50 protein-coding genes and 2 riboswitches (2 of these 52 running past the window's edge) are annotated in these 57,671 nt (G+C 54.1%); of the genes, 36 read left to right on the forward strand and 14 right to left on the reverse strand.

What is annotated here, in order from left to right:
- On the forward strand, nucleotides 1-1,302 hold the 3' portion of the coding sequence (locus EV294_RS30695) for a phosphotransferase (protein WP_243711683.1). The gene continues 150 nt to the left of window position 1, outside the view; 1,302 of the gene's 1,452 nt are visible here — the last part of the coding sequence; its start codon lies off the left edge, out of view; its stop codon occupies nucleotides 1,300-1,302.
- Between the two features lie 36 nt (nucleotides 1,303-1,338).
- On the opposite strand, the gene EV294_RS15920 is transcribed toward EV294_RS30695, so the two are convergent.
- Nucleotides 1,339-1,962 carry a TetR/AcrR family transcriptional regulator gene (locus tag EV294_RS15920; protein WP_132308439.1) on the reverse strand — a complete coding sequence of 208 codons (624 nt, stop codon included), beginning with the start codon at nucleotides 1,960-1,962 and terminating at the stop codon, nucleotides 1,339-1,341.
- Between the two features lie 179 nt (nucleotides 1,963-2,141).
- On the opposite strand from EV294_RS15920, the gene EV294_RS15925 reads away from it, so the two are divergent.
- The 8 genes from EV294_RS15925 to EV294_RS15960 all read left to right on the forward strand — a co-directional run bounded on the left by EV294_RS15925 (nucleotide 2,142) and on the right by EV294_RS15960 (nucleotide 10,993).
- Nucleotides 2,142-3,317: a YhgE/Pip domain-containing protein gene (locus EV294_RS15925; protein WP_132308441.1), complete on the forward strand. Its 1,176-nt coding sequence runs from the start codon at nucleotides 2,142-2,144 to the stop codon at nucleotides 3,315-3,317.
- 243 nt (nucleotides 3,318-3,560) lie between these two features.
- Entirely contained in the window at nucleotides 3,561-4,271 is a 711-nt protein-coding gene (locus EV294_RS15930; RefSeq protein WP_132308949.1) for a response regulator transcription factor, read from the forward strand.
- On the forward strand, nucleotides 4,255-5,352 hold the full coding sequence (locus tag EV294_RS15935; RefSeq protein WP_132308443.1) for a sensor histidine kinase: 1,098 nt from the start codon (nucleotides 4,255-4,257) through the stop codon (nucleotides 5,350-5,352). Before EV294_RS15930 ends, EV294_RS15935 begins: the two co-directional genes overlap by 17 nt.
- 83 nt (nucleotides 5,353-5,435) lie before the next feature.
- Nucleotides 5,436-6,293, forward strand: coding sequence for a M15 family metallopeptidase (locus tag EV294_RS15940; protein WP_132308445.1), 858 nt, complete (start codon nucleotides 5,436-5,438; stop codon nucleotides 6,291-6,293).
- A gap of 189 nt (nucleotides 6,294-6,482) precedes the next feature.
- Nucleotides 6,483-8,258 (forward strand): HSP90 family protein, encoded by a 1,776-nt coding sequence (locus EV294_RS15945; RefSeq protein WP_132308447.1) that lies wholly within the window; start codon nucleotides 6,483-6,485, stop codon nucleotides 8,256-8,258.
- Nucleotides 8,255-9,304, forward strand: coding sequence for a hypothetical protein (locus EV294_RS15950; protein ID WP_132308449.1), 1,050 nt, complete (start codon nucleotides 8,255-8,257; stop codon nucleotides 9,302-9,304). Before EV294_RS15945 ends, EV294_RS15950 begins: the two co-directional genes overlap by 4 nt.
- 178 nt (nucleotides 9,305-9,482) lie before the next feature.
- Nucleotides 9,483-10,064, forward strand: coding sequence for a TetR/AcrR family transcriptional regulator (locus tag EV294_RS15955; protein ID WP_132308451.1), 582 nt, complete (start codon nucleotides 9,483-9,485; stop codon nucleotides 10,062-10,064).
- A 110-nt stretch (nucleotides 10,065-10,174) separates the two neighbouring features.
- Nucleotides 10,175-10,993 carry an SDR family oxidoreductase gene (locus EV294_RS15960; RefSeq protein ID WP_132308453.1) on the forward strand — a complete coding sequence of 273 codons (819 nt, stop codon included), beginning with the start codon at nucleotides 10,175-10,177 and terminating at the stop codon, nucleotides 10,991-10,993.
- Nucleotides 10,994-11,023: 30 nt separating this feature from the next.
- Here the strand turns inward: EV294_RS15960 and EV294_RS15965 are convergent, their stop codons facing one another.
- The gene (locus tag EV294_RS15965; protein ID WP_132308455.1) at nucleotides 11,024-11,875 is read right to left on the reverse strand and encodes a pentapeptide repeat-containing protein; all 852 of its coding nucleotides are present in this window, start codon (nucleotides 11,873-11,875) and stop codon (nucleotides 11,024-11,026) included.
- 146 nt (nucleotides 11,876-12,021) lie between these two features.
- Between EV294_RS15965 and EV294_RS15970 the strand changes: the two genes are divergently transcribed.
- The 12 genes from EV294_RS15970 (at nucleotide 12,022) to EV294_RS16025 (ending at nucleotide 23,987) form a co-directional block, all read left to right on the forward strand.
- Nucleotides 12,022-13,023, forward strand: a complete 1,002-nt coding sequence (locus tag EV294_RS15970; protein ID WP_132308457.1) for a phosphotransferase — start codon at nucleotides 12,022-12,024, stop codon at nucleotides 13,021-13,023.
- 15 nt (nucleotides 13,024-13,038) lie between these two features.
- Nucleotides 13,039-13,743: a hypothetical protein gene (locus EV294_RS15975; RefSeq protein WP_132308459.1), complete on the forward strand. Its 705-nt coding sequence runs from the start codon at nucleotides 13,039-13,041 to the stop codon at nucleotides 13,741-13,743.
- 286 nt (nucleotides 13,744-14,029) lie between these two features.
- Nucleotides 14,030-14,998: a quinone oxidoreductase family protein gene (locus tag EV294_RS15980; RefSeq protein ID WP_132308951.1), complete on the forward strand. Its 969-nt coding sequence runs from the start codon at nucleotides 14,030-14,032 to the stop codon at nucleotides 14,996-14,998.
- A 235-nt stretch (nucleotides 14,999-15,233) separates the two neighbouring features.
- On the forward strand, nucleotides 15,234-15,665 hold the full coding sequence (locus tag EV294_RS15985) for a MerR family transcriptional regulator (protein ID WP_132308461.1): 432 nt from the start codon (nucleotides 15,234-15,236) through the stop codon (nucleotides 15,663-15,665).
- Nucleotides 15,666-15,667: 2 nt separating this feature from the next.
- Nucleotides 15,668-16,921 carry an MFS transporter gene (locus EV294_RS15990; protein WP_132308463.1) on the forward strand — a complete coding sequence of 418 codons (1,254 nt, stop codon included), beginning with the start codon at nucleotides 15,668-15,670 and terminating at the stop codon, nucleotides 16,919-16,921.
- Nucleotides 16,922-17,083: 162 nt separating this feature from the next.
- Nucleotides 17,084-18,244, forward strand: coding sequence for a glucuronyl esterase domain-containing protein (locus EV294_RS15995; RefSeq protein WP_132308465.1), 1,161 nt, complete (start codon nucleotides 17,084-17,086; stop codon nucleotides 18,242-18,244).
- 100 nt (nucleotides 18,245-18,344) lie between these two features.
- Nucleotides 18,345-18,974 carry a YhbD family protein gene (locus EV294_RS16000; protein ID WP_132308467.1) on the forward strand — a complete coding sequence of 210 codons (630 nt, stop codon included), beginning with the start codon at nucleotides 18,345-18,347 and terminating at the stop codon, nucleotides 18,972-18,974.
- A gap of 19 nt (nucleotides 18,975-18,993) precedes the next feature.
- Nucleotides 18,994-19,668, forward strand: a complete 675-nt coding sequence (locus EV294_RS16005) for a polymer-forming cytoskeletal protein (protein ID WP_132308469.1) — start codon at nucleotides 18,994-18,996, stop codon at nucleotides 19,666-19,668.
- Between the two features lie 20 nt (nucleotides 19,669-19,688).
- Nucleotides 19,689-20,426 (forward strand): hypothetical protein, encoded by a 738-nt coding sequence (locus EV294_RS16010; RefSeq protein WP_132308471.1) that lies wholly within the window; start codon nucleotides 19,689-19,691, stop codon nucleotides 20,424-20,426.
- Between the two features lie 113 nt (nucleotides 20,427-20,539).
- Complete coding sequence (locus EV294_RS16015) at nucleotides 20,540-21,202, forward strand: TetR/AcrR family transcriptional regulator (RefSeq protein ID WP_132308473.1); 663 nt, start codon at nucleotides 20,540-20,542, stop codon at nucleotides 21,200-21,202.
- A gap of 16 nt (nucleotides 21,203-21,218) precedes the next feature.
- The gene (locus EV294_RS16020; RefSeq protein WP_208403504.1) at nucleotides 21,219-23,084 is read left to right on the forward strand and encodes an LTA synthase family protein; all 1,866 of its coding nucleotides are present in this window, start codon (nucleotides 21,219-21,221) and stop codon (nucleotides 23,082-23,084) included.
- Nucleotides 23,085-23,402: 318 nt separating this feature from the next.
- Complete coding sequence (locus EV294_RS16025) at nucleotides 23,403-23,987, forward strand: helix-turn-helix transcriptional regulator (protein WP_165930696.1); 585 nt, start codon at nucleotides 23,403-23,405, stop codon at nucleotides 23,985-23,987.
- 134 nt (nucleotides 23,988-24,121) lie between these two features.
- Here EV294_RS16025 and EV294_RS16035 read toward each other — a convergent pair whose 3' ends face one another.
- Genes EV294_RS16035 through EV294_RS16045 form a run of 3 tightly spaced genes read right to left on the reverse strand, consistent with a single transcriptional unit; the run spans nucleotide 24,122 to nucleotide 27,121 of the window.
- Entirely contained in the window at nucleotides 24,122-25,129 is a 1,008-nt protein-coding gene (locus tag EV294_RS16035; protein WP_132308481.1) for a FecCD family ABC transporter permease, read from the reverse strand.
- Nucleotides 25,126-26,139: a FecCD family ABC transporter permease gene (locus EV294_RS16040; protein ID WP_132308483.1), complete on the reverse strand. Its 1,014-nt coding sequence runs from the start codon at nucleotides 26,137-26,139 to the stop codon at nucleotides 25,126-25,128. The genes EV294_RS16035 and EV294_RS16040 overlap by 4 nt, the downstream gene beginning before the upstream one ends.
- 4 nt (nucleotides 26,140-26,143) lie before the next feature.
- A complete protein-coding gene (locus EV294_RS16045) occupies nucleotides 26,144-27,121 on the reverse strand; it encodes an iron-hydroxamate ABC transporter substrate-binding protein (protein WP_132308485.1) in 978 nt (325 codons plus the stop codon).
- Between the two features lie 225 nt (nucleotides 27,122-27,346).
- Between EV294_RS16045 and EV294_RS16050 the strand changes: the two genes are divergently transcribed.
- Both EV294_RS16050 and EV294_RS16055 read left to right on the forward strand, forming a co-directional pair.
- Nucleotides 27,347-28,399, forward strand: a complete 1,053-nt coding sequence (locus EV294_RS16050; RefSeq protein WP_132308487.1) for an NAD(P)/FAD-dependent oxidoreductase — start codon at nucleotides 27,347-27,349, stop codon at nucleotides 28,397-28,399.
- Nucleotides 28,400-28,510: 111 nt separating this feature from the next.
- Nucleotides 28,511-29,200 carry an NAD-dependent epimerase/dehydratase family protein gene (locus EV294_RS16055; protein ID WP_132308489.1) on the forward strand — a complete coding sequence of 230 codons (690 nt, stop codon included), beginning with the start codon at nucleotides 28,511-28,513 and terminating at the stop codon, nucleotides 29,198-29,200.
- On the opposite strand, the gene EV294_RS16060 is transcribed toward EV294_RS16055, so the two are convergent.
- The 6 genes from EV294_RS16060 to EV294_RS16085 all read right to left on the reverse strand — a co-directional run bounded on the left by EV294_RS16060 (nucleotide 29,172) and on the right by EV294_RS16085 (nucleotide 36,762).
- On the reverse strand, nucleotides 29,172-31,499 hold the full coding sequence (locus EV294_RS16060) for a histidine kinase (protein ID WP_132308491.1): 2,328 nt from the start codon (nucleotides 31,497-31,499) through the stop codon (nucleotides 29,172-29,174). The two genes, EV294_RS16055 and EV294_RS16060, sit on opposite strands and share 29 nt — an antisense overlap.
- A 189-nt stretch (nucleotides 31,500-31,688) precedes the next feature.
- Nucleotides 31,689-32,291, reverse strand: coding sequence for a potassium-transporting ATPase subunit KdpC (gene kdpC, locus EV294_RS16065; protein WP_132308493.1), 603 nt, complete (start codon nucleotides 32,289-32,291; stop codon nucleotides 31,689-31,691).
- 25 nt (nucleotides 32,292-32,316) lie between these two features.
- Nucleotides 32,317-34,326: a potassium-transporting ATPase subunit KdpB gene (gene kdpB, locus EV294_RS16070; RefSeq protein ID WP_243711690.1), complete on the reverse strand. Its 2,010-nt coding sequence runs from the start codon at nucleotides 34,324-34,326 to the stop codon at nucleotides 32,317-32,319.
- 45 nt (nucleotides 34,327-34,371) lie between these two features.
- Nucleotides 34,372-36,051: a potassium-transporting ATPase subunit KdpA gene (kdpA, locus tag EV294_RS16075; protein WP_132308497.1), complete on the reverse strand. Its 1,680-nt coding sequence runs from the start codon at nucleotides 36,049-36,051 to the stop codon at nucleotides 34,372-34,374.
- Nucleotides 36,052-36,084: 33 nt separating this feature from the next.
- Nucleotides 36,085-36,162: a K(+)-transporting ATPase subunit F gene (gene kdpF, locus EV294_RS31100; protein ID WP_083778284.1), complete on the reverse strand. Its 78-nt coding sequence runs from the start codon at nucleotides 36,160-36,162 to the stop codon at nucleotides 36,085-36,087.
- Nucleotides 36,163-36,342: 180 nt separating this feature from the next.
- The gene (locus EV294_RS16085) at nucleotides 36,343-36,762 is read right to left on the reverse strand and encodes a hypothetical protein (protein WP_132308499.1); all 420 of its coding nucleotides are present in this window, start codon (nucleotides 36,760-36,762) and stop codon (nucleotides 36,343-36,345) included.
- Nucleotides 36,763-36,884: 122 nt separating this feature from the next.
- A riboswitch (cyclic di-AMP (ydaO/yuaA leader) is annotated at nucleotides 36,885-37,068 on the reverse strand.
- A 110-nt stretch (nucleotides 37,069-37,178) separates the two neighbouring features.
- A riboswitch (cyclic di-AMP (ydaO/yuaA leader) is annotated at nucleotides 37,179-37,374 on the reverse strand.
- 434 nt (nucleotides 37,375-37,808) lie between these two features.
- Here EV294_RS16085 and rlmN point away from each other — a divergent pair.
- The gene (gene rlmN, locus EV294_RS16090; RefSeq protein ID WP_132308501.1) at nucleotides 37,809-38,879 is read left to right on the forward strand and encodes a dual-specificity RNA methyltransferase RlmN; all 1,071 of its coding nucleotides are present in this window, start codon (nucleotides 37,809-37,811) and stop codon (nucleotides 38,877-38,879) included.
- Between the two features lie 114 nt (nucleotides 38,880-38,993).
- Here the strand turns inward: rlmN and EV294_RS16095 are convergent, their stop codons facing one another.
- The gene (locus EV294_RS16095) at nucleotides 38,994-39,638 is read right to left on the reverse strand and encodes a lysoplasmalogenase (RefSeq protein WP_132308503.1); all 645 of its coding nucleotides are present in this window, start codon (nucleotides 39,636-39,638) and stop codon (nucleotides 38,994-38,996) included.
- Nucleotides 39,639-39,726: 88 nt separating this feature from the next.
- Between EV294_RS16095 and EV294_RS16100 the strand changes: the two genes are divergently transcribed.
- The 12 genes from EV294_RS16100 (at nucleotide 39,727) to EV294_RS16155 (ending at nucleotide 57,216) form a co-directional block, all read left to right on the forward strand.
- Nucleotides 39,727-41,103, forward strand: coding sequence for an aldehyde dehydrogenase (locus EV294_RS16100; RefSeq protein ID WP_132308953.1), 1,377 nt, complete (start codon nucleotides 39,727-39,729; stop codon nucleotides 41,101-41,103).
- 161 nt (nucleotides 41,104-41,264) lie between these two features.
- Nucleotides 41,265-42,818 carry a DHA2 family efflux MFS transporter permease subunit gene (locus EV294_RS16105; RefSeq protein WP_132308505.1) on the forward strand — a complete coding sequence of 518 codons (1,554 nt, stop codon included), beginning with the start codon at nucleotides 41,265-41,267 and terminating at the stop codon, nucleotides 42,816-42,818.
- A gap of 206 nt (nucleotides 42,819-43,024) precedes the next feature.
- Nucleotides 43,025-45,019: a beta-galactosidase gene (locus EV294_RS16110; protein ID WP_132308507.1), complete on the forward strand. Its 1,995-nt coding sequence runs from the start codon at nucleotides 43,025-43,027 to the stop codon at nucleotides 45,017-45,019.
- A 22-nt stretch (nucleotides 45,020-45,041) separates the two neighbouring features.
- Nucleotides 45,042-46,010, forward strand: a complete 969-nt coding sequence (locus EV294_RS16115; RefSeq protein ID WP_132308509.1) for an ABC transporter permease — start codon at nucleotides 45,042-45,044, stop codon at nucleotides 46,008-46,010.
- 29 nt (nucleotides 46,011-46,039) lie between these two features.
- Complete coding sequence (locus tag EV294_RS16120) at nucleotides 46,040-46,930, forward strand: carbohydrate ABC transporter permease (RefSeq protein WP_132308511.1); 891 nt, start codon at nucleotides 46,040-46,042, stop codon at nucleotides 46,928-46,930.
- A gap of 71 nt (nucleotides 46,931-47,001) precedes the next feature.
- The gene (locus tag EV294_RS16125) at nucleotides 47,002-48,735 is read left to right on the forward strand and encodes an extracellular solute-binding protein (RefSeq protein ID WP_132308513.1); all 1,734 of its coding nucleotides are present in this window, start codon (nucleotides 47,002-47,004) and stop codon (nucleotides 48,733-48,735) included.
- 115 nt (nucleotides 48,736-48,850) lie between these two features.
- Nucleotides 48,851-50,647 carry a sensor histidine kinase gene (locus tag EV294_RS16130; RefSeq protein WP_165930697.1) on the forward strand — a complete coding sequence of 599 codons (1,797 nt, stop codon included), beginning with the start codon at nucleotides 48,851-48,853 and terminating at the stop codon, nucleotides 50,645-50,647.
- Nucleotides 50,622-52,190 (forward strand): response regulator transcription factor, encoded by a 1,569-nt coding sequence (locus EV294_RS16135; RefSeq protein WP_132308517.1) that lies wholly within the window; start codon nucleotides 50,622-50,624, stop codon nucleotides 52,188-52,190. The genes EV294_RS16130 and EV294_RS16135 overlap by 26 nt, the downstream gene beginning before the upstream one ends.
- 18 nt (nucleotides 52,191-52,208) lie before the next feature.
- Nucleotides 52,209-54,626 (forward strand): alpha-L-rhamnosidase-related protein, encoded by a 2,418-nt coding sequence (locus EV294_RS16140; RefSeq protein WP_132308519.1) that lies wholly within the window; start codon nucleotides 52,209-52,211, stop codon nucleotides 54,624-54,626.
- A complete protein-coding gene (locus tag EV294_RS16145; protein ID WP_132308521.1) occupies nucleotides 54,623-56,233 on the forward strand; it encodes a beta-galactosidase in 1,611 nt (536 codons plus the stop codon). Before EV294_RS16140 ends, EV294_RS16145 begins: the two co-directional genes overlap by 4 nt.
- A 130-nt stretch (nucleotides 56,234-56,363) precedes the next feature.
- A complete protein-coding gene (locus EV294_RS16150; protein WP_243711684.1) occupies nucleotides 56,364-56,726 on the forward strand; it encodes an MGMT family protein in 363 nt (120 codons plus the stop codon).
- A gap of 67 nt (nucleotides 56,727-56,793) precedes the next feature.
- On the forward strand, nucleotides 56,794-57,216 hold the full coding sequence (locus tag EV294_RS16155) for a DUF1284 domain-containing protein (protein WP_132308523.1): 423 nt from the start codon (nucleotides 56,794-56,796) through the stop codon (nucleotides 57,214-57,216).
- A gap of 28 nt (nucleotides 57,217-57,244) precedes the next feature.
- On the opposite strand, the gene EV294_RS16160 is transcribed toward EV294_RS16155, so the two are convergent.
- On the reverse strand, nucleotides 57,245-57,529 hold the full coding sequence (locus tag EV294_RS16160; protein ID WP_132308525.1) for an alpha/beta-type small acid-soluble spore protein: 285 nt from the start codon (nucleotides 57,527-57,529) through the stop codon (nucleotides 57,245-57,247).
- A gap of 72 nt (nucleotides 57,530-57,601) precedes the next feature.
- Nucleotides 57,602-57,671, reverse strand: the 3' portion of a protein-coding gene (locus EV294_RS16165; RefSeq protein WP_165930698.1) for a glycosyltransferase. The gene runs 638 nt beyond the window's last position; the window shows 70 of its 708 coding nt (coding positions 639-708); its start codon lies beyond the right edge, outside the window — the gene reads right to left on this strand; its stop codon occupies nucleotides 57,602-57,604.

Consider the following 57,671-nt stretch of genomic DNA (forward strand, 5'->3'; position numbering starts at 1 on the left):
GCTTTGTTTATGTTCAGTGCCTGGTACGACCATGCAAAGCATTCGCCGATGGAGCTTTACTGCTGGTCAGCGCATGTGCTCAGTCAGACCGGATACGCGGATGGCGTCATGAAGGCGCTTCGTTATTTCGGAGCGGAGACGATGCATGGCATTCTGGATGAGCTTCGGCTGTTGCTTGATGCTCATGTGGTGCGGCAAGGCCGTGCCTTAAGCGAAGTAACTTTTAAGGATCTCGAGCTGGATGATAAGCTGTGCCTTCATATAGAAGACTGTTACAGACGGTTGCAGGCCGAGACGCCGGACTGTCTTCGCAGGCTTGCGCAATATATCCGCGCTCATGCGGATGATTTTATAAGCTTTTTACCGGAAGGAGGGATAGACATGAATGATTTGCTATTGGCCATACCCGAGCTGCAAGAAGGCATGAAGCTGGAGCTGATTCAAAAAGGGTACTCCGGCGACAGTAAATATACCGCTTATGACCGTCACGGTAAAGCTGTGTATTTGCTCAGAACCTATGCGTTAAAAGAGGAAGCAAGAAAACAGCAGGAATTCCGGGTGCTTGAGCAGCTGCGGGAGCAGGAGGTCATCTGTTCGTTGCCGATTGCGATGGGGAGGCTGGAGGCGCTGGGACTTGGCTACATGCTGTTATCTTACATCGAAGGCTGCGATGCGATAGACGAGCTCCCGGGCTTAAGCCTAAGCAGACAGTATGAGATCGGCCTTCAGGCGGGAGCCGAGCTGCGCAAAATCAATCGGATTGAGGCTCCGCCTTCTATCGAGCCTTGGGAGAACCGAGTAATCGCGAAATACAGTCGGTATCGGGAGGGCTATGAGCAAAGCGGCGTTACGATTGCTTTCGAAGAGAAGCTGTTTGCCTTTATCGATGCGAATCTTGGGTTGTTGAAAGGACGCCCGAACAGATTGCAGCATGACGATTTTCATACCGGCAACCTCATCGTGAAGGACGGACGGTTGTCCGGCGTCATTGACGTGAACCGGTTTGATTGGGGAGACCCCGTGCATGAGTTTCTGAAGGCGGGCTTCTTCAGCGTGGAGGCCAGCATTCCGTTTGCGGTCGGTCAGATCGACGGCTATTACGAAGGCCGGGAGCTTGAGGACTCCTTCTGGGGGTTATATTCGCTCTATATGGCATTGACGATTCTGTCATCGATCGTTTGGATTCTCCGCGTACGCCCGGAGGAGCTCGGCGATATGCTGGCCAGGGTCAGTAAAGTATGGGAGGACCACGACGGCTTTGAGCGTTTGGTGCCGAAGTGGTATTCCGATTACAAAAGGTAAAGAAGAGCCTTCACGGGAGTGGAGGCTCTTCTTTTCTTACGATTTGGCGGGTGTTGGAGGCATCTCTTTTAATCCGAACGAGACCAGCGGGCCAAAGTTGACGATGTTCATCATAATGAAGGCCATCTGCTCCGGCGTCTGGTCCAGGTCGCATTCAATCCAATGCATAAGCAAGCCGAAATGCGCGGAGGTCATATAGGCAACCACGTAGTCCCGGCGAATGTTCAGATTAGCGGCCTCGGGAATATCAATCTTCTGGTAAATATGCTTGGCCATCAGCTTGCGGAATTGAATGGCGTAGGAAAGATCCCCTTTTGAACCAAACATCACCTTCAAGAAATCGGCATGCTTCGCAAACTCCTGAAAGATCCGTACTCCAAGCGGGTAAGGCACCCGGCGGTCGGCATAGTCCATTGCCGCACGGAAGTCGAGCTTTTTCACATATTGTTCGATGCTCTTGAATACGTAATCCTTGAGCTGCTGAAGTACATCGGGCACATCCCGGTAATGCAGATAGAATGTCCCGCGGTTCAGGTTGGCATGGTTCGTAATATCGGTAACCGTTACATGCTCAACGCCTTTCTCGGCGATGAGAGCCATCAGCGAATCATGGATCTGCTGCTTCGTTTTTGCTTTTCTCCGGTCGATTTTCTCGGACATAACAGCCTCTTCTCTGCGATTTCGCCGCGATAATGAACACAGTCCCGCCGATGTGGTGAGTAATAAACAGTACGGTGAGGAATGATTATTGTATTTCCTTTGTCTCTCATTATAATTAACAACGTGGTCAGTAATCAACACGATGTTCATTTATATAGAGATGGGAGACGGGGATTGAAATGGAAATTTTTAAACAGAAAATTTTATGGCTTGGCGTGCTGATCATTACCCTTGTGCTTACGGTATTTGGGCTTGCGATGATGGGCTCCGTGCTTGGCTCGAAGCCGCATGATGTGCCGGTAGCCTTGGTGGTGCTGGATGAGCCGGTTGATCTGCCGACCGGAGATAAGCTGGCCGTGGGCGAGATCATCAAGCAACAGCTGACCTCAAATACGCAGCTGCCGATCAGCTGGGAGATTGTCGACTCGGAAGAAGAAGCGCGCAAGGGGCTGGACTCGCGGGATTATTACGGCGCGCTTGTGCTGCCGAAGGATTTGAGCGCTGGCGTGATGTCGTTAAGCGGTCCGGCACCGGCGCCCGCAACCGTGCAAATCATCGGCAATGAGGGCATGAACTCGCAGGCGGCAACGATTGTGAAGCAAGGGCTCGGTCAAGTGATGAAGATGGTGTCCCTCGAGTTGTCGAAGCCGACGCTGGAGCAGCTATCCCAGCGCTCCGAGCAAATTCCTGCCGCTACGGCATCGGCATTGCTTGCGCCCATTCAAGTGACCGAAGAAACGGTTCACCCGGTCGGCGCCAATAACGCAAGCGGCAACGCGCCGGGTCTCCTTACGCAAATTATGTGGATTGGCAGCCTGGTGACGGCGATGATCCTGTTCCTTGCCAGCAATAACGCGAATAAGGCGGCCGGCCGCAAATGGGCGGCTCACCTGCTGCAGCCGGTCATTGGCTTGGTGCTGATCGGCGCCGCTTCCGGCTTAATCGTATGGATGGCTAACGCCTGGTACGGAATGGAGCTGTCGCAGGCAACGGATACGTGGCTGTTCTTATGGCTAAGCGGTTCGGCGTTCTACCTGCTGCAATCGATGCTGCTCAACTGGATTGGCTTCCCGGCCATGGCGATTCTCGTCCTGCTCATGTTCTTCTCGATGCCGATTCTAAACATGCCGGTCGAATTTCTGTCGAATACGACGCAAAGCCTGCTGTACTCGTGGACTCCGCTTCGGTTTGCAGCGGGCGGATTGCGGGAAATCATGTATTTCGGCGGACTGGAAGCCGCCAGCTCGAACGCGGCGGTTCTGTGGAGCATTGCGGGCGGGTGCCTGGTTCTGCTGCTTGCCGCAGGCGTGAAAAAAGGAAAAGCGGCAGCGTCGCAAACCGCTGCTTCTATATAACCGAAAGTGAAAGGCCGTCCCGTTTGGGGACGGCTTTTTATTTGCCTGTGCTATCGCACCCCCGCTGTAAGACGGAAAAACCGTCTTACAGCGTGCTGAGCACGGGGGCTTGAGGCGGAAGTCGCCTTTATAACTCGCGGCCCGGTGCAAAAGGTGCAACTACTTCGTGTAATGGCTCGTCCAAGAGGTTACAATAAGAGTTGGAATAAACAAGAAAACGGATAAGGAATGATTGCAATGGGGATGCAGCGCACAACGATCTTGATTGCGGAGGATGACCCGGATATTGCGGAGCTGATTGCGCTCCATCTGGGCAAGGAGGGCTACCAGCTGCTGAAGGCCGCTGACGGGAGAGAAGCCGTCCGTCTCGCTCAGACGAATACAATCGATCTGATTATTCTCGACATCATGATGCCGCATATGGACGGCTACGAAGTCGTCCGCGTTATTCGCGAGCAGCAGCACCGGATGCCGATTATTTTCTTAAGCGCCAAGACGTCCGATTTCGATAAAATATCCGGCCTCGTTATGGGAGCCGACGATTATATGACCAAGCCGTTTAACCCGATGGAGCTGCTCGCGAGAGTAAATGCGCAGCTGAGACGCTTCAGGCAGCTGAATCAGCCGGTCGCCACTCCAACTCATGCGGCATCCGCCATAGTGGCGGGAGGGCTGACGATTGATCAGGAGCAGCGTACCGTTACCTTGTACAATGACCGGATCGATCTGACGCCGAAGGAATTCGATATCCTTCATCTGCTGGCCAGTCATCCGAAGAAGGTATTCAGCGCGGAGCATATTTTCCAGCAGGTATGGGGCGAGGCTTATTACGAGAGCGGCGGCAACACGGTAATGGTTCATATACGGACATTGCGCAAGAAGCTTGGCGAGGATAAGCAGCATCAGCAATGGATCAAGACGGTCTGGGGGGTAGGCTATGCCTTCCAAGGCTAAAAAATTACGCAGCTTCCGCACACGGATGATCGAGCTGTTCGTCATGAGCCTGCTCATTTCGGGAGCGGTGACGTATCTCATTTACAGGCTGCTGAAGTCTTACTATAATCAGCGAATCCGTTACGCGGACGATCCGATTGTTCAAGCCCGCAGCTGGCTTAACGATATTGGGGATTTGAATTTCTTCCTGATCTTTTTCCTGCCGTTATCGTTCTTCTTCTTTTATTTGTTCACCAAGCCTTACGTCTCTTACTTCAAGGAGATCTCGACCGGCATTCACCGGCTCGCCAACGGGGATTTCACCGGGCGGGTGCTGGTTCCCTCCGACGATGAATTCGGAGTTATCGCGGGGGACCTGAACCTTGCCGGCGAGATGCTGCAGAAGGCGGTGGAGAGGGGGGATTTCGCCGAGAGCAGCAAGGATCAGCTCGTGCTTAATCTCGCGCATGATCTGCGGACGCCCTTAACCTCCGTGCTTGGTTATCTGGATTTTATTTTACGCGACGAGCAGCTGTCCCTCGAGCAGGTCCGGCATTTTGCCGCTATCGCGTTTAACAAATCGCAAAGGCTGGAGCGGCTGGTGGACGAGCTGTTCGAGGTTACCCGGATGAACTACGGCATGCTGACGCTGGACAAGAAGCAGATTGACTTATCGGAGCTTCTGATGCAGCTGAGCGAAGAGTTGTACCCGGTGTTTGTGAAGAGCCGCCTGACGGCGAGGCTGGACCTGCCTCCCCATCTCGTGATGGAGGCGGACGGCGAGCTGCTCGCCCGGGTATTCGAGAATCTGCTGACGAATGCCGCCCGTTACGGGCAGGATGGCGAGTATGTCGATATCAAGGGAAGAATCGAGAACGGCCATGCCATTCTCGAGGTTATCAATTACGGAGATTTGATCAAGCCGGAGGATCTCCCGCATCTGTTCGATATGTTCTACACCGGCGACCGCGCCCGTTCTCCCGAAGGAAGCACGGGGCTGGGGCTTTTTATCGTCAAAAATATCGTCGAGCAGCATCAAGGCACGATAACGGCGGAGAGCAGCACGATCCGGACGGTCTTTACGGTTAAACTGCCGATTTAAGAAAAACTTTAACTTTTCCCCCACTTCTTTTTAAAAAGTGTCCGATATCCTTAGTTGCATGAACAAGCAAAGGGGAATGGGCCATGAGGAAGTGGGTTTTTGCGTTTATCCTTGTCATCCTGTTAAGTTACGGGATCTCGCAGCTTAATGTAAAAAGCGCCGGGGAAGACAAGGTTGATATAGAAAACGGGTCGCTGCCGCAGCAAGACAGCCAGATGATTACCGTGAGCAAGGAGCAGATGTATAAGGGGGATCTGCTCCTTGTGAATAACGATTATGCTCTGCATCCGGAAGGAATACGTTCGGATATCGTCTCGCTATCGGATCGTCAGGATCTGGTGCAAGGCTACGGCTTGCTTGATCCGTCGATTCAGCTGTCCGAGTCGGTGGCAAAGGACTTTGGCGAGATGGTGGAAGGAGCGAAAAAAGACGGTGTGGAGCATTTTCTCATCAGCAGCGGCTACCGCGACGCGGATAAGCAAGACCAGCTTTACCGCGATATGGGGCATGACTATGCGCTGCCTGCTTACCATAGCGAGCATAATCTCGGCTTATCGCTGGATATCGGTTCAACCACTGCAAAGATGGACGAGGCCGAGGAAGGCAAATGGCTGAAGAAGCACGCGTGGGAATACGGGTTTATTTTGCGTTATCCGAAAGGGAAAGAGGATATTACGGGCATTCAATACGAGCCGTGGCATTTCCGTTATGTCGGGAAGGCTCATAGCGCCATCATGTATAAGCAGGATCTGACGCTGGAGCAGTATCTGGACAAGCTGAAGCAAACGAAGGCGATGTCGATCACGGCAGGCGGACAAAAATATACCGTCGCCTACTACCCGATGGTCGGAAACGGCGCAACGATTCAAGTGCAGCAGGGCAAGCCGTATGAAGTATCCGGCAACAATTACGACGGCGTCATCGTCACGACGTACGCCTAGATAAAGTTATTGTAAAGCGCGCCTAAGGCGCAACTGTGGGACGGGAAAACCCGTATTACAGTTGCGCTGTTGGCGCGCTACTTTTTTTATACTTATAAGCGCCCTTGTTCCTGACGATATTCATACTGTACTGTTGGATTACGGCAGGGAAAAACGAGAAACGAACCGTGAGGTGAGAGTTTGGGCAATATGAATTTTCAGGTGAATCTGCAGGGCATTATTGATCTCTTATCCAATCATTTGTATTCCGATCCCGGCGTATTCGTCCGCGAGCTGCTTCAGAATGCGGTGGATGCGGTGACGGCGAGAAAAAGACTTGGACATATAACGGAGGGGAAGGTAGCGGTAGAGCTGTTCCCTTCCTCGCATACGATCTCTTTTATGGATAACGGCATCGGTCTTACGGAATCGGAAATCGAACGGTTTCTGGCGCGCATCGGAAGCACAACGAAGAAGGCGGATCAGGATTCGGCGGACGATTATATCGGCCAGTTCGGCGTTGGTCTGCTGTCCTGCTTCGTCATCAGCGACGAGATCGTGCTAATTACCCGCTCTGCCCTCGAGGGCGATTCGCTGGAATGGCGCGGCAAGCCGGACGGCACTTATGTGACGAATAAGCTGAAGAGGACGGTTCCGATCGGAACGACGGTGTATCTGAAGCTGAAGCCGGAATACGAGGAATACGCCGAGTGGTATAAGATGTACCAGCAGCTCGAGCGGTTCGGGAAATATTTGGAGACGCCAATCGTGCTCACGGAGGGCAAGGACAGCCGGCAAATCAACGACACGACTCCTCCTTGGCGCATGGGCAAATCCGAAGCGATTTCTTATATCGAGGACAGCGAGTACGAGAAGCCGATGGACATTATTCCTCTGAAGTCTCTGATCGGGGACACCGAGGGGATTGCCTATATATTGCCTTATTCCGTCAGCCTGCAGGACGAGAAACGCCATAAGGTGTACCTGAAGCGTGTCCTGCTGTCGGAGAAAATGAACAATATGCTGCCGTCATGGGCTTTTTTCGTCAATGGCATCATTAACACAAACAGCCTGCGGCCAACCGCGTCGAGGGAGTCCTTCCAGGAGAACGATCTTTTCTACGCGGTGCGGGATGAGCTTGGCGCCTGCATCAAGCGTTATCTGATAGAGCTCGCGGACAAAGACCCGGAGCTATTCGCGCGGATCGTGCTTATTCATTATGCCTCCCTCAAAACGATGGCTGCCGAGGACGACGAGCTGTATGAGCTGTTTATCCGGCATTTGAGTTTCGAAACGTCTTACGGCGATTTGAAAATGGCGGATATTTTGCGTAATCACCGTACCATTACGGTCACTTCCACTTTTGACGAGTTCAGACAGGTAGCCCGCGTGGCGAAAGCTCAGAGCATGATGGTCATTAACGGCGGTTATGTGCATGATTTAGAGCTGATCCGCAAGCTTCCTTCCATTGACGAACAGGTACAGGTCAGCGTGCTTGATATTCTCGGCTTCTCCAGCCGGTTCGAATCGCTTGGCCGGAGCGAGCGTGATGAAGCGCAGCCTTTCCTGGATTTGGCGGATCGGCTGCTTGCGCCGTATCAATGCCGCTCGCTGATCAAGTGGTTCGAGCCGGCTGACATTCCCGTCCTCTTCAACATTAATCAGGAGGTTAACTTCTTCAAAATGATGGAGGAAAGCGAAGAGCAGGCGAATCCGCTGTTTGCCGAGGTTGTCCATGTGATCAAGGAAGAGTTGTACGAGAAGCCTTATGCAAGGCTATGCTTCAACTACAATAACCCGATTGTCCGCAAGGCGATTGCATCCGGAGACCTCAAGCTCCAGCAGAACAGCATCGAGCTGTTGTACACGCAGGCGCTTCTTATGGGGAACCATCCGCTGAGCGGCGACGAGCTGAGGCTGATGAACGAGTCGCTGCTCCATTTCATGAATATGGGCCTTGACCGGAACGCCGAGGTCGGCCGATGAAGAACCGTTTTCAGGAGCTGAGGCGCTCGACTTGGTCCATGCCGGACGGCAAGCAGAAGCTGGCCGTTCTGGAGGAGATGATCCGCGTCGCCGACCGGTACATGACGGAAGAGGAAGCTTATCATGCGAGAATGGACTACTCCAATGCGGCGCCGGAATGCGGCTGTCCGGAGCGGATGCTGGTCTCCTTCTCCTGGTGCTTGTCGAAATTCGAGCAGAATCCGGGCGAGTATTCGAACTTTTATCTCATGTGGCATTACAAATGGGTGCTCGGGTACGTGTGGCGGATGCCGGAATTAAGCCTGGAGCAGATTGAGCGGATTTACGAGGACTTCAAGGAGAAATGCATCGCCTTCGGGTACAGTCTCCGGGTATATTATCAGAAGCGGGTCAGTCTCATGCTATGGCAGGGTAAACTGGCCGAGGCGGCGGAATGCTACAAGAGCTGGAGAGCCGCGAAGCGGGATTCCTTGTCGGACTGCAGCGCCTGCGAGCAGAATATGTTCGGCAGCTATCATTTTGCGATTAACCATCATAAAAAAGGACTTCAGTCGTTGAAGCCGATTCTGGAGGGCAAAATATCCTGCAGGTCGGTGCCGCAGAACACGTACAGCGAAATAATGATGCCGCTGCTTAAGCTTGGAGAATACGACCGGGCAATGGAGACGGCGAAAAAAGCCTTCCGCGCTCTTAAAGGACCGTCCTATCTCGAGGAGTACGGCACCTTCCTGCAGTTCTTCACCGTAACGGATATGCCTAAGGCCGTCAAGCTGTATGAGCAGACGATCCGGCTAGGTCTGGACAGCAGGCTTGGGTGGGACCGGCTGCAATACATGCTGTCCGTTCGTATTTTCCTGAGAGAATGGAGCAAGGGCAAGCGCAGGAAGAAGCTCGCCGAGTCGGAGGTGGTGACGCTGGGCTGGCTGGACGAGGAGATCGACCGTCTGGCGCAGGCGTTTAACCGCCGAAACGGCAACACCTTCGTAGAGGAACTGGTTCGGGAGAAAGAAAAAATGGCTGCGCGCCTGCAGGATGCTTACGGGTAAAGAATAGGCTGCCCCCAAGTCAAAATGGCTAAGGGAGCAGTCTTTTTGTATCTCGACACTCTGGCACTCTAATGAAACGCGCTGGCCTTACCAGTTGACAGCTGCGGTCGCAAGGTACATAATAGCACTAGAATGAACGTTCTATCTAGTGGATCTTAACTTGTTGGAGGAAGCATGCATGTTTGAACAATACAACAAAGTACAGAAGGCCGTGCTTGAGACAACGCTGCAGATTATTATCCGCAAGGAGCTTCAGGCTACTTCAATGGCTCTTATCGCCAAGGAGTCCAAGGTATCGACGGGCAGCATTTATCATTACTTTAGCAGCAAGGAAGAAATCATTAACGAGCTGTACACGGCTATCGTTACGTATAACGGCCAGTTTGTCCAGGAAGGTTTAAACCGGGAAGGCACCATCCGGGAGCGTTTCGCATGGGGCTGGGAACGCGTGATCGAGACCAGCCGGCAGTATCCGGAGGGCTTCCAGTTTATCGAGCAGTACTCCTTCTCGCCGTATATTTACGAAGAGGTGAAGCAGAAAGCTTATAACGGCGGCTGGTGCGCACCGATGAACAAGCTTTATGCGGAAGCGATGGAGCAGGGGCTGTTCAGGCAGATGGATCCGAAGCTGCTTGTCCAGATGCATTACGGCTCCATGGTCTATATGGTGAAAAGTTATTTGCAAGGCAATTCGGATTTAACCGATGCCGGGATTCGGCAGGCGATAGAAGTATGCTGGCAGGGAGCAATTAGAGGATAACGGTATCAATGAATGCACGCTTCTGCTGTCGCGGCCTTCCATGGCCGGCTTCTGGATTCACTAGAATGAACGTTCGGTCTAAAAGCTGAAAATTAGAGGAGAGAATCATAATGAATAAAACCATTTTGATTACAGGAACAAGCAGCGGATTAGGCAAGCTGACAGCGATCCATTTTGCCAAGCTGGGCTGGAATGTGGCGGCAACGATGCGCACGCCGGAGAACGAGACGGAGCTGACGCAGTACAGCAATGTGAAGCTGTTTAAGCTGGATGTTACGGATGTGGAGCAGGTCCGGACTGCGGTAGCCGATGCGATTAAAGCGTTTGGGCGGATTGACGTTGTAATCAATAACGCCGGCGTTGGCGCTTATGGCGCCTTGGAGCTGGCGAAGGAAGAGACAATCGACTGGCAGTTCGGCGTTAACGTGCGTGGGCCAATTAACGTCATTCGTGCAATGCTTCCGCATTTTCGCGCGAATAGGTCGGGGATGTTCATTACGATCAGCTCGTTTATGGGCGTAACGACAGCCGTGCCGACGGGTTCTTTATATAATATGTCCAAGTTTGCCCTTGAGGGATTAATCGAAGGCTTGTATTACGAGCTCAAGCCGCTTGGGATTGAGCTGAGACTGGTGGAGCAGGGCGGTTCGTCGGGCAATAGCTTTGTGAGCAAGATCGCCTGGGGACAAAGCGAGGAGATTACCGACTATGACGAGATCACGGCAAAGGTCAAAGCGATGATGGCAAAATCGTCCGAAGGCGAGCTGGATGACCCGCAAACGATTGTGGATGCTATCGCCCGGTTGGCCCTGGGAGAGAGCAAGCAGTTCCGCATGCTGGTGGGGGAAGCTGCCCATCAATTGACGGATATGAGAAAATCGCTGCCGATTGAGGAGTACTTGGAACGGATCGCGGCGCAATATCAATAATACGATGCAGGGAGCAAAGCCGGTCGCGTCTTAGGACGTGGCCGGCTTTTTGCTGCTCCAATGCTCGGGGCGGCTAAGCGCAGGCGGAAGCTTGGTGTCCGCATTGCCCTTTGCCGCTTGAAGCTGGACTTGAGTGAGGAACAGGCTTTCGCTTAAGTCTGCCCCGCTCAGGTCGGTATCCCGCATATCGGCGCCGATGAGGTCGGCATGGCGAAGGTCGGCGCCGCGGAGATCGGCCGCGATGAGATACGACCCGCGCAAATTAGCGCCGCGAAGATCGGCTTTCTGCAGCTTGGCTCCCATAAGGTCGGCGCCGCGTCCGAGCGGCTTCTTGGTTCGGGAACCGGACTTGGGTTCAGGCACCTTTGCCCGTATCAGTTCGCTGGTCTTAAGCAGCAGGGTGTTCACCTCTGCGCGATGGGCGGCAAAGTCCAGCTTGAGCAGGCTTTCCGCATCGAAACCGGTTAGTCGCTCCGTCTCGTCACTTGCTGCTTGAAGCTCGGTACGGATCGGCAGTGCGGCCGGATGCTCAATCGCTTCGGTCAAATACCAGAGCAGCTCCTGCAAATGCCACATCACGGGAAAAACCTCAAACATTAGCTTCGCTGCTTGAGGCTCCTGCCGCCAGCTGCGCCCGCCGAAGGTATGCTGCGACAGCTTTTGTCCGGCGCCAAAGCAGTCGTACACCGTACAGCCCCGGAAGCCCTGCTGCCGAAGCTTGGAATGAATGCCGCAGCGGTAATCGTCCCGCAGATTGCTGCAGGGTTGACCGCTTTGTTTATCTATGGCAAAGTCGGCCGAAGCGGCAAAAGGAAGCGCAACGCAGCATAACCCGAAGCAATTGTCGCAATCCCCGCGAAGGTGTTTGCGGTCAGGGCTCATTTTGTTTCCTCCTAGTAGGGTCTACTCTCTCTATCTTAACGGATAGAAGGCGTGATAGAAAAGGATAAAACAATTAAATTCCTTTATGTGGAAGAGCTGCTCGTTTATGATAGAGATACCGAAAAAGAGAAGGGAACCGATGTGAAATGACCAATCAGCCGATGGCTGTTAGCTCGGTGCTGGCGCCTGACTATTTGATGAGCTGCCTTGGCGGGCAATACGAGCTTGGCTTGTGGACCCAATGCGCGTATTGGCTCCGCGGCTTGAATGATACCTACCGCGTGCAAACCGATAAGGGAAGCTATATATTAAGAATCTACCGGCAGGAGATTGGGAAGAAAGAAGCCGTGTATGAGATGGAGCTTCTTGGTCAATTGGAAGAGCTGCTGGCGGGATCGGAAGCTTCGATAGCACGGCCGGTTAGAAAGGCGGATGGCACCCGCTATTCGGTTATTGCGGCGCCGGAAGGGGAGCGGATCGCCGTTCTTTTCGAGTATGTGGAAGGCGTTGAGAACCGTCTGCAGGACGAAGAGAGCTGTTATACATTTGGTAAATCGGCGGCCCGGCTCCATTTGGCGATGGATCAGGCTCGGCTGGAGCTTCCGCGCTGGGAACTGGATACGGAGTTTTTGGTGGAGGAATCGCTGCAGCGCGTTATTCGCCATATTGGCGAGGAGCATCCGGCGGAAACTTTTCTCCGCGAGTATGCCGATGCGCTGAAAGAAAAAGTTGCTTCCGCAGCGGCGGCCGGACTTGATTGGGGCATTTGTCACGGCGATATGCATGGGAACAATAATGCCGTTGAGATAAGCGGGCGCTACACTCATTTTGACTTTGAGTGGTCGGCACCGGGATGGCGGGCTTACGATCTTGCCCAGGTGCGCAACAGAAAAAGGCAATCCGCCGAGTACAAGGAGCAGCTATGGCAGGCATTGCTGGCCGGATACCGCAGCGTAAGATCCTTTTCGGAAAAGGATGAGCAGGCGGTGGAGCTGTTTGTGCTTGTCCGGCGTTTTTGGATCATGAGCCTTGATGTGCTCTTTGTCCCGACCCAGTCCGGCGCGCTTGATTACGGCGAGGACTGGCTGAATGATTTCCTGGAGGAATTCCGCTCGGCGGGGTTGGTTCAGCATGCTCCGCAAACATAAAGTGAGGAGGCAATCATGTATCCAAAAGTACGAACGGGCAGGCAAATTTGGCTCATGAGAATGGTAATTGCCGTCGCGGTATGTTTTGTTTTATTTATTGGATTTGTGTATGCCTATGACCGGCCTGGCGGTATTGCGGATTGGAGATATTCGCGCGCATCGGGTATATCGGGAACAATAAAAATCCCACTCGGAGATACCCCGGAGGAAGCAGTTCGAAAATTCAGAAACGAAGCAAGGACGCATATCATTTATCGGGAGCCTGTTGCCGGAGGTGCCTTGCTGTTTAATAAGCTGAATGAGCAGAAAGAAGGAAACAACCTGGGGATTGAATTTGTTCGGAAAACCTTGCTGGGTTGGAAGTGGGTCTATGGAGGAAACTATAGTTATTCCGCTGCTACTGATCAGAATGAAGCGTTAAACTTCATGAGTATACCGAAGTATAAAGGGATAGATGGCCCGTTTCCGATTATATTCGGCCAGCTTATGAATAGCGCTGTAGCGAGTGTCAAAGTGACGGTAGGCGGTGAGGCAGCCGGAGAATATAACGCCAAAATTATTAGCGAAGGCGTACAGCAGAGAATTTGGTATGCCATCCTTCCGGTTACAGCGGATAAACCGTACAAGATAGAAACCCTCAACGGCGAAGGAATAGTTGTAGCTAGTAAAACCTTTGATGATCCGACCGATTTCGGGAGCATTGTGATGCTGACAAAGTAGAACTACGTTGGATTTGATGAAGCGTAATGCGGGTGTTTGCCGTAACCTTGTCTACATTGGACGGGGTTCAATGTAATTCGCTCATTTCGACAACGGAAGCCCAATTCGGATCATTTTACTGCAGAGAATCCAACGTAGCCTCCGACTGCCTTGATAGCGGGGGAGTACGAGGAAACCCGCGAGATTATGTGCTGATTCAAGGGAAGAAACGGATGATTGAATTAATTTTGATGAAACTATAGAGGATAGCATTTCAAGCATAAATGGAGGCAGCAGGATGAACAGCATGAAGGCATTGGTCTTTGAAACGTTTGGCGGACCGGAGGTGCTCGAATACAAGGAGATTCCCGCGCCGGAGCTTAAGCCGGGAACCGTATTGGTGCGGCTGAAGGCCGCCGGTCTGAACTACGCCGATATTTACCGCAGGAAGGGCAATTATCATTTGGCGGGCAATCCGCCTTATATATTGGGTTACGAGGGAGCGGGGATCGTTGAGGCGGCCGGTCCGGATGCGGGAGGATTAAAGCAGGGCGACCGGATCGCTTTCTGCGATGTTCCGCATGCCAATGCGGAGCTTGTGTTGGTGCCGGCGGAGAAGGCGATACCGCTTCCGGACGATATCAGCTTCGAGACTGCGGCGGCGGTATTGCTGCAGGGTATGACCGCGCATTATTTGACTCGCGACAGCTACTGCGTGCAGGCGGGCGACGAAGTGCTTGTCCATGCCGCGGCCGGAGGCGTCGGGCAGCTGCTCGCGCAGTTTGCCAAGCGGCAGGGTGCGCGCGTGCTGGGGCTTGTCTCTTCGGAGGCAAAGCGTGAAGCCGCGCTTGCGGCGGGGGCCGACGAGGCATTGCTCTACGGCAGTCAATGGGCGGAGGCGGCGAAGAGCTGGTCAACCGGCGAAGAAGGAGTCACGGTTGCGTATGATTCCGTTGGCTCCACACTAATGGACAGCTTTGCGGCCGTGAAGACAAAAGGGACGGTTGTCTTCTTCGGCATGGCGGGGGGCGATCCGGCCTTCGTCGATCCGCGGATGCTTATGGATACGTCAAAGACGTTAACGGGCGGCGATCTATGGAATCATGTTACATCCAGCGAAGACCGCATCCGCAGGGCGGACGAATTGTTCGGCTGGCTTCGGGACGGAAGCCTGAAGCTGGGGACGCCAAAAGCCTTTCCGCTTGCGGAAGGCGCGGACGCCCATCGGCTGCTTGAAAGCCGTCAGAGCACAGGCAAGATTATACTGGTTCCATAACTTTCATAACTAATCGGCTAAGCCGGGGGCGCCAAGCATTAGAGGCGTACCCGGCTTTTTATGCGTCGTACAGCCCAGTTGTTGCGCTTACGGAATGTGTTCATACGGTAAAGGGCATCTTAATCCTATCACGGAGGAAGACTGCGCCAGCTTTGCCATTTTTCAAAAGTTAACGTTGACGTTAACATTAACTTAGGTGTAGAGTAATGAACAGAGAGAGTAAAGGAAAGAGGCGATGAAAATCTTTTACAAAATCGAGGATGTTGCGAAAATGGTCGGTTTAACGAAACGCACGCTTCGTTATTATGAGGAGCTGGGCTTGTTGACTCCGCCGGAGCGCAGCGAGGGCGGCTTCCGCTTGTATACCGACGAGCATGTCGAGCGGCTGAAGAAGCTGATTAATGCGCGCGACGTGCTTGGCTTCTCCTTGCAGGAGCTGCAGCAATACGTGACGATGAGCGAGGAATTTATTAATCAGCGCGACGAAATCAGGCAGACAGAGGACGCCGGGCTGCGTCTTCAGAAGATTGACGAGCTTGAGCAGACGGTAGTTAAGCAGCTGGAGCTGCTTGACCAGAAGCTGGAGAAGATGAAGAACATGCGGTCGGAGATTTCCCAGCTCAAGGACAGAATCAACGAAGCCAAAAAGAAATATAAACAGGAGTGAGAATGAGCGTGGCAAATTCATCTCAACAGGCAGCTTCGGCTGCCAATCAACCTTTATCCGTTGAAAAAGGCGGTTTCTTTCATCAGCCCCGCGCTGTCTGGGCCGTCTTTTTCGCAGGCATTATCGCTTTTATGGGGATTGGTCTCGTTGACCCGATCCTGAAGGCTATTGCGGAAGAAATGCATGCATCGGCCAGCGAAGTAAGCTTGCTCTTCACCAGCTATAACGCCGTTATGGCGGTTGCGATGCTGATCACCGGCGTGGTGACCTCGAGACTTGGCATCAAATGGACGCTTCTTCTTGGCGTCGTTATTATCGCGGTATTCTCGCTCCTCGGCGGGCTGTCGAACGATATTTGGGCGCTTGTCGGCTATCGGGCCGGCTGGGGTCTCGGCAATGCGTTCTTCGTAGCGACGGCTTTAACCGCAATCGTGTCCTTGTCCAAAAGCGGCGTGACAAAAGCCATCATTCTCTATGAAGCCGCGATTGGCATCGGGATTTCGGTAGGTCCGCTGCTTGGCGGCGAGCTGGGCTCCATCTCGTGGAGAGGACCTTTTATCGGCGTTGCCGGTCTGATGGTCATTGCCTTCCTGGCGATTATCTTTATGATGCCAAAAGCGGCCGGAGCGCCAAAGGCGGCAGCTGCACCGGCGAGGAAAACCTCCCTGCTGGATCCATTTCGGGCTTTGCGGCATCGTCCGCTTGTCGTTTTTGGTCTGACGGCTTGCTTCTATAACTTCGGCTTCTTTACGTTGATGGCTTACGCGCCGTTTGTAATGGGGCTTGGCATCCATGAGCTCGGCTACGTATTCCTCGGCTGGGGCATTCTGCTGGCCGTTACTTCCGTCTTTATGGCGCCATGGCTGCAGCGCAAATTCGGCACGGTCAAATCGATGGCGGTTATGCTGACGCTGTTTGGCCTTACCTTGCTTGCGATGGCCATCTGGACGAATACCCAATGGGTCATTATCGCCAGCGTTATCTTTGCTGGGGCACTGCTCGGCAACAACAATACCCTTATTACAACGGGCGTTATGAATGCCGCTCCGGTCGAGCGTTCGACAGCGTCGGCGGCCTACAGCTTCCTCCGGTTTATCGGCGGCGCGATTGCTCCTTATTTCGCCGGCAAGCTGGCGGAATGGTTTAATCCGCATATTCCGTTCTACGTGGGGGCGGGTTTTGTTATCGTATCGGTCCTGTTCATCTTGGCGAACCATAAGCATGTGAAGCATGTCGATCATGCAGGCGGCCATTAATATTAGCTGTATTCATGCAGAGAGCTATCCCACCGGGCAACGGTCCGGCGGGATAGCTCTTTCTTTTCCTTATACGAAGGAAGGGATTTCACCCGTTCCCGGCAAATAGATGTATCAGGATGCTCAAGACTTCTACTTATCCCTGGGAAGGAAGTGCTTGTCTTGTCTAATCGATTAACGCATTACCCCAGTCCAACGGATCTGCCTCTTGCGAAGGAGCTGCCGGATCCGTTCGTCTTTCAGGACGGTCGGCGCGTGAAGACGCCGGCGGATTGGGAGGAACGTTCACGGGAATTGCAGGATCTGTTTCATTATTATATGTACGGTTATATGCCGGATACGGCTGGAGAGCAGGTAAGATATGAGAAAACGGAGCAGGGTCTGCGGGTTGATGTTACCCGGGGTGACGCGAGGGGTTCCTTTATGGCCCGAATCAGCTTTCCGCCGGCAGATTGCGATATAACGGGACCTTATCCGGTCATCTTTACGATTGGATCGCTTGAGGGCTGGCAGCCCGACGGGCAGGCCGCGACAAATCACGCGGAGCAGGCCAATCAACGGGGCTATGCCGTTGTTACGCTGCTCCCGCAGGAAATCGCATCGGATGACGCGGAGCGCACGGGCGCTTTCTTCACGTTGTATCCTTACGCACCGGCACCGGACCAGAATGACGTGGGTATATTTATTGCGCTTGGCTGGGCAGCGGGCAAAGTGCTGGATGCCTTCGAACAGCAGCTTTACCCCGGGATCGACGTTTCCCGTGCCGCCGTGACCGGATTCTCGAGATGGGGAAAATCAAGCCTTGTCGCCGGAATGACCGACAAGCGTTTTGCCTTGGTTAACCCGCATGCTTCCGGCGCTGGCGGCATGGCCTCGTTCCGGTATTCCTTCGAAGGAAAAGCGTATCCCTGGGGCATTGCCGGAAGAAGCGAACCGCTTGAAGCGCTGCAAAGCGAAGGCGAGGCGCATTGGTTTAACTCGCTGTTCCGCCAGTTCAGCGACCCTGCGGCACTTCCGTTTGACCAGCATGAGCTTGCCGCGCTGATTGCGCCGAGGGCGCTGCTTCTGACCTGCGGTTATTCGGACGATTGGATCAACCCCGAAGGGATGTATGTCTCTTATGCGGAAGCCGAGAAGGTGTACCGCTTCCTTGGTGCCGAGGATCAGATCGGAATCGCCTACCGGCAGGGCGGTCATAACCGGACGCAGGAGGATATCGACCATCTGCTCGACTACTGCGATTGGCGGCTCAGAGGAGTCCCGCCGGTGTACTCCGATTATAAAAGCTGTTTGTATGAACCCTGGGAACGCAGGGGAGAGTAAAAATAAGCCTCTTGCAGAGACCTAATTCTGCAGGCGGCTTCCTTTTTGACTTAACAACGTAACAGTGTTATGTTATATTGAGAGCAAAGGGGGCTGAATCGTGGAGGAAGAACTAATATCCAAGAAGGACTTATTGGAGCTTACGGGTATTTCGTATGGGCAGCTGTACCGCTGGAAGCGGAAAAACCTGCTGCCGGAGGAATGGTTTATCCGCAAATCGGCGTTTACCGGGCAAGAGACTTTTTTTCCAAAGCAGAAGATCCTGGATCGAATCGATAAAATCGTTAACATGAAGGATGATCTTTCCTTGGATGAGCTGGCGGATATGTTCTCGCCGGCCTCAAAGGCCATCTCGATTTCGATGAAGGAATTAATAGAACGAAACATTGTTTCATTAAGTGCCGCAAAAGCAGCCGAAACCTATATCGGACAATCGGAAATGTACACGTTTGAGCAGACCTTATGCGTCTATATTTTGGACTATTGCCTGCAGACGGGGGAGATCAGCCTGGAAGAGGGCAGAACGATGCTGCCAACCTTCCTCGAGCACTACAAGAAGTTCAAGGAACAGCAATGCGATCTGATTTTGCTTCGAAAGATGGGCGTGTCCGTCTTTCTTCTTGTTCCATCCGGCGGAGAAATTCATTTCGAAAGCGGAGTAAAGATCATCCTCCGAGTGGATGTGCCGGCTATGATCGAGCAATTAAAATTGAAGCTAATGGCGATATAACGGAGGTGTAAAACGTACAATGGGAGAAAAACAACGAAAAATACTCATTACCGGGATCGGCAGATCCGGCGGCGGAGATGTTCATCTGGCGAAGATTGAGGGAGTCGGCAAGATTGAAGGGGATGTCCGGTGCTATGAGTTATCGATTAACGGCAAGGGCGACGTACAAGGACATGTCAGGGCCGTCACGGCTTCCATCAATGGCATGTCTTCCATCCGCGGGGGATTGCATGCCGACAAGCTTAACATTGAAGGTAAAGTAAGCTTTGGCGGACCCGTCACGGGCGAGCAGATGTTCATGAACGGAATGGTGACGGTGAAAGGCAGCTGCGAGACCGAAATCTTTGAAGCAAACGGACGGATGGACATCGAGACGTTAAATGCCAGCCAAATTAAGCTGATGCTCCACGGCAGCAGTCATATCAACGAGATTGGCGGCGAGAGCATTCATATCGGCAAGCAGCCCGGCAAAGGGTTCGCCAAATGGCTGCAGTCCGTTCCGGGGCCATTCGCCAACAAGCTGAGCGCTGAAGTCATTGAAGGCGACAATATCTATCTGGAGTATACGACGGCGGATATCGTGCGCGGGGGAATCGTCCGAATCGGACCGGGCTGCACCATTGGCAGCGTGGAATATAAGCAAAGCCTTGACGTGCATAGCAGTTCCAGAATCATCAAGCATGTCCAAATATAAACGGAAACGGAGGAGATCCGATGAATCAGCATGTGGCTGGCAAGACTGTCAGAAATTTAAGAATTACCGGCAGCTCCAGCGTTATGGGCGGCACCTATAATAATGTCAAAATTGTCGGAGAAGGCGCGATCGAGGGAGATACGGCTTGCACCAAGCTCAGCTGCGTAGGGACGCTGGAGGTTGATGGCACGGTGACGGCCGATACAATCAACATTGTGGGCACTTGCGAGGTGACAGGCGGTCTTCGCGGAGGCGAGCTCAAAACGTCAGGCACGGTCAGCGTCGGCGGGACTACTCAGCTCAAGGAGCTGAATATAGCAGGCACGATAGAATCGAAGAATCATGTCTACAGCGAGCTCATCAAGCTGAGAGGCATGCTGCACACCCTGGGCGATTGCGAAGCCGAGCAGTTTACGGCACGGGGCATCTTTGAAATCGGCGGTTTGCTGAATGCGGGGAAGCTTCAAGTCCATCTGTACCGGGACTGCAAGGCACACGAAATCGGAGGCGGTCATATAATGGTTCGCAAAGCCAAGTGGCTGCATCCGCTCAGCTTCTTTTTCAAACCTTCTTCCAGCGCTAGGTTAACGGTCTCAGTTATGGAAGGAGATCATATCTATTTGGAAAATACGATTGCTGATATAGTAAGAGGGAACAAGGTAGTGATCGGGCCAGGCTGCGAGATCGGGCTTGTCGAATTTAAGGAGCATTTCGAGAAAAGAAAAGACGCCGTCGTAAGAGATAACCGAAAAGTTTAGGCGATTTTGTGATGTTTTGGCAGACCGATTGACATCGCCTTGGCCTTGCGCTAAAATTTCGCTGTGCGATCGTTCAGTGAAATTCATGCTTACGAAGTAAGGAGGTGGCGACGATGACTCGCAACATCCGAAAAGAGCAGGCCGCTGAAACACGAGAAAAAATATTGGAAGCAGCAAAATCATTATTTGCGGAAAAAGGATACCATGGCACCCCGGTACGAGAAATTACGAGGAAAATCGGGATGGGAGACGGTATCCTTTATCATTATTTTCCGGGCGGCAAGCGGGAGATTATGGCGGTGCTGCTACGTGAGAGCTTCGAGCACCGTAGAGAAGGAATAAAGCAGATTCAACGGGTTGTCGAGGGCCTCGACCTGCGGGACGCGATGATCACCATTAAGCGACGCTTGTACGAACTGTTTACGGAGGATATGGACTTAACGCGGATTTTGTTTCGGGAGAATGACCTGCTGGGCTTCGAGGAAGCCGAGCAATTAACGGTGCTGATTCGCGAGCAGTGCGCCATTTTTGAAAAGTTTCTAAGAGAACGGCACGAGAAAGGCGAGATTCGCGCTCTCGATTTCCGGATAGCGTCGCGACAATTCTTGTCTACGACCTTGCATGCGATTATGAGCAAATCGGTTGGGATACAGCTCCTGAACGAACCGGATGTTTATAAACATATGGAAGAGAATGTGGATTTTACAATAGATCTATGGAGAATTCCTTCAGCTACAGAGAAAAAGCCGAAGGTTCTTTTGTGTGATTCACAATGAAATACAATGAAAGGTGATGACTAGGGTGTCTTTAATAACCAGATTTTTAAATAGAAGATTCTATTATTTCGTTATTATCCTGCTGATTAAAAGTATCGTAGCCCGCGATGTCGTCTTCGGCAACGGTTTTTCGTGGCTGACGATTATGACGGAGATTCCCTTCTTTGTCGCGGTATTCTGTCTGATTGAGTTTTTTGCAGGCAAGCGCAAGATGCTTTATTACATGATCGTCAATTTGCTGTTTACGGCCTTATACTTCGCCATACTGATGTATTACAAGTACTACGGCATTATCGTCAATACGGATGCGTTAAGCCAAGCCAACAAAATGGCCGAGGTAGGGGAAAGTACCTACTCGCTGATGGATCCTTATTATTTGCTTATTTTCGTTGACATTATCGTGATTTCGGTTGTCCTCATTCTGCCAAGGTTCAGGAAAGCCCGCCAGGAAGCCCAGCTGCGTCCGGTGAGAAGCAAAGCGTGGATGGCGGTATTCGCCTTGTCCGTTGTCGTTTGCCTGGTGAACGTATGGCCGAACCGCGCGAGCATGAACGAGAACAAGCAAGCCGAAGAGATGGGCCTTCTCGATTACGAAGTATACAACATCATCGATAAAATGATGGAGAAAGAGCCGATTACGCCGATCGACCAAATTACGCAAGCGAAAATCGATGAGCTTAAAGGCATTACCGTGCAGGCATCGCCGAAATACTTTGGTGCCGCGAAAGGCAAAAACGTCATTATTCTTCAAATGGAATCGTACCAGGACTTCCTGATCGGCCTCAAAGTTGGCGGCGTGGAAATTACGCCGAACATGAACAAGCTGGTTCAGGAAGCTACGCACTACAAAAACTTCTATACGATGGTCGGCCAAGGCACAACCTCGGACGCAGAGTATGTGGTGAATACATCGCTGTACGTACCTAAGCATAAAGCAGCGACAGACGTAAACGTCGACAAAGCGCTGCCAAGCTTGCCGAAGCTGATGAAAGAGAACGGTTATTATACCGCAACGTTCCATACGAACGCGGTTGAGTTCTGGAACCGTACGGAGCTGTACTCGGCTCTTGGCTGGGATAAATATTACGATCAAGCCTTCTATGGCGACGAAGACCATGTAGCCTTCGGCGCATCGGACGAAGTTTTATATTCGAAGACTCTTCCTGAGCTTGTGAAGCTGGATCAGGCGGATAAGCCGTTCTATGCGCAAGTGATCTCGATGAGCGCGCATCATCCTTACAACATTCCGACTTCGAAGTACCGGATCGAGCTTCCTGCGGAATTCAAGGATGACAGCCTTGTAACCCGTTATCTGAAAGCTCAAAACTACGCCGACTATGCGCTTGGCCAGTTTATCGACGGCCTGAAATCGAGCGGCCTGTGGGATGACAGCATTGTCCTCATGTACGGCGACCACCAAGGTCTGCCGCTGTACTCGCTGGACGATAACGAAAAAGCGCTGATGAAGGAAATGCTTGGCACGGATTACGGCCATACCGAAATGTTCAACATCCCTCTTATTATGCACGTTCCGGGCGTAACTCAACCGTCCGAAGTGGATAAAGTGGGAGGTCAGATTGATATTCTGCCAACCGTTGCGAACCTGGTAGGCGCGTCGCTGTCGAATCAGATTCACTTTGGCGAAGACCTTCTGAACCAAAGCTCGGAGTTGATTCCAATGCGTCACTTCCTGCCTAGCGGCTCGGTTATCGACAACGAGAACCTGTTTGTGCCGGGTATCGAATACAAAGACGGCACGAACCACAAAGTGGTCGACGGCACGGAAACGACGGAAGGCGGCGTAACCGAAGACGAGTACAACAGAGCGCTTGAGCTTCTGCATTTGTCGGACAGCTACGTACAGCAGCTTCCTCATAAGTAGAATTTAACGACCAAAGGCAAAGGCCCCCTTAGGATAAGGGGGCCTTTGTTTGTTCTTTTTTGCTGTAACGCCAAGTTGAGAACAGCTGAATGGCGGCCGCGAAGAAGAAAGGAAGGATATGCTCGCCCTCATCGATCAGGCGTCCAAAGGCACCGGGCCATAGAATGGCGCCTAACCGGATAAGGAAAGACGCAAGCCACGAGGACCAGGAGCGCTGCTTCCTGGCAGGCTGGGCGTTTATTACCGCATACCGTGTGCCTCGCGTGCCAAGGTTGAACATAGGAGCGTACGATTTACCGCGACATGGATGCCCTCAGCTTGTCGGGCATTCCGGTTTACGCGGATCCCGGTGCCGGTGGCGGATTTTCGCTCCCGCCTAATTACAAAAGCCCGATTGGCGGCTTAACGACGCCAGAAATTCAGGCCTTGTTCCTGTATGCGGCGGAGGGATCGTTGGATCAGCTGGGAATAGGCTCCGCGCTTCGTTCCGCGCTGCTCAAGCTGATGCAGGCGCTGCCGGAGCAAAGCCGCAAGGATGCCTATTGGATTCAGCAGCGGATTCATATCGACCCTGATTCCTGGCAGCAGGAAGAGAAGGCTTTGCCGCATTTTGCAGCGGTTCAAGATTCGATTATGAAGCTTTGCGAGGTCCAGATCAGCTACAGGAACCGTGCCGGCTTGGAGAAAAGCCTGATTGTAAAGCCTTACGGTCTTGTAGCCAAAGCCGGCATATGGTTTCTCGTTGGAGAAGGCGATCAAGGGGCGCAGGCCTACCGGTTATCCCGCATTCAGGACGTAAAGGTTACAGAAGGAAAGTTCGAGCGGCCCGAGAGCTTTGACCTGCAGGCTTTTTGGAAAGAGTGGGTGATTCGTTACGAGGCAAGAAACATCACGAATAGCTGAATGCAGCTGCTTCTGCATCAAATCGTGATAGGGGCGGGTCTTGCGGGACTGGCAGGTGCAGCGGAAATTGCGAATGCCGGGAAAAAGGCTGCCCCGTTAGCCATTGGCTTTTGAGGCAGCCTTTTACTACTTAATCATTTCTTCAGAAGCAGGAACAAGAAATACGGCGCTCCGATCAGCGATACAACGATGCCGGCCGGCAATCCGCCCGCAATGTCGATTTGGCGGCCAATCGTATCGGCCAGAACCAGCAGCCATCCGCCAAACAGGATGGAGATCGGAATAAACAATTGATTACGCGGACCTACCAGAGCTTTTGCGATATGCGGAGCAAGCAGACCGATGAAAGCGATCCCGCCTGTGACGGATACGGCGGATGCCGCAAGCGCAACAGCGGAGAAGAGCAGCACCAGGCGCTCTTTGGTCAGCGAGATGCCAACCCCAACCGCAACGGGTTCGTTTAACGCCAGAATGTTAAGGCGGTTTGCCTTGTATAGCGTAAACGGAATAAAGATGGCGAGCCATGGCCACATAGCGTTAATAAATACCCAATCCGTTCCCCAAATGCCGCCGGCGATCCACTTGGCGATAAAATCCACCTTCTGGCGGTCAGCGGAGGATATGAGCACGATCATGACACCGCTAAGCGCCATCTGGAAGCCGATACCCGTCAACACCATGCTGACCGGTTGGATGCCGACATGCTTTTTCCAGGAGAAAAGAGCAATAAGGACCGCGGTTGCCAGACCGCCGATAAACGCAACAACCGGCAGGGCGTACACGAACGGACCGGCTTCCGTCGGGAAGAACAGGAAGAAGACCGTGATGGCAACGCCAGCCCCCGAGTTGATGCCAACAATGCCGGGATCGGCCAGATCATTGCGGGAAACTCCTTGCAGAATGGAACCGGACAAAGCAAGCGCCATGCCCGCGAGCAAAGTAATGATGACACGCGGCATTCGTATGTCGAACAGGATAAAGTTTTCTTTTTTCGTGCCATCCCCGAAGATTACGGGAATCAGCCTTTTAAAGGTTAAAGTGGAGTAACCCAGACTAAGGCTGACAATAACGGTCGCCACAATAAGCAGAAGCAGGATCCCGAGAATGATGCGTTGTTTTCGAACCATATGCGATAAAATCATTTCAGCGCTTTGCCTCCTCTTCTAACGATGATAAGGAAGAAGGGCAGACCCACAACCGCAATAACGGCCGCTACAGGGGTTTCGTACGGCGCATTGATGGTCCGGCCGATCAGATCCGCAAGGAGCATAAAGGAAGCACCCGCGAAAACGGACATCGGAATGGAATAGCGATAATCCTGGCCGACAATAGCCCGCACGATATGCGGGATCATCAGGCCAAGGAAAGCCAGATTGCCGACTAGCGCGACGGAAGCGCCCGCGAGCAGAATCGTAACGGTGAACAGGATGCCTTTGATCAGACCGGTTTTTTGCCCGAGACTGGTCGCCACGTCTTCGCTAAGACTAAGAATGGTGAGCTGCTTCGACATGGCAATGGCAATAAGAATGCCGGCTGCGATGACCGGAACAATCGTCTGAAGCTGCCCCCAGGACGTTCCGATCAGACCGCCGGCCGTCCACATGTTGACGTCCTTGGATACCTTGAAGGTGAGGCCGATGCCTTCGGCAACGGCGTACAGAAACGTAGAAACGGCGGCACCCGCGAGTACGATCCGGATAGGGGAGAAGCCGCCCCGTTTTGCCGCGCCGATCCCGATAACGAGAATGGAGCCTAGGGCGGCACCGACAAAGCAGGCAATCATAATGCCGAAATAATTGATTTGAGGGAACAGCGCAACCGTTGCGGCAAGGGCGGCGTTCGCGCCGGCCGATAAGCCAAGAAGCCCCGGGTCTGCCAGAGCATTCCGGGTCACGCCCTGCATAATGGCGCCGGATACGGCTAGCGCCGCACCAACAAAGATTGCCGCGATCTCGCGCGGCAGCCTGATTTCACGCAAAAGCGTCACTTTCTCGCTGGTATCGTGAGGTGACGTCAGCGCGAGCCACGTATCATGGACCGTGGTGTCGGCAGCGCCGAACACCATGGCCAAGAAGAAGATTGCGACAAAGAAAACGATCCCGGCAAAAAGTTTGAGTGCAAATGGAATTGGGCGTCTCGTTTCCTGCGTCATCGGCTTAATTCCCCAGGAACTGCTCTTTGAAGAAGTTCAGCTGATAGTCAAGCGTATACGCATCATTGAAGTAGAAGCCTCTAGCGTCTGCCGTGATGACATGATTGTTTTTTACAGCAGGGATGTTCTTGTAAGTTTCGGTTTCCGTAATGGAGCCTGCAGTATCTTTAGTTTGGCTGAAGACGATGTAGTCGCCCGCGTATTGGGGAAGAACCTCCAGGGATAAAGCGTACCAGCCGTCCTTCGAGGTCATTTCTTTTACTTTCTCGGGCATCTTCAGGCCCATCGCCTGGTACAGAATTTCGGTGCCGCGGCCCCAGGCATCTCCGAACATATACAATTCCTTGTCGTAGTTCTCAATGACCGTAACCGTGGAGTCTTCTCCGATTTTCGCTTTAATATCTTTGCCGATTTGAGTGGCGCGTGCTTTGAAGTCTTCGACCCAAGCCGTTGCTTCTTTTTCCTTGTTAACGGCTTTGCCGACTTCGATATGCTGCTGCAGGTAATCGACTTTGTTGTAGGTGAAAATAACGGTTGGAGCGATTTCCTTCAGCTTATCGACATTTTTTGTCGTTTCGGTACCAATGATCAGATCCGGCTCCAGCTCGAGAATTTTCTCGACATCCTCTTCGGATACTTCGGTAACATCCTTCAGCTGCTCAGTGAAATTGGGATTGTCTTTCGCCCAGGAGGTAACGCCAACGGGAGTAAGGCCAAGGGATATCAGGCTGCCTGTGTAAGAAGAAAGATCAACAATGCGCTTCGGATTAGCAGGCACTTCCATAGGGCCGCTCTCCGACTGAAAGGTAATCGTGCCTGTCGCTTCGGAAGTCGTGTCCGCCGATGGGGAGGCATTCGCTGCCCCGGCATTATTTGAGGCGGTGGCGTTTGCCGCTCCGGCATTATTGCCCGAGTTGTTGCTGCCGCATGCGCTCAGAATGATAACGAAGAGCATCATGAGGGAAATAAGTGCTTTTTTCATGGTTGGGTAAACTCCTTATATATGGATTGGAACACATAAACAACGAGGGCAATATACTAATTTCAACGCTCATCAAGTGATAATGATTATCACTATCTGTGCCATTTACTAAATTATAGGGATTTGATCCGATTGTCAACCGCTTATTGAAAAATATTCTCAAAGGCCGTATACTATTGATAATGATAATCAATTACGACGGTGCTTTTCCGGGGAGGAATGTTCTTGACGCAAGAAGAGTTGTATGACGTAACGGTAATCGGGGGCGGTCCTGCGGGGCTCTACTCGACTTTTTATAGCGGACTTAGAGAATTGAAGACCAAGCTGATCGAATTCCAGCCGTTTCTGGGCGGCAAGGTTCATGTGTATCCGGAGAAAATGATCTGGGACATTGGAGGGCTGACGCCAACGCCGGGCGCTCAGCTGATCGAGCAGCTGGTGAAGCAGGGACTGACGTTCGACCCCGAAGTTGTCCTGAACGAAAAGGTCGAATCCATTACCAAGAACGAAGACCATATCTTTGAGCTGCATGGCTCGTCGGGACGCATTCATTATTCGAAGACCGTTATCGTTGCGGTTGGCGGCGGCATACTAAATCCGACCAAGCTGGCGATTGAAGGCGCGGAGAAGTTTGAGGTAACCAACCTGCACTATACCGTTAAATCGCTTAAGAGATTTAAAGACAAGAACGTCGTGATCTCCGGCGGCGGCAACTCGGCCGTGGACTGGGCGATGGAGCTTCTGCCCTTTGCGAGGAGGATCTATATAACCTATCGCAAAGAGGCCTTGTCCGGGCATGAAGCGAATGTAACGACGCTGCTGAACAGCCCGAAAGTCGAGTGCTTGTTCCACACCGAAATTACGAAGCTAATGGCGAATTCCGGCGATGAGCTTGTTGAACGCGTCGAGCTTACGAACAGCAGGTCCGGCGAAGTATCCCATCTGTCGATTGACGAGGTTGTCATTAATCACGGTTACGACCGGGATTCCTCGCTGCTCGAGAACAGCAAGCTGAATATCGAGATGGTCGACAATTGGTATGTGAAAGGCAATCCAAGCGGCGAAACTTCCGTGCCGGGCATGTTTGCCGCAGGGGATATCCTGATGCACGACGGCAAGCTGCATCTTATTGCAGGCTGCTTCCAGGATGCGGCGAATGCGGTGAACAGAGCGAAATCCTTCATTCAACCGGAAGCTAATAAGTACGGAATGGTCTCATCCCATAACGAAATATTTAAAGAACGGAACCGCGAGCTTGTGAAGCAACTGATGGTCTAATATAGAGCAAGGACGGAGCAGCAAGGTAGCTGCTCCGTCCTTTTTTTGTACCTGCTTAAGGCCTATGCCATAATGGTTGTACGACCTGTAAATAAAGGAGAGATGCGAGAAATGGAAGAGAGGCCGGCGAAACGAAAGATTAAAGCGATTGTGACCGGAGCGACGGGCATGGTAGGTGAAGGCGTTCTGATGGAATGCCTGATTCACCCCGATGTCGAGCAGGTGCTTATCCTTACCCGGCGGCCTAGCGGCGTTGCGCATCCCAAGCTGAAGGAAATCGTCCATCGGGATTTTCATGATCTGACCCCAATCCAGTATGAGCTGGAAGGCTACAACGCCTGCTATTTTTGCCTTGGCGTATCCTCCATCGGCATGTCGGAAGCCGACTATACCCGCGTGACCTACGATCTCACGATGCATGTTGCCCGTCTGCTCTCGAGCCTGAATCCGGATATGGTGTTCTGTTACGTAACGGGCGGCGGGACGGACAGCACGGAGCAAGGCAGGAGCATGTGGGCGAGAGTGAAGGGAAGAACCGAGAATCACCTGCTGCAGCTGCCGTTCCGCAGGGCCTTTATGTTCCGTCCGGGCTACATGCACCCGAGCAAAGGACAGGTAAGGGTTCCGAAATGGGCAAAAGCGTTAACCTGGCTGTATCCGATTCTAAGGCCGCTGTTCCCGAACCATCTCATCACGCTGCGTCAGGTGGGCCTCGCCATGATCCAGACCTCATATACCGGCTACGACCGCCATATTCTCGATCCGAAAGATATTATTGCTCTTGCGAAGGAAGGCAGCTGACGACCATGACATCCATGTTCCGGCCGCCCTGCAGCAATTTCTTCGTCATGGATGGCCGGAACAAACTCGCAAACCAGCCTCTCTTCTCTTGGCCAACGATTAACTGCGTGCTTTTTCGCGCATTGGCATGGGTGAGCAGAAAAGCCGGAATATCGCGCGTCTGCCGCATCTCTTTCCGGACGAACGCACCTCCAAGCTGCTCCGTTAATTGCTCCAGCTCCCGTAAGCGGCGGTCTAGCGCCGCACGATCCGCTTGGCCGTTATGGACGGCCATCACATGCCATTCCGCTTTTAGCCGGTAGGCGATACGGAAGCCTCTGCGGATCAGCCGCTCTCCCTGCGCCAGGTCGGTGATGGCCACGAATATAACCTCCTGCCTCCGCCATGGGCCGCGTAGTGCGCCCGTCCGCTCCCACGATTCCAGCCGTTCATCCACGTCGTCGGCAATTTCCCGCAAGGCCAGCTCCCGAAGGGCAATCAGATTGCCCAGCTGAAAAAACGCGTCAAGCGATTCCTCGACCTTGTTCATCGGATAGATTTTCCCCTGCCGCATCCGCTCTTGCAGCGCCTTGGGCGATACATCGATCAGCTCGACTTCATCCGCCAGGCGAAGCATGCGGTCCGGAATCGTCTCTCTTACGCGAACGCCCGCAATCTGCTCAACGGCATCGTTTAAGCTCTCAAGATGCTGGACATTAACGGTCGAAATAACCGAGATGCCGGCATCCAGAATCGCAAGGACATCCTCATAACGCTTCTTATATTGACTTCCCGGCACATTTGTATGGGCCAGCTCGTCGATCAGCACAACCTCCGGAAATCGTTCCAGTATCGCGGCAACATCCATTTCTTTTAGCTGCGTTCCTTTGTAAGGAATCGTAGCTTTTGGAATCAGCTCCAGCTCGCCGATCTGCTCCATGGTTTCCTTCCGGCCATGCGTCTCGAGCAGGCCGATAACGACATCAATGCCTTTGCGGAGTAGAACATTTCCTTCACGAAGCATGGTGTAGGTCTTGCCCACGCCGGGCGCAGACCCGATGTAGACCTTGAAGGTGCCCCGTTTAAGCCGTTTCGTCGTTTGAAGCTGCTCGTCGGGACTAAGTCTTCTGTAAACGGGATCCGGAGTAGTCCGATGCTTGGCCGGCAGGATGCGCTCGCCTTCTGCTTCCGTACGGTCCGCCACGAAAAAGACGTCGATATGGCGCGCATAGCGCAAAATCCCGTTAACAACGGAGCCGTGAAGCAGCTCCTGCAGCGGCGTATGCTTCGAGTGGCCAAGCACGATGCGGGTTACGCCGTGATCCATCGCGTATCTGGCCATCTGCTCGGATAGATGGCGCCGGTGCAAATGGGGAACGGCAAGCTCCTCAAAACCCGCCCCAATCTTCTGGGTAAGCTTGATAATAGACCGCTTGAACGCAGCCGCTTCCTTCGTCATTGCTTTCCCCGCTTTGACGAAGGAGACGACGAGCAGCTCTCCGTTCAGCCTTCTGGCAACCTGCTGGCCCCGACGTATATGGATCGAGCCGTTCCAGTGATATTGGGCGGCAACGAGAATCCGTTCGGCCGCGCCGGACGGACCTACCAAGCCCTGCTGTCTCCGGTGATTTTCAAGCGAATCGTTAACATCCTCCGCCATCAGACGCAGCGCAAGCTCGCGCAGCTTGCCAAGGTTGCCCTTAAGCAGCAGATGCGGGGAGCTCGCGTTGCGCAGATGCCCTTCGTTCACGCGGGTCAGTATCGTTTCCGGCGATACGTCGATTAAACGGACCTCATCGGCCAGCTCCAGAATATCGTCGGGAACCGTATGCTCGGCCTCGATGCCGGTCAACTGATAGGCCAGGTCCGATACGCCGTTCAGCTCATATACGTTAAGCGTTGTAATCACGCTGATGCCGCATTCCAGCAAATGACGAATATCGTCCAGGCGGGTGGGAAGGGGACTGTCCGGCCGGTTTCGGTGCGCAAGTCCGTCCACCAGCACAACCTCGGGATTGCGCGCTTTTATAGCGGCCAGATCAAGATCCTTGCGCTCAATCCCGTCTTTTTGCCAATGAATGCTCGGAATCCGTTCCAGCTCGGCAAGCTGCTCCATCGTCTCCGGCCGCTGCATCGTGGATACGGCGCAAGTGACCACATCAATGCCCTGTTTCCGAAGCTGCTGGCCCTCCCGCAGCATATGATACGTTTTGCCGGCCCCGCTTACCGCCCCGATATAAATTTTGAGCCGTCCGTGATGCAGCTTCGTTATGGCCTTCAGCAGCTCTTCGGGTGTTTTGCGGCGATAGCTGTCGTTCATGTCCCGTCGTTCCTCCTCTCCGTAAGACCCGTGACAGCCCCGCCTGCGCCACTTGGGGCAGGCGGGGCTGCTGTTTACCACATCAGAAAGTATAAGTTTTCGAACTCGAAAACCAGCTTTCTGATTGGCGATAAAAACTACCGCTGAAACGCGGCCCTTCATCTTCGAAGTACTTCGATAGAAGTTTTCTCATTTGCGGAGCTGGCTTAATTCGATGTTCAGCTCCAGCACGTTAACGCGGGGGTCCCCGAAGACGCCAAAATCGCGTCCGTCGGTATGCTTTTTCACCAGCTCTTTCAGAGTGTCCGCCGGCAACCCGGTCAGCTTGCTGATGCGCGGAATTTGGACCTCGGCCGACGCCGGCGTAATATGCGGGTCCAGACCCGAACCGGAATTTGTAATCAGCGCAAGAGGAAGCTGGTTAACCGGAACATCGGGATTGGCGGCCTGCCAGGCGGCAATCGAATCTTTTGTCCGCTGCAGCATATCTGGATTCGAAGGCGCGTAGTTGTTCGAGCCGGACGCTTCCGCTTTGTAGTCGATGCTCGATACCCTTCCTTGGAAATACGCAGGGTCGGTAAAGCTCTGCCCGATCAAGGAGGAGCCGATAATCCGGCCGTTCGAATCCTTGATCATGCTGCCGTTCGCCTGATGCGGGAAGAGCAGCTGGGCAAGGCCGGTTGACACTAGCGGGTAAATAATGCCGCATAGCAGAATAAAAGCGATACCGGCTCTTAAGGCAATCATAAAGAGAGAGCCGTTAGATCCCGATGAAGATGTGGAGTTCGTCATAATTGTCTCTTCCTTTCAGATCGGTCTAGATCCATACATGAACAAGCAGGTCGATCAGCTTGATGCCGATAAACGGGGCAAGGACGCCGCCAAGCCCGTAGATCAGAAGGTTTTTGCTTAACAGCTTCGACGCGCTCATCGGTTTGTACTGCACCCCGCGCATGGCGAGCGGAATGAGCAGCGGAATAATGATCGCGTTAAAGATAAGCGCGGACAGAATGGCCGAAGAGGGCGAACCCAGCTTCATGATGTTCAGGGCGTCCATCTGAGGGATCGCGATCATAAACATGGCCGGAATGATGGCGAAATATTTGGCGATATCGTTCGCGATGCTAAAGGTTGTCAGCGCGCCGCGCGTCATGAGGAGCTGCTTGCCGATCGCAACCACTTCGATAATTTTGGACGGGTCGGAATCCAGGTCGATCATGTTGGCCGCTTCTTTCGCTGCGACCGTACCGCTGTTCATGGCAAGGCCAACGTCGGCCTGGGCAAGCGCGGGAGCGTCGTTTGTCCCGTCGCCCGTCATCGCAACCAGGCTGCCTTCCGCCTGCTCGCGGCGGATCAGCGCGATTTTATCCTCGGGCCTGCTCTCCGCCACAAAATCGTCAACCCCGGCTTCACGGGCAATCGTTGCGGCTGTCAGCGGGTTGTCGCCGGTACACATAATCGTCTTGATCCCCATGCGGCGCAGCTGCTCGAACCTCTCCTGCATGCCCGGCTTCACGGTATCCTTCAAATAAATAATGCCGTAGATGCGGTTATCAACCGCCACGGCGAGCGGGGTACCGCCAAGCACGGCAACTCCTTCGCCGGTAGCGTCGAGATCGGAAGGGACGGTGCCGCCTTGGGAAGCTACCCATTTCTTCACGGCGTCAACGGCGCCTTTGCGTACTTTCCGTCCGTCCGGAAGATCCAGACCGCTCATCCGGGTCTCGGCCGTAAACGCTATGACTTCAGCGTTCTCGGCAAGAGAGGAAGGATAACTCAGCTGCTTGGTCTTCATCAGCTCCAGGACGGAACGGCCCTCCGGCGTTTCATCTTTGGCGGAGCTGACGGCTGCCCATTCGCCAAGCTCCTCGACGCTTACGCCTTTGACAGGCAGGAAGTCGCTTGCCATTCGGTTGCCGTACGTAATCGTGCCGGTCTTATCCAGGATCATCGTATTAATGTCGCCGGCTGCTTCCACCGCTTTGCCGGACATGGCCAGCACGTTAAACTGCGTGACGCGGTCCATGCCGGCGATCCCGATGGCTGACAGCAGACCGCCGATAGTCGTAGGAATCAGACAGACAAGAAGGGCAATGAGCACCGGAATATCAAGCACAACGCCAACATATTTGGCGATTGGAGCCAGGGTCACCACAACAATTAGGAAGATCAGCGTCAGGCTGGTCAGCAGCGTGTTCAGCGCCAGCTCGTTAGGCGTCTTTTGCCGCTTCGCGCCTTCCACAAGGGAGATCATGCGGTCGATAAACGACTCGCCGGGATCGCTCATGATCCGGACTTTAATCCGGTCGCTGACAACGCGGGTACCTCCCGTTACCGAGCTGAAGTCGCCGCCGGCTTCCTTGATTACCGGTGCCGATTCACCCGTAATCGCCGACTCGTCGACAGAGGCAAGACCTTCGATGATCTCACCGTCGCCGGGAATCATCTCTCCTTCGGAGACGACGACGATATCGCCCTTGCGGAGCTCGGTTGACGACACCTGCTTAATCGTCTGGCCCGTCACTTTGTTTGCCGTAATATCTTTTTTGCTCTTCTTGAGCGAATCCGCCTGGGCTTTGCCCCGTCCTTCGGCCAGCGCTTCCGCAAAGTTAGCGAACAAAACGGTGAACAGCAGGATCAGAAAGACCGTCAGATTGAATCCGATACGACCCTCCGTTCCGAAGTAGCCGGGGAAGATCGTCATCAGCAGGACGACAAGCGTACCGACCTCGACGACAAACATGACGGGATTTCTCATCATGGTGAGCGGATTTAATTTCAGAAAGCTGTCCTTTACCGCGCGGCTTATAATCGCCGAGGTCAGCATGGATTTGCGTTGTGTGGTCACGGTTATTCACCTCATCCTTATCCGTTAGCGAATCGTTAAATGCTCTGCAATAGGTCCAAGTACAACGGCAGGCAGGAACGTAAGCGCGCCGACAATCACTACGGTTCCTACTAGAATCCCTCCAAACAGCACGTTGTCTGTCCGGAATGTGCCAATCGTCTCCGGTACGGGCTTTTTGCGGACCAGGGATCCGGCTACGGCAAGCATGACAATCATCGAAATATAACGTCCAAGCAGCATGACAAGACCGGTCGTCATGTTCCAGAACGGCGTATTGTCGGCAAGGCCTTCAAAACCGGAGCCGTTATTCGAAGCCGAAGAGGTGTATTCATAGAGCACCTGCGAGATGCCGTGAAAGCCCGGATTCGTAATGGCACCCTGGCCAAGATCCGTCAGGAAAGCAATGGCGGTTGGCGCCAAAATGATAAACGGATGAACGAGAATCGCGATCGCGATCAGCTTCATTTCTTTGGGTTCGATTTTCCGACCGAGAAACTCCGGTGTCCGTCCAACCATCAGACCGGCTATAAACACGGCAAGAATGGCATACATCAGCATATTGACGAGACCCACGCCCTTGCCGCCGAACACGACGTTCAGCATCATCTCCGCCAGCGGGACAAGACCGCCGATCGGGGTCAGCGTATCATGCATGTTGTTAACTGAACCTGTAGTGGCTGCCGTCGTCACCGCCGTAAACAGGGAGGACTGGGCAATGCCGAACCGGACTTCCTTGCCCTCCATGCTGCCTTGCGAGGCGTCTACGCCAAGGTTGTTCAGTGCCGGATTGCCATGCAGCTCAGCCGTGTAGACCGTTGCAAGGAATACCAGGAACAGCGACATCATCGCGCCAAACACAACCCAGCCTTGCTTGCGGTTTCCCGCGAACCTGCCGTATACATAAGGAAGGCAAGCAGGCAGCGCCCACATGGACAAAATCTCGATCACGTTCGTCAGCGGGCTTGGATTCTCGAATGGATGCGCCGAGTTGGCGCCCATAAAGCCGCCGCCGTTGGTACCCAAATGCTTAATCGATTCAAGCGAAGCAACCGGCCCGATGGCGATGCTTTGCGCTGCTCCTTCCAGCGTTGTTGCCGTAACGTTAGGCTGCAGCGTCTGCGGCACGTGAAGCGCCACAAGCACCAGCGTAATAATCGTTGCGAGCGGCAGGAAAATCCGCGTATGGGATTTCACGAAGTCGGTAAAGAAGTTGCCGATTGTGCTGCCCCTGCTCGTTAAGCCGCGGATAAAAGCAATCGCGACCGAGAAGCCGGTAGCCGCCGATGTGAACATCATCATCATAATGACGGCCATCTGCGAGAAATAGGACAGACCGGTCTCGCCGCTGTAGTGCTGCAGGTTCGTATTTGTAATAAAGCTGACAACGGTATTGAACGACAGCGTTTCTTCCATAGCGCCAATGCCGTTCGGGTTGCCCGGAAGGCTGCCCTGCAGGCGCAGAATCAAATAACTGATCGCGACAAGCACGATATTCGTGAGCAGGAAGCTCAGCGCGTATTTTTTCCAAGTCATGCCCTCACGCGACTTCAGGCCGATTACCTTATAGATGAACCTTTCGATGCCGCCAAAAACGCGGTCGATCCGGTTCGGTTGATCCGAATACACGTGATACACGTAGGTTCCGAGCGGTTTGACGAGCAGAATAAGCACGCCAACCACGATGATGAGCTGTAAAATATCCATTGCCATTGCGGCCTCCCAGCGATCGATTAGGGTTTAGAATTTCTCCGGGTTGATCAAGGCATAAACTAAGTAGAGAAAGAGAAACAGGGCAAGCACTAACGTGACAATCATCGCTTATCCTCCTCTTGAATAGCCCGGTCGCACCATTGCATAAAGCCGGCGAAGAGTACGAATATCGCTGCCAGCAGCAGCACCATATAAATATCCTGCATCGTATATTCCTCCTAAAAGAATTGCCGCATGGCCCGTCAGGTGCCATTTGGGGCAATTCTTGTCTGGTTAGCATGTCCTTTACCGATTATCTTGGCTTGCCATGAGTTCGTTTATGATTAGAAAAGACGTATCCGCATGGCTGGAATGAATAACATCATTCGCGCCCATTCCTTTGTAGATCAGACGCGGGTTTGCACTGTCCGTAACGACGCAGATCGATTTCGACGTCCAGCTGCGGCAGATCTGGATATAACGGCAGCATAAGTTCAGGCTTCTCTCGAATAAAAAGATCCGGCCGACCGGCAGCTCCGGTACGCGCCAGGTGGCTTCATCCGTTGTGTTGACGACGATGACCGCGGTCACGCCAAGCTCCAGCATCCGCTCATACTCGGTCTTATTGTTCACGATGGCCGCAAACGGAATGTGCCGGCGTAGCAGCTGTTTAATAAAGTCCTCGCCTTGCACGTTGGGTGCGGAGACGAGTATATAGTCTTCCATGTGTATACGCTCCTCTTTTCGTTAGAGGAATCAACGACAAACAAAAAAGCCGCGGAAGAGGGACTCTTCACGCGGCTTATAAGCGCAGCACAAAATAAACCGCGCCTATATTCACGATCATCGTTGCCTCTCTTGGTACGCTGACGAAGTTAGCTGACGGATTCGGGCGTAAGAGTCGCCCTACGCCAACAAGCCCGATTAGAGCCGCGTTGGCGATTCACCCCGTGGACAAGCTGGCTTGCGTGCAGCCGGCTGTCCGATTGGTTCCCCCGTTCCCCCGTGTAGGGGATTAAGCGATAAAGACAGTTGATTAAAAATGGGCATCAGAAATAGCCGCAGAGGAAAGATCCCCGCGGCCCCTTAAGGTCACAAGATCACATCATCCTCTCTACTTGGAAAATGCCTCTGCCATAAGCAGCAGCATTTTCATCGCTTACGAGGTTAGCTGACGGATTCGGACGGTGAGAGTCGCCCTACCGGGTACGGCTCGCGCGCAGCCTTTTCCCGGATTCACCCCGGATAAGCAAGCTGCTCCGGCTCTCACACCGTTGCGATGCCGCTTATCGATTGGTTCCCCCGTTTCCCTTAACGGAAACTCAGCGATTGCTACTTCAATCAATTGCTGAATCGTATATTACGCCTGCCGGTCGAGGTTGTAAATGAACCGTGGGGGCGGCATATTGTCTAATTCTGACAAGGAGCTTGGTTAGAGCGTTTACATTGAAAGGGAACTCTACTATGCTCCTTCTTGGACTCTAAATCTCGCGAATGCTATAATTCGTTGCGAAATTTAGGTTTAGGCAAGCCTAATTGGATTGCTCGGAAAGACTAAATAACACGGAAAAACCGTCTTACAGCGGGCGGTGCACGCAGGAAACTGGAGCGGTACAATAAGTGCGCGAGTTAGACGAGAGAATGAGATAAGAGGGCGGAATGGGCGTATAATGGAAGGATTGGACTTTTTCGCCCCTTGTTTTCGTCAGCTAATTTTGGGACAATAGGAGCAGTATGCGGTTTCCGCCGCGTTTGTGAAAAGAGGAATAACGATGAGTACACCATCCATATATGGATTTACTTTAGATCAATTAACGGCATGGCTGGGCGAGCGGGGGCATAAAAAGTTCCGTGCGACTCAGGTGTGGGAATACTTGTACCGGAAGCGGGTTACTAGCTTTACGGACATGGCCGAGGTTCATCCGGACTGCGTGAAGCTTCTGGAGGAGAACTTTGCGATACAGACGCTGGTCGAGCATACGAAGCAGGTGTCGAAGGACGGCACCGTCAAGCTGCTGCTCAAGCTGGATGACGGCAACCTGATCGAGACGGTGATGATGCGCCATAAGTTCGGCCTGTCGGTCTGCGTAACCACGCAGGTTGGCTGCAACATCGGCTGCAGCTTCTGCGCGAGCGGCCTTTTGAAGAAGAGCAGGGACCTGACAAGCGGCGAGATTGTCGAGCAGATCATGAAGATCCAGCTCCATCTTGATGAAGCGGGTCAAGGCGAGAAGGTCAGCCATATCGTTGTCATGGGTATTGGCGAGCCATTCGATAACTTTATTCACTTGAACGACTTCCTTACAACGGTGAAGGATCATAAAGGCCTGGCTATCGGACCGCGCCATATTACGGTATCGACAAGCGGCCTCGCGGATAAAATCAGAGAATTTGCCGACAAGGATCAAGGGGTGAATCTCGCCGTATCGCTGCATGCGCCTAATAATGAGCTGCGGACGCGGATTATGAAGATCAACCGCGCGATTCCGATCGAGAAGCTGATGGATGCGATCGATTATTATCTGGAGCGGACGAACCGCCGCATCACGCTGGAGTATATTCTGCTCAAGGGCGTGAACGACCGGCCGGAGCATGCGCTTGAGCTTGCCGAGCTGGTGGGCGACCGCCGCCGTTCCCTTGTGAACGTGAACCTGATCCCTTACAATCCGGTTGACGAGCACAGCCAGTACCAGCGCAGCGAGAACGACTCCATCAAGGGCTTCTACGATACGCTGAAAAAACAAGACGTCAGCGTCAGCGTACGCCTCGAGCATGGCGCCGACATCGACGCCGCTTGCGGCCAGCTGCGCAGCAAGCAGATGAACAAGGAAAAAGCCGGCTAACAACCGGCACGGCATAATAAAAGCCATGATCGCGCGATCATGGCTTTTTGCAATTCCAAGGGTCCATAATCCGGAATGAAACGCGCTCCTCCGCCTAAGGACGGCGAAGCCGTTTCATCTTGCGGGAGCGGTGCGGCTTCGGTAACCGATGCAGGCCGCAATGGAAATCTGCGCGGCATAGTAGGTTGTCATAATGAGGATATCCGAGCCTGCCACGTCCGAGACGAACTTGTTCCAGGCGAGAATGGAGTCGGAAGCCATAAACAGCAAGGCGCCCGCAACCGCCCATGCGTTGCCGGACATAATGGCCGACCAGCCCATCAGCGAAATGGCGGTTACATAGACAAGCACGGGGAGTTTGAGACCGTCGTCCCCCGACTTTGCGAGAGCATCCATAAGCTCATAGCCCATATAAACGGCGTATGCCCCGATCGGAACAACCGTGACGAGCCGCCGGAAGGAAAACCTCCATCGTCCGAAAAACCCGCTTAAATAAAACAAATGGCCGATTAAAAAGGCGGACAGTCCTACGATAAAGTTACCCAGGGTAACATCGCCAATCACGCAGAAGACAAGACCGGTTAGCACGATCCGTTGAAACCGCTTACCGTTTCGCGCGGGCTGCAAGTAAGCGTAACCGATAATCAGCAGCATCGGAATCGCTTTGAAAATTAGCTTGACGGCATGCGGTTCAGCGGGAATGATAAAAATGTAAAGCAAGCCCGTAAGCAGAATAAGGGCAGGCAGCAATTTATTCAATCGGCATCGCTCCTTTTCCCTAACTATAGCATAGAATTTCGTTTTTCAAGTCTGGATTCCTATCGAAAAGGCGGGGTATCGCATGAATATGAACATGAATACAGCTCAACAATCGCTGGAGAAGCAGCGGCATTATTACGGGACGGGGGCAACCCGGAGTCTCGAATTCCGGCTGGCGCAGCTGGCCAAGCTGCGCCAAGCCATTACGGAACGCGAGGATGCGATTATGCAGGCGCTTCGGCTTGACCTGAACCGGAGCGAGCAGGAGTCCTATATGCTGGAGATTGGACTGGTTCTCAAAGAAATCTCTTTCGTGCAGAAGAGGCTGAAGCGGTGGATGAAGCCCGCCAAGGTCAAAACGGCGCTTACCCACATGGGCAGCAAGGGGTACATCGTGCCGGAGCCGCTTGGCACCGCGCTTATTATCGCACCGTGGAACTATCCGTTCCAGCTCGCGATGGCGCCTCTTGTGGGAGCTATAGCGGCGGGCAATACGGCGATTCTGAAGCCGTCGGAGCTGTCGCCCGCGGTGTCGGAGGTGATGTCCTCGCTTGTTCAGGATACATTTGATCCTTCTTACATAACCGTTATGGAAGGCGGGGTCGAAGTAAGCAAAGAGCTGCTTGACCTGCCGTTCGATAAAATTTTCTTTACGGGCAGCGTTAACGTCGGCAAGCAGGTCATGGCCGCCGCGGCCAAGCATTTGACGCCGGTTACGCTCGAGCTTGGGGGCAAAAGCCCGGCTATTGTGCATCATGACGCCAATCTCAAGCTGGCCGCGAGACGCCTTGCCTTCGGCAAATTTATTAATGCCGGCCAGACCTGCATCGCGCCTGATTACGCGCTTGTGCACCATAGCGTTCTGGAGGAATTCCTTCAGCATCTTCGCAAAACGGTAACGAGGTTCTATGGCCAGAGTCCGCTTGATCATAAGGATTACGGCAAAATTATATCGGAGCGCCATTTTCAAAGGCTCGCTGGCTTCCTTCGCGAAGGGGAGGCTGTCATGGGCGGAGGGGCAGACGAAATGTCGCTCCGGATCGAGCCTACCGTATTAACCCGCGTGGACTGGAATATGCCGGTCATGCAGGAAGAGATTTTTGGCCCGATTCTGCCTGTCCTTGTCTATGACGAACTGCAAGAAGCAATTGACCAAATCAATGCGCGTCCGAAGCCGCTTGCCCTCTATCTGTTCAGCGAGAACGCGGCTATTCAGAAGCGGGTGACCGAAGCCGTGCCGTTTGGCGGCGGATGCATCAACGATACGCTCATGCATCTGGCGACGCCGTATTTGCCGTTTGGCGGCGTGGGCGAGAGCGGGCTCGGTGCTTATCATGGCGAGTACAGCTTCAAGACCTTCTCCCATATGAAAAGCGTGCTGAAGCAAACGACCAGGTTCGATTTCGCCTTCCGTTATCCGTCGGCGAAGGGTGGTCTTTCGATCATTCGGAGGCTGATGAAATAGAGGCGCATCCGTCATAAAAGTTTTTAACTTTATTTGTAAAAAATTTATTTGACTAAAGGCTGGTTTGCTCAGTAACATGGGGTAGCAAACAACCATTACTGGCAGCCGTTGTCCCCTCATCCTGTGGCGTAATGGTGTATTCCATGTAGGAGGTTATACGGATGGAACAACGGTTAAACGATCATTCGCAGGAGCAGGAATTCAGCATGAAAAGCATCCTGCTCCCGCTTGTCGCGATTATTCTCGGCTGCTTTATGGTTATTCTCGATACAACGGCGATGAATGTCGCTTTATCGAAGCTCGTAGAGGATTTCCATACGCAGCTTCCCACTCTGCAATGGACCGTAACGGGCTATATGCTGGCGCAAGCGGCTGTCATTCCTCTTGCCGGCTGGCTGTCCGACCGGTTCGGCGCCAAGACGGTTTTTCTGACCTCGGTCATCCTCTTTACGTTAGGCTCGCTCCTGTGCGCGCTGCCGAACGACCCGCAAACGCTCATTGCGTTCCGCGTTATTCAAGGGCTTGGCGGCGGATTCGTGCTGCCGGTCGCGATGGCGTATGTTTACCGGCTGAGTCCGCCGAGCAAGGTGGGGCAGGTCATGGGGATGCTGGGCGTGCCGATTCTTCTTGCGCCTGCCATTGGCCCCATTCTCTCCGGCTGGCTCGTCGAGTACCACTCCTGGCGCTGGATCTTCCTGATCAATCTGCCCGTGGGCATTATCAGCGTATTGTTTGGCTTATGGAAACTGCCGAAGCTGGCGACCAAGAAGCTTGCGGGACTAGATATTCCCGGCATGATTCTGGGGCCGCTCGCTTTCGCGGCGTTATCCTATGGCGTTAACCAAGGCGCCGAAAGCTGGACTTCGGACAAAACGCTCTCCGGCCTTATCGTTGGCGGCATCGCGCTAATCGTCTTTATTATCGTAGAGCTGCGCGCGAAGCATCCGCTGCTGGATCTTCGGGTGTTCCGCTCGGTTGATTTCTCGTTTGGCATTGTGGTGCAGTGGATTGTTCAGTTCTCTCTTTTCGGAGCGATTTTCCTGCTGCCGCAATTTCTTCAGCAGGGCCGCGGCTACGGTGCCTTCGACACCGGCCTTACCTTGTTCCCGCAAGCGCTGGCATCGGCCTGCATGATGCCGATCGGCGGTTATTTGTTTGACCGGATCGGGGTCCGCTGGCTGGTGGTTATCGGGCTTAGCCTTGTTTCGGGCGCCATCTTCCAATACTCAAATCTCGATATTCATACGGGAAGAGAGGATCTGCTGCTGCCGCTTATCATGGCCGGCTCGGGAATGGGGCTTATGATGATGCCGCTGAATTCCCATCTGATCAACAAGACGCCGCGGGAGCTGGTCAGCCGGGTTACTTCGCTTACGAGCGCCATGCAGCAGGTAATCAGCTCGCTTGCGGTAGCGCTGCTCGTCACGATTCTGACGAAGAGGATTGCAAAGCTGATGGTTGAAGCGAACGTGCCGCCCGAAGCGCTGGCGAATCAGACCGCGGGAAGCGGCGCCGCGCAGGCGAGTCCGGAGCAGCTGCAGCAGCTTCTCGCATTGGCGGTCGATGCATTCGACTACACCTTTGGCATTATGGTGTTTGTTGCTATTGCGGGTGCCTTGTTAGGACTTCTGCTCCGCAGAGGCAAGAAAAGTTCCGGCGAGAACACGCAGGCCGAGAAGCCGGAAGCGGCTCTCGAAGGGCTTCATATGGGATAGAAGGATGCAAGCACCCGCCACCAGGCTGTTCACAGCCGAGTGGCGGGTGCTTTTTTTTGCCCAAATCAGACTGATTTGTCGGGTGTTCATCTCTCACTTCCCCGGTTTTGCCGCCGCCGGTCCCGTTAGATAATAGGAGCAGGCAGGGGCTTAAGGCGCCTGACCGCAAGCAAAGGCAAGCTAGCAGAACGGAGAGGTTGCAAGCTATGAAATTTGGCGTTTGTTATTATCCGGAGCATTGGCCGGAGGAACGCTGGCCGCTGGATGCGAAGCTGATGCGGGAGGCCGGCATCAATATCGTCCGGATCGGGGAGTTTGCCTGGTCGAAGCTTGAGAGGAGACCCGGCGAATATACCTTCGAATGGCTGGACAAAAGCTTGTCCATTCTAGCTACCGAAGGCATTCGGGTCGTGCTGGGCACCCCAACGGCTACGCCGCCCAAATGGCTCATGGACCGCCATCCCGACCTCTACATGCGGGATAACAAGGGAGTTGCCAGGGGCTTCGGGCACCGGAGGCATTATTGCTATAACCATCCCGATTACCCTGTCTATATTCAGTCAATCGTTACGCAGCTGGCGACAAGATACGGCGCTTGCGATAACGTAGTAGCCTGGCAGATCGATAACGAGTTTGGCTGCACGGATACGACTCGCTGCTACTGCGATAATTGCCGGACGGCCTTCCAGCAATGGCTGGAGGCCAAGTATGGGAACATCGACAACCTGAACGAGCAGTGGGGAACGGTATTCTGGAGCCAGATCTACAACGCGTTCTGCGAAATCGAGCTGCCGGCTTATACGGTCTTTCCGCTTCATAATCCCGGCATGGAGCTTGATTTCCGGCGTTTCTCATCCGATTCCGTCGTCCGGTTCCAGCAGCTTCAGCTTGATATTATCCGCTCCCTTGCTCCGCATCAGCCGATTACGCACAACATGATGGGTATGTTTAACGAGATCAACGACTTCAACCTGTCGAAGGAGCTGGATTTCGCATCGCTGGACAATTACCCGAATTTGATGTTTGCCGATAAGCCCGATCCGCGGAGCTCCGCATTGGCTCTGGATGCAACCAGGGGCTTTAAGCAGGCGAGCTTCTGGATGATGGAGCATCAGAGCGGTCCGCCGGGCGGCAACATGCTGTTCCCGACGCCCAAGCCGGGCGAGCTGCGCAAATGGACGTATCAGTCCGTTGCCCATGGGGCGGACGCGATCTTGTATTTCCGCTGGAGAACCTGCCTGTTTGGAGCGGAGCAATTCTGGCACGGCCTGCTGCCGCATGACGGCATACCCGGACGGCGTTACGAAGAAGCGGCGCGAACGGGGGAAGAGCTGCAGCGGCTGCTGCCTCTGATGGAGGGACTCGGCAGCGGGGCCGAAGTGGCAATGATCCGGTCCTATGAGAATGAATGGGCGATGGAGATTCAGCCGCAAACCCATGAGCACCGGTACGACCGTCAATTCCAGTCCTATTACCGGTACTTCTACGACAGCCGGATTCCCGTTGACGTCATCTCCGATGAGCATTCCTTCGATAGCTACAAGCTGGTCGTTCTGCCGCATTATATGATGGCAAAGCCGGGCGTTGCCGAGAGGCTGGCGCATTATGCGGCCGCGGGCGGCACCGTTGTGCTCGATATCCGCGCGGGGACAAAGCTGTGGAACAACCGGATGGATGATGCCACGCTGCCCGGGGCGTTCAGGGAGCTGCTCGGCATCCGCATTACGGATTACGGCACGCTTCGCGAAGGGGAAACCCGACGGATTGCGGCGGCAGACGGGGAGCCTGTCGGGCACGGAACGGTCTGGTACGATGTCATCGTCTGCGAGAAGGCGGAAGCGATCGCCTGGTACGCCGAGGATTACATGTCCGGGACACCGGCCGCGACGCGCAACGCCGTCGGTAAGGGCGCAGCCTATTATCTCGGCATAGGCGCTGATCCGGCCTGCATGCGCAGCCTGATGAACCGGGTTTGCGAATCCGCGAGCGTTCGCCCCATTACCGAAGTATCGGCGCCGGAGGAGGTAGAGCTGACAAGAAGGGCGGACCGTTTGCAGTCGTTTATCTTCGCGATTAACCACGCGGGAGAAGAGCGGAGTCTTCAGCTTGCCGGACCGATGCGGGAGCTGATCTCGGACCGCGCGATGGAAGGCGCGGCTGTTATTCCGGCTTACGGCGCCTATGTTTTCGCCCGTGTCTAAGTCGTCATGAAAGGAGACTACCATGGCCAAACCCGCCACACCATTAATAAATCATGAAGTTGCGCAAACGGCTCGGAAGAAGGCGGGCAAAAGACTTGTCATTCGAAGACAGTATCAGCTGCTGCTCATGTCAACGCCTTTTGTGCTTCTCGTTATGCTGTTCTCGTTCGGCCCGCTCTGGGGCTGGATCATGGCCTTCCAGCATTACAAGGTTGCGCTTGGCCTATGGCAATCGCCATGGGCGGGCTTCGATAACTTTAGGCTGCTCTTCCAGGATCCCCAGTTCTTCAATGCGCTGCGCAACACCGTCGTCATGGGAGTGCTGAATCTGGTGACAAGCTTTATCGGAGCCATTGGCCTCGCCCTGCTCCTGAACGAAGTGCGGTTTGTGTTCTTCAAGCGGGTGATTCAGACGTTAACCTATATCCCGCATTTCGTTTCCTGGGTTGTCATCGCGAACATCTTCGCTACGCTGCTGTCCCCGGACGCCGGCGTTGTGAACGCGATATTGCTGAAGCTGGGCTTCATTCATGAACCGATTTATTTTCTCGGGGAAGAGAAGCTGTTCTGGTGGATTCATACGGCGGCGAACTTCTGGAAGGAGCTTGGCTGGAATACGATCATCTACCTTGCGGTGCTCGTGGGGCTTAACCCGGAGCATTACGAGGCGGCCGAAGTCGACGGAGCAACAAGGTGGCAGAAAATGCGCTATATTTCCATCCCGGGCCTTATGCCAACGGCGATTCTGCTGCTTATCCTAAGCGTCGGCTGGATCGTCCAAAGCGGTTACGAATCCCAGTTCCTCCTCGGCAATCCGGTCGTCATCAACCGTTCCGAGGTGCTGGATCTGTACGCCTTGAATTACTCGACCAGCATTGGCGATTACTCTTACGGCGTCGCGGTCAGCATGTTCAAATCGATTGTTAGTCTTGTGCTTGTCCTGCTGGTTAACTACACGGCGAGAAAAACATCCGGCAGCCGTTTATTCTAACGGACCGGCTTGCAAGGAGGTGAGAGAACATGTTTGTCAGGAGGTCCACAGGAGATGTCATCTTCAGTGCTTGCAACTATATCCTGCTGTTGCTGCTCGGCATCGGAACGTTATTCCCGTTTCTCAATCTGGCGGCCATCTCCTTAAACGATGCGGGCGATACGCTGAAGGGCACCATTTATGTCTGGCCCCGCGTCTTTACGTTGGAGAACTACGGCACGATATTCGCCAATGACGGTCTGGCAGCCGCGGCTGTCCGTTCGGTGATCCGGACCTTGGTTGGCACCGTGCTGGGCGTTTTATGCACGGCGATGCTGGCTTACGCGCTAAGCAGGAAGGAGTTTTTCCTCCGCAAGCCGTTTAACGTTATCCTGATCATCACGATGTACGTCAACGGCGGCTTGATTCCTTTTTACCTGCTGGTCAAGAATATCGGCCTAATGAATCATGCGGCCGTCTATATTCTGCCGATGCTGATCGGGGTGTTTAACGTCATCATTATGCGAAGCTATTTCGAGCAGCTGCCGGAGGGGATCGTGGAGTCGGCCAGAATCGACGGCGCATCGGATTTCCAAATCCTGTTCCGGATCGTGCTTCAGATCAGCTTGCCCGTTTTATCGACTATTACGCTGTACATCGCCGTGCAGCATTGGAACTCCTGGTTCGATAACTATCTGTACGCGAGCAGGAACGAGAACCTGAATCTGCTGCAATACGAGCTGCAGAAAATTCTGATCAGCTCCGTTAACCAGGTCATGAGCGCCAATACCCACATCGATGCAACGGATGCCAGACGGACTAATCCGGAGACGATCCGGGCGGCAATGACGATCATCGTCACCCTGCCGATTCTGCTGGTGTACCCGTTCCTGCAAAAGTATTTCGTGAAAGGAATGACCTTCGCGGCCATGAAGGAATAGGCGGCCAAGAGGGGGATTGTCGGAATTCCGATACCGGTGATATGATCATGACAAGATGAGAGGGTGTCCATATGTCCAAGACATGGAAAAAAGGGTTAACGCTGCTGACGGCTTCCGTTATGCTCACAGGTGTTGTGGCAGCCTGCTCCTCCAATAACAACGGGGGCGGCAATACGGAAGCATCAGGCAACGGCGGAAATGCGAAGGCCAGCAACGCAACAAATGAAGGCGCTTCCAATGAGCCGGCAAAGGCTCCGCTCGAACCGATTACGTACACGATGAACACGACCGACGAGAAGCTGACTTGGGATACGCCGATCCAGAAAATGTTTACGGAGAAAACGGGCGTTTCCTTTAAATACGATCTGATCGTAGGGGAAGAGACGCAAAAGCAGGATCTCTGGCTCGCTTCCGGCGACTACCCGGACATCATGGCGATGGGGCCGCAGGAAATCCAGAAATACAAAGACGGCGGAGCGCTTATCCCGCTGAACGATCTGATCGATCAATACGGACCGAACATCAAAGATAAGTTCGGCGAATACTTCAATCTCCTCAAGGACGAAGACGGCAAGATCTGGTCTCTTTACGGCGTGAACAAGAGCCGCGAAGCGAAGGCGGATGCCTCGGCCAACTTCATCGTCCAATATGACGTGCTGAAAGAAGCGGGTTATCCGCAAATTAAGACGCTCGACCAGCTGTACGATATCCTCAAAGCGTACAAAGACAAACATCCTCAGATTGACGGCAAGGAAACGATCGGCTTCTCCGGCGCCATGACGGGCTGGCAAGTCAACATCGAATACAATAACCCGATTATCAGCGCGTCCGGCTTGCCTGACCACGGCAACTTCCGGATCGATGCGTCCGGCAAGGTCGAATACAACCCGGTCACCGAGGACGCGAAGAAATACTACTCCTTCCTGAACAAGCTTTATCAGAACGGGCTTTACGACAAAGAGGCTTTCTCGCAGGACGATCTGTCGAAAAAGCTTGCGCAAGGCCGCGTATTAGCTGCTTACGCGCCGAAATGGATGGTGGGCAACGTCGAGACGCAGTTCCGTCTAGACGGGCATCCGGAGCGTCAATACGCTTACCTGCCGCTATTCTTCTCGGAGGATACGGTTGACCAATCGAACACGGTTGTTCCAACGTTCGCGGGAAGCCTGCAGTGGGCGGTTACGAAGTCCGCGAAAAACCCGGAGCGGTTCATCCAGTTTATCGACTACCTGTTCTCCGACGAAGGCCAGATTTTATCGCAATGGGGCATTGAAGGCACGCATTACGAAGTGAAGGACGGCAAGCGGACCCTGCTGCCGGCCGAGCTGGAGGCCCGCAAGAACGATCCCGACCATGGCACCAAAGAAGGCTTTACGAGCAACGGCACGGGCAGCGGCTCCTGGTTCAACGTTGGCGACGGCGCGAAGCTGAGCGACGGCGATTACGCCACTCCGCTGACCAAGGATTATCAGCTCAGCCTGTACGATGACATGACCAAAGAAGTATTGTCCAAATACGGCAAGCAGACCTGGGCGGACTTCCTTCCTCCTGCGCAGGTGGTGCCGGGCTATCTGTGGCAGGTGACGCCTCCGGACAATATCAACCTGCAGGCCAAGAAGATTGAAGAGGCCTGGAAGAAATATTTGCCGAAGCTCATCATGGCGAAGAACCCGACCGATTTCGATACCAGCTGGGACGGCATGAAGTCCACGATGGAAAAAGCGGGTCTGCAGGAAGTGAACGACGCTTATACGAAGCTGTGGGCCGACTTTAACGCCAAATTCAAAGCGAGCATCGGGGAGTAACTCTCCTTCGGCAGGCAGTAAGCCGTCATACCGCGTACGCCTTGACCCAAGGCGTACGTTCTTTTGCTTCATGAACCTAATTCATCCAATTCGACAGAGAAGAGGGATAAGACGCATGAAAATCCGGACCAAGCTCATTCTAGCCAACCTGTTCATCGTCTTATTCCTGCTAGGCTCCGTGACGTACGCGTTGACCAAACGGAGCAGCGATCTCGTGCATGAGCATATCGTGCAGAACGCAACGTTATCGCTTTCGCAGATCGGCCAGAACCTCGATAACCGGCTGGCCTCGTACGAGGATGTGGCGAATACGCTGTTTCTCAATCCCTCGCTTAACCTGATCCTGGATCAGCGGTATGCGGATCAGCTGGAGGCCTACGAGGTGTACTCGGAGCAATTCCAGCCGTTCCTTTCGGCGATCCAGTCGACCCGGGATGTCATGAAGGTGGACGTGTATACGGATAATCCCTCCTTCTTCTTCTCCAACGTCCAGCTCATTGACAACGGGATCCGCAATTCGGACTGGTACACGGAGGTAATGTCGAATAACACGGGCGGCTACTGGACCCATCCTTACTTGACTTTTCCGAAGAAAGAACCGGTCGTCAGCTTCCGCAAACGGCTGAACAACGTGAATCGGGACTCGCCAAGCGTAGTGTCTCTGGAGATCCGGCTTAAGAATCTCGCCCAGCTGGTTGATCTGGAGAGCAAGAACAAACGGGTTATATTTGCGTTGTCCGACGGGACGGTGCTGATCGACAGCGATAAGGAAAACGCGGTGGGGAACGTAAGCGAGCTGCCGTTTGGCGGCCAGGTGATGAGCGGAATGGACGGAAGCTTCAATCAGACGCTCAATAAGGAATCGTACCAGATTCTGTTCCAGACGCTGAACTCCCGCAATATCGTCAAAGGCATGAAGGTCATCGCTTTCGTCCCGACCGAAGAGCTGTCGGCGAAGCTGCTTCAGCTCCGTTCGCTCGCGCTGCTGCTATTCGCTCTCGCGCTGGCCGTCTCCGTGCTTCTCATCTCCGTTATGTCTGTCAGCTTGACGCGGCGTTTGAGCGATCTGGCCGTGAAGATGAAGCGGCTGAACCGGGATAAGTTCGACAGCTTTGTGGATGTCAAGGGAAGCGATGAGGTCGCTCAGCTTGGCGAGATGTTCAACCTTATGGTCCGCAGGCTGCGCGAGCTGATCGGCGAGGTGTACCAGTCCGAGCTTGACCGGAGGGAAAATGCGCTGCGGACGAAGGAAGTGGAGCTGTACGCTTTGCAGACGCAGATTAATCCGCATTTTTTGTTCAATACGCTGAATATGATCCGGGGCAAGCTGCTTATTGCCGGGGACCGGGACAATGCGAAGGTGATCGGCCTGCTGGCGAAGTCCTTCCGCATGATGCTGAAGAAAGGCGGCCCCACGATTCGGCTCTCGGAGGAGCTTGATTTCATCAGCAGCTATTTGCAAATTCAGCAATACCGGTTCGGCGACAAGTTTACTTACGAGATAGACGTGCCCGAGGAAGAGATGGATGCTCTGGTGCCTAAGCTGTGCATTCAGCCCATCGTGGAAAATGCGATCTCCCACGGCATCGAGCTGAGCCCGAAGCCTTCGAATATCCGGATAAGCGGACAGCGGAGGGGCAAGGAGCTGCTCTTGATTATCCGGGATAACGGACTGGGAATTGCGGCCGAGCGGCTGGCGGACATTCAGAGCCGGCTTCGCAGCGATGACAGTCTGACGGGCGACGCTCATATCGGCCTGCAAAACGTGCAGCACCGGCTGAAGCATTTATTCGGGGAGTCCTACGGGCTGGAAATTACCAGCGAGGACGGGGCCTGGACGGAAGTAACGATGAGCATTCCGAGAGACGGACAGGAGGAGGCGCCGGATGTACGACGTGTTAATCGTGGATGATGAACCGGTGGCGCGGCAGTCGCTGCGTTATCTGATTGATTGGGAGGAGCTGGGCTTTACCGTTAAGGGGGAAGCGCAGGATGGGCAGCAGGCGCTCGATATGCTGAGAGACAACCGGTATGCCCTCGTATTGACCGATATCCGGATGCCTGTGGTTAACGGTCTGGAGATGGCCGCCGCCATGCAGGAGTTTACGGATACGCCCGTTGTAATTTTGAGCGGCTATGACGATTTCGCTTACGCCCGCGAGGGGCTGAGGCTTGGGGTGAAGGAATATTTGCTGAAGCCCGTGGATGAAGAGGATCTGATTGCCTTGCTGAAAAAGCTTGCCGCCGGCATGCGCGAGCAGCAGCTCCTGGAGAAGCGGCAGCGTCTTGGCTTGTCGGCCGGCCGGGACCAGCTGCTTCGCCGCTTGGTGCACGGGCAGATCGCCCCCCGGGAGCTGGAGGAGCAGCTGAGGCTGCTCGGACTTCACGCGAAGGAAGAGAGATATGCTTGCCTCCTGCTGGAGCTTGATTTTATCGCGGACGGAGAGATGCCGGACCGGGATACCGAACTGATGCGTTTCGCCATCCGCAACATTGCGGAGGAAGTAACGAACGGCAGCGGCTACGTATTTGAGGAGTCCGAGGAGCGAATCGGCGTCCTGCTGGGCGGTCCCGCGCGCGGGATGGGGCTGGACGATTGCCGTCAGTGGGGGGAGCGTCTGCTGTCTTCGGCAGTTAAGTATGCCAAGGCGTCGGTAACGGTCGGGATTGGCGGGAGCGTTGGTTCTGTGGCGGATATCAAGCAGTCTTGGAGCGAGGCGGAGGAAGCGCTCGACGGAAAATTCCTGTCCGGGACCGGAACGGTTCTGCTGCCCCGCTGGAAAGCGGAAGCAGGCGACAGGGAACCGGATGCGCTCCGGGCACTGGAAGCAGAGGCGCTGGAGATGGCGCGCAGCTGCCGGCGGACGGATACGATCCGCGCTTTGGGCCGGCTGTGGGAGTGCTTCCGAACCGAGCAAGTGCCGGAGAGCCGCGCGAAAATGTCGGTGCTCGAGCTTTTCATCCAGCTGTTCCGGATGATGAAGGAGCAGGGGGCGAGCCACGACCGGCTGTTTGACCCGTCCTTGGGAGATTACGAGCGGATCATGCGGATCAAGACGATGGATGAGCTGCTTCGCTTCACCGAAGGCAAATGCTGCGAAGTCGTGGATGCGATGCAGCGGACCAAGGAGGTGCGGCCGAACAAGATCGTCGCGGAGGTCAAGCGGATCGTCCAGGAGCAGTACGGCGGACCGATCTCCCTGCGGGAAGTGGCGGCTACGATCTATATGAATCCCAATTATCTAGGCAAGCTCTTTAAGGCGAACACCGATCAATCCTTTAATGATTATGTCTTGCAAGTGAGGATGGAGAAGGCGAAAGAGCTGCTGCTTCATACGGATAAAAAAGTCTATGAAATAGCCCAGGAGGTTGGCTTCAGCGAACTGGATTGGTTCTATAAACGATTTAAAGCGTACACGGGCGTTAGCACCGGAGATTACCGGAATGCCCGCTGACGGGAATCGGAGGAGAAGATGGACGAGAATAGAGCTTGGACGGCGAAATGGATCTGGGCGGAGCCAAGTCATAATAGCGGCCCGGCAAACGGAAGCATGGAAACGGTGCTGTTTCGCAGAAGCTTCGGCATTCCCGCGAACGAAAGCGTAAAGCTTAAGCTTCTTGTGTCCGCGGACAGCCGCTTCCGGCTGTACGTGAACGGGCAGCCGGTTGCTTACGGACCATGCAAAGGCGATTTGAATGTTCACTATTACGATGAGGTGGACGTGACGCCGCATCTGCGTCCTGGGACAAACGTGCTGGCGGCGCAGGTCGTTCATTATTCCGGGGATAAAGGTCCGGCTTCCGTCTGGCGCAAGGAGCGGGGAGTCTTTCTGCTCGAAGGCAGCCTGCAGGGATTGGACGGCCGGGTGATTGAAAGGCTGGATACCGGCTGCGAAGGGTGGCGTTGTTATCCGGTTCCCGGCGAGTCGGCAAAGCTGGCGCCGGAGACGGCTACTCTCTTTATCGGGGGCGGGGAAATCGTGGACGGCGCAGGATGGCCTCGGGGCTGGCGGGATTCCGCCTTTGCGGAGGGTTGGCCGGCCGCGTCGGTGGTAGCGGACACGCATGACAAGATGTACGGCGGCTTGAGCAGCTGGCTGCTAACGCCGCGGCCCATTCCTTTCATGAAAGAGGAAATTCGGGAATTTGCATCAATCGTTCGCGGGCATTGCGGTGAACGGATATGGTTGGACGAACCGATGGGGCCCGGCGGGAAATTGGGAATTGAGGTAGCTGCGGGCAGCCGTCTTGTCCTGGAGCTTCATGCGGGCGAGCTTGTGGCCGGCTTTCCGCAGCTTGCGGTGAGCGGCGGAGCGGGAGCCGCGGCTTCGATCCTGTACTCGGAATGTTACGAATACGAGCCTCTTCCGAATGGACAGCGCAACAAAGGGGTTCGGGACGATCCCGATGGCAAGTCCTTGCACGGCTTCGAAGACACGTACCGGATAGCGGGATACGGAAGCGGCGCAGGCGAGCCCGAGAAGTACGAGCCGTTCCACCGCAGGGCATTTCGCTTCGTCCGTCTTACCGTTGAAGCGGCCGAAGAGCCGGTTATGGTGGAGGGGATCACTTATCTTCGTACCGGCTATCCGCTGGATGCGAAAGCAAGCTTCGCCAGCTCGGATCCATCATTGTCGCCTTTGTGGACGATCAGCTTAAATACGCTTCGAAATTGCATGCACGAGACGTACGAGGATACGCCTTATTACGAGCAGATGCAGTATGAGATGGACAGCCGGCTGCAGGCCTTGTTCACTTATTATATTAGCGGAGATGACCGTCTCGGGCGCAAAGCCATCTACGATTTCCACAGCTCGCTGCTGCCTACGGGCATGCTGCAAAGCCGCTATCCGTCGGTTAACCGTCAGATTATCCCCGGATTTGCGTTGTTTTGGATTATGATGGTGCACGACCATTATTGGTACTCGGGAGATCTGGCCCATGCTGCCCGGTACAGGCCAACGATCGATGCGGTGCTTGCCTGGTTCGAAGCGCGCGTGGAGCCGGAGTCCGGACTTATAGGCGTAATGCCGGAGGCCTATTGGTCCTTCGTGGATTGGACGGAGGAATGGCGCCGCAATGCCGGTGCTCCGCCTTCCGGCAGAACCCGGCCCAATACCGTCTATAATCTGATGGCGGCCGATGCCCTGCTTAAAGCAGCCGAGCTGAACGAAGCTACCGGGCGGCGGGATACGGGGCAGGAATACCGCCGCCGCGCCGCCGCTTTGCAGCAGGCTATCCGGCAGCACTGCTGGTCGGAGGAAAAGGGCCTGTTTACGGATAGCCCGGACTCGCCGGATGCGCTTAGCCAGCATGCCCAGATCTGGGCGGTGCTGACGGATACGGTTGCCGGCGAGAAGGCAAGGCAGCTGATGCTGCGGGCGCTGGAAACGCAAGGGCTTGCCAAGGTCTCCAGCGCGATGGCTTACTATTTGTTCCGTGCGCTCGCGAAGACCGGCATGTACGACAGAACCTTTGCATTGTGGGGGGATTGGAAGGCTCAAGTCGACCTGCATTTGACCTCTTGGGTCGAGGATCCGGTCTCGGTTCGAAGCGACTGCCATGCCTGGGGCGCGTTGCCGCTCCATGAATTCCCGGCCGAGCTGCTGGGCGTCCAGCCGTTAACGCCGGGTTTTGCGACGATTTCGGTTGCTCCAAGAATCGGGGCGCTTCAGGCGGCATCCGGTGCGGTAATTACGCCGTACGGAGCCGTAAAAATCGAATGGAGCATTCGGGAGGCAAGATTTCGTTTGCGAGTGGAGCGGCCCGGCGCGATACCGGTACAGATCACGCTGCCAAATGGAGAGCCGCGGTATTGTACCGGCGCGGGTCCGCTTGAGTGCGAATGCGAGCTTACTACTATTGAACCCTCGGAGGAGCTTAAGCCATGAAGCTGGGAATCGCTTATTATCCGGAGCACGAGCAGCCGGAGCAATGGGATATCGACTATAGCAAACTGGCGGCTGCCGGCATTCGATCCGTGCGGATCGCCGAATTTGCCTGGACGTTGCTGGAGCCGAGAGACGGGCAATTCGAATGGGGCTGGCTGGACGCCGCCATTGAGCGCGCGGCCGCTCACGGGATCAATGTTGTGTTATGCACGCCAACCGCCTGTCCGCCGGTCTGGCTCGTCGAGAAGCATCCGGATGTCCTGCCGGTTAACAAACAGGGGAAAGCGGTTGGTTTTGGCGCTCGCCAGCACCGCTCTTATTCTTCGGATCATTATGTTCTGCATGCCTTGCGGATCGTGAACCGAATGGCCGAGCGTTACGGCGATCATCCCAACGTTGTCGCTTGGCAGCTCGATAATGAGTTCGGCGGAGAAACCAAATACGATTTCAGCGACGGGGCAAGGAATGCCTTCCATCGCTGGGCGGAAGAGCGTTACGGTACGGTTGAGGCGCTGAACGAAAGATGGGGAACGGCCTTCTGGTCCCAGCGGTATGAACGGTTTGACCAGATTCCGCTGCCCGCGCCCATCGGGGCGGATGTGCATATGTGGCATCATCCCAGCCTGGAGCTGGACTTTGCCCGGTTCTCCTCGGACAGCATGGCCCGGTTCGCCCGCCTTCAGGCGGCTGCTCTTCGCCCTTATATCGGAGAGAAGCCTATAACAACCAATGCTTTCATGTTCTGCTGGGGAGACAACCTGAATTGGACCGATTTGTTTGCCGGCTTGGATGTCGTTGGCATGGACATCTACAGCAATAAGCCGCATGAGATTGCCTTCTATGCGGATGCCTGCCGAGGGGTGCTTGGCAAGCCGTTCTGGATGATGGAATACGGGACGGGAACAACGGAGCTGGAGCGGGATATGCGGATTGTCCGCGAACGGGGCTGCAGCCGGTTTTATTTGTTCAAGATGAAGCCGTTCCCGTGGGGACAGGAGCAGGGCGGCGGCAAGCCGGAGCTTGTTACGTTAACCGGCGAGCCATCGCGTAATTACGAGGTTGTTCGGGCCTACGCGGCCAAACATGCCGATGAGGCGGAACTAAAGGAGACGAAGCGCGCAAGCGTTGGTCTTTATTATCATTTCGACAGCTCCTGGAGCTATCAGCTGGCGGTGGCCGACCGCATATCCTACCCGGATTATATCGTTCACAACGTCTATCGCCATCTCTACGAAGCGGGTGTCAGCACCGACGTGGTATACACCGCAGATCAGCTGGAGGGGCTGGAGACGCTAATCATTCCCCTCCATCAAATCTATGATGCCGGGCTGGAGGAGCGGCTGATTGCCTTCGTGCAGGCAGGAGGCAAGCTGATCGTCACCTCCGATCTTTTCCGCAAGAACGGCGATAACGTATACCTTCGCACCGTGCCGCGATTATTCTTCGATCTGCTGGACTGGCGGGAAAATAACTTCCCGGGCGATGCGGTCGCGGAACGCTCCGTACTCATCAGACGGCACAAGACCAGCAAGGGCGAGACATGGCTGGTTCACCGCAGCGCAACGGAGGAACAATGGAAAGACATTATAACGGGAATCATTGAATAAATCGCAAAACTCCGGCCACTGTCCCGCTCTGGTGGCCGGAGTTTTGCGCTTTGCGGTGGCGAGCCGCGCTCGCGGGCAACGTGAGAGGAAAACCATACCGTTTTCATTGTATGATAGAAGGAACTCGAAAATGGTCCGCGAGCGGGCTTGGAAAGGACAAACGCTTATGTTACAGCCGTATACGCAGAGAGTGGTCGATATTATAAAGCAGATTCCGGAAGGGAAAGTAATGACCTACGGGCAGATTGCTGGATTGGCGGGAAGCAGCCGCGGGGCAAGGCAGGTCGTACGGATTCTGCATTCCTTGAGCAGCGCCCACCGGCTGCCTTGGCATCGGGTTGTGAACGCAAAAGGAGAAATCGCTATCCAGGAAGACGAATCGAGAATGCTGCAGAAGCATATGCTCGAGGCCGAAGGCGTGTACATTGGCATTAATGGGTCGATCGACCTTGATGAATACCGGCACGAACCGGATTTACCGCCGGATAGATAAATCTCCTCATATGTTAACCTTTGTGGTAAAATCGGGTTAACATATAGGAGAGAGGAGCAACCGCTTAATGCCAAACATCTCGTTAAGAGGGCATCATCTTTTTTGCTTGCTTGGATACCGGGGTAAGGGGTATTCGGACGGCTTCTGCACGAATATGACCGCCGTCTATGAAACGCTGAGACGCGACCCGCAGACCGTCATCGAAATTAGGGAAGGTCCGGACATGATCTGCGCAGCGTTTCCTTCCGATCAGCCGAATCATTGCCATAACCCAAGCGTTTACCGGAAAGACAACGAAATATTGGGCGAGCTGGGGCTTGCGGTCGGGAACAAGCTGAGCTGGGAGGAGCTTGTTGGCCGCGTTGCCGCGGCCATCCAGCCGGATGATATCGGCCGGCTCTGTCACGACTGCCCCTGGGAGCCGTACGGGTTATGCCGGGAGGGAGTTGCCCATATCCGGCAGGCAAAAGCGCTGCGGGCATTGCCTTAAGCTTTCCGTGCAAAAAGAAAGCGGCAGCTTAAGGCTGCCGCTGTGATAGCTTTTCTTGCGCCATCCGGATCATTTCCCGGATCATCGCACCGCCGATTTTTCCGCCGACATGGCCTGCATCCTCGGTTTTCATATTCCCGTTATCGCCATTGCGATTCATCCGGATCCCCATTTCGCTGGCTACCTCGTATTTCACGTCATCCGGTCTGTTCTCGTCCACCGCGTAGCCTTCCTGGCGCATTACGTTTGCCTTTAATGTTTGCATGGCCGCCCCTGCTTCGGGAACAAGTAATCTTCTGCTGCGTCTTCCCATTGTCTCACCGCCTCATTATCATTTGACGGTATTACTTTTCCCTTGCGCCTTAGCATTTATGAAGGACAAGTTTTAAATAAACTTGCTTAGAATGGCATCCACCTTCGTTTTGTTAGAAATAAAGGAATGTCGGTTTAATAAC

The sequence above is a fragment of the Paenibacillus sp. BK033 genome (genome assembly GCF_004345425.1).
In the GTDB taxonomy this organism is placed as follows: domain Bacteria; phylum Bacillota; class Bacilli; order Paenibacillales; family Paenibacillaceae; genus Pristimantibacillus.

What these genes read in the sequence shown, in the direction of transcription:
- EV294_RS15920 (WP_132308439.1), bottom strand. Translation starts at nt 1,962, where the DNA reads ATGTCCGAGAAAATCGACCGGAGAAAAGCAAAAACGAAGCAGCAGATC.
- EV294_RS15925 (WP_132308441.1), top strand. Translation starts at nt 2,142, where the DNA reads ATGGAAATTTTTAAACAGAAAATTTTATGGCTTGGCGTGCTGATCATT.
- EV294_RS15930 (WP_132308949.1), top strand. Translation starts at nt 3,561, where the DNA reads ATGCAGCGCACAACGATCTTGATTGCGGAGGATGACCCGGATATTGCG.
- EV294_RS15935 (WP_132308443.1), top strand. Translation starts at nt 4,255, where the DNA reads ATGCCTTCCAAGGCTAAAAAATTACGCAGCTTCCGCACACGGATGATC.
- EV294_RS15940 (WP_132308445.1), top strand. Translation starts at nt 5,436, where the DNA reads ATGAGGAAGTGGGTTTTTGCGTTTATCCTTGTCATCCTGTTAAGTTAC.
- EV294_RS15945 (WP_132308447.1), top strand. Translation starts at nt 6,483, where the DNA reads ATGAATTTTCAGGTGAATCTGCAGGGCATTATTGATCTCTTATCCAAT.
- EV294_RS15950 (WP_132308449.1), top strand. Translation starts at nt 8,255, where the DNA reads ATGAAGAACCGTTTTCAGGAGCTGAGGCGCTCGACTTGGTCCATGCCG.
- EV294_RS15955 (WP_132308451.1), top strand. Translation starts at nt 9,483, where the DNA reads ATGTTTGAACAATACAACAAAGTACAGAAGGCCGTGCTTGAGACAACG.
- EV294_RS15960 (WP_132308453.1), top strand. Translation starts at nt 10,175, where the DNA reads ATGAATAAAACCATTTTGATTACAGGAACAAGCAGCGGATTAGGCAAG.
- EV294_RS15965 (WP_132308455.1), bottom strand. Translation starts at nt 11,875, where the DNA reads ATGAGCCCTGACCGCAAACACCTTCGCGGGGATTGCGACAATTGCTTC.
- EV294_RS15970 (WP_132308457.1), top strand. Translation starts at nt 12,022, where the DNA reads ATGACCAATCAGCCGATGGCTGTTAGCTCGGTGCTGGCGCCTGACTAT.
- EV294_RS15975 (WP_132308459.1), top strand. Translation starts at nt 13,039, where the DNA reads ATGTATCCAAAAGTACGAACGGGCAGGCAAATTTGGCTCATGAGAATG.
- EV294_RS15980 (WP_132308951.1), top strand. Translation starts at nt 14,030, where the DNA reads ATGAAGGCATTGGTCTTTGAAACGTTTGGCGGACCGGAGGTGCTCGAA.
- EV294_RS15985 (WP_132308461.1), top strand. Translation starts at nt 15,234, where the DNA reads ATGAAAATCTTTTACAAAATCGAGGATGTTGCGAAAATGGTCGGTTTA.
- EV294_RS15990 (WP_132308463.1), top strand. Translation starts at nt 15,668, where the DNA reads ATGAGCGTGGCAAATTCATCTCAACAGGCAGCTTCGGCTGCCAATCAA.
- EV294_RS16005 (WP_132308469.1), top strand. Translation starts at nt 18,994, where the DNA reads ATGGGAGAAAAACAACGAAAAATACTCATTACCGGGATCGGCAGATCC.
- EV294_RS16010 (WP_132308471.1), top strand. Translation starts at nt 19,689, where the DNA reads ATGAATCAGCATGTGGCTGGCAAGACTGTCAGAAATTTAAGAATTACC.
- EV294_RS16015 (WP_132308473.1), top strand. Translation starts at nt 20,540, where the DNA reads ATGACTCGCAACATCCGAAAAGAGCAGGCCGCTGAAACACGAGAAAAA.
- EV294_RS16020 (WP_208403504.1), top strand. Translation starts at nt 21,219, where the DNA reads ATGACTAGGGTGTCTTTAATAACCAGATTTTTAAATAGAAGATTCTAT.
- EV294_RS16035 (WP_132308481.1), bottom strand. Translation starts at nt 25,129, where the DNA reads ATGATTTTATCGCATATGGTTCGAAAACAACGCATCATTCTCGGGATC.
- EV294_RS16040 (WP_132308483.1), bottom strand. Translation starts at nt 26,139, where the DNA reads ATGACGCAGGAAACGAGACGCCCAATTCCATTTGCACTCAAACTTTTT.
- EV294_RS16045 (WP_132308485.1), bottom strand. Translation starts at nt 27,121, where the DNA reads ATGAAAAAAGCACTTATTTCCCTCATGATGCTCTTCGTTATCATTCTG.
- EV294_RS16055 (WP_132308489.1), top strand. Translation starts at nt 28,511, where the DNA reads ATGGAAGAGAGGCCGGCGAAACGAAAGATTAAAGCGATTGTGACCGGA.
- EV294_RS16060 (WP_132308491.1), bottom strand. Translation starts at nt 31,499, where the DNA reads ATGAACGACAGCTATCGCCGCAAAACACCCGAAGAGCTGCTGAAGGCC.
- kdpC (WP_132308493.1), bottom strand. Translation starts at nt 32,291, where the DNA reads ATGACGAACTCCACATCTTCATCGGGATCTAACGGCTCTCTCTTTATG.
- kdpB (WP_243711690.1), bottom strand. Translation starts at nt 34,326, where the DNA reads ATGCTGACCTCGGCGATTATAAGCCGCGCGGTAAAGGACAGCTTTCTG.
- kdpA (WP_132308497.1), bottom strand. Translation starts at nt 36,051, where the DNA reads ATGGATATTTTACAGCTCATCATCGTGGTTGGCGTGCTTATTCTGCTC.
- kdpF (WP_083778284.1), bottom strand. Translation starts at nt 36,162, where the DNA reads ATGATTGTCACGTTAGTGCTTGCCCTGTTTCTCTTTCTCTACTTAGTT.
- EV294_RS16085 (WP_132308499.1), bottom strand. Translation starts at nt 36,762, where the DNA reads ATGGAAGACTATATACTCGTCTCCGCACCCAACGTGCAAGGCGAGGAC.
- rlmN (WP_132308501.1), top strand. Translation starts at nt 37,809, where the DNA reads ATGAGTACACCATCCATATATGGATTTACTTTAGATCAATTAACGGCA.
- EV294_RS16100 (WP_132308953.1), top strand. Translation starts at nt 39,727, where the DNA reads ATGAACATGAATACAGCTCAACAATCGCTGGAGAAGCAGCGGCATTAT.
- EV294_RS16105 (WP_132308505.1), top strand. Translation starts at nt 41,265, where the DNA reads ATGGAACAACGGTTAAACGATCATTCGCAGGAGCAGGAATTCAGCATG.
- EV294_RS16110 (WP_132308507.1), top strand. Translation starts at nt 43,025, where the DNA reads ATGAAATTTGGCGTTTGTTATTATCCGGAGCATTGGCCGGAGGAACGC.
- EV294_RS16115 (WP_132308509.1), top strand. Translation starts at nt 45,042, where the DNA reads ATGGCCAAACCCGCCACACCATTAATAAATCATGAAGTTGCGCAAACG.
- EV294_RS16120 (WP_132308511.1), top strand. Translation starts at nt 46,040, where the DNA reads ATGTTTGTCAGGAGGTCCACAGGAGATGTCATCTTCAGTGCTTGCAAC.
- EV294_RS16125 (WP_132308513.1), top strand. Translation starts at nt 47,002, where the DNA reads ATGTCCAAGACATGGAAAAAAGGGTTAACGCTGCTGACGGCTTCCGTT.
- EV294_RS16130 (WP_165930697.1), top strand. Translation starts at nt 48,851, where the DNA reads ATGAAAATCCGGACCAAGCTCATTCTAGCCAACCTGTTCATCGTCTTA.
- EV294_RS16135 (WP_132308517.1), top strand. Translation starts at nt 50,622, where the DNA reads ATGTACGACGTGTTAATCGTGGATGATGAACCGGTGGCGCGGCAGTCG.
- EV294_RS16140 (WP_132308519.1), top strand. Translation starts at nt 52,209, where the DNA reads ATGGACGAGAATAGAGCTTGGACGGCGAAATGGATCTGGGCGGAGCCA.
- EV294_RS16145 (WP_132308521.1), top strand. Translation starts at nt 54,623, where the DNA reads ATGAAGCTGGGAATCGCTTATTATCCGGAGCACGAGCAGCCGGAGCAA.
- EV294_RS16150 (WP_243711684.1), top strand. Translation starts at nt 56,364, where the DNA reads ATGGTCCGCGAGCGGGCTTGGAAAGGACAAACGCTTATGTTACAGCCG.
- EV294_RS16155 (WP_132308523.1), top strand. Translation starts at nt 56,794, where the DNA reads ATGCCAAACATCTCGTTAAGAGGGCATCATCTTTTTTGCTTGCTTGGA.
- EV294_RS16160 (WP_132308525.1), bottom strand. Translation starts at nt 57,529, where the DNA reads ATGGGAAGACGCAGCAGAAGATTACTTGTTCCCGAAGCAGGGGCGGCC.